This is a genomic window from Agrobacterium sp. SORGH_AS_0440 (assembly GCF_031453135.1).
Lineage (GTDB): Bacteria > Pseudomonadota > Alphaproteobacteria > Rhizobiales > Rhizobiaceae > Agrobacterium > Agrobacterium pusense.
This window is the reverse complement of sequence record NZ_JAVIYR010000002.1, coordinates 689852-745424: the sequence shown is the minus strand read 5'-3', so window position 1 is coordinate 745424 and position 55573 is coordinate 689852. Positions and strand designations below refer to the sequence as shown.

61 protein-coding genes and 1 pseudogene (2 of these 62 cut by a window edge) are annotated in these 55573 nt (G+C 60.3%); 32 read left to right on the top strand and 30 right to left on the bottom strand.

The window, feature by feature from the left end:
* Positions 1-187, bottom strand: partial view of a site-specific DNA-methyltransferase gene (locus tag QE453_RS12910; protein ID WP_004440405.1) — the 5' end (the start) only. The gene continues 959 nt to the left of window position 1, outside the view; only the first 187 of its 1146 coding nucleotides appear in the window; it begins with the start codon at positions 185-187; its stop codon lies off the left edge, out of view.
* A 236-nt stretch (positions 188-423) separates the two neighbouring features.
* Here QE453_RS12910 and QE453_RS12905 point away from each other — a divergent pair, with 236 nt between their 5' ends.
* Positions 424-1524: a hypothetical protein gene (locus QE453_RS12905; protein ID WP_282454971.1), complete on the top strand. Its 1101-nt coding sequence runs from the start codon at positions 424-426 to the stop codon at positions 1522-1524.
* Here the strand turns inward: QE453_RS12905 and QE453_RS12900 are convergent.
* A complete protein-coding gene (locus QE453_RS12900) occupies positions 1484-1945 on the bottom strand; it encodes a DUF1284 domain-containing protein (RefSeq protein ID WP_309778147.1) in 462 nt (153 codons plus the stop codon). The genes QE453_RS12905 and QE453_RS12900 overlap by 41 nt on opposite strands.
* Before the next feature lie 40 nt (positions 1946-1985).
* Positions 1986-2666: a GntR family transcriptional regulator gene (locus QE453_RS12895; protein ID WP_309777195.1), complete on the bottom strand. Its 681-nt coding sequence runs from the start codon at positions 2664-2666 to the stop codon at positions 1986-1988.
* A gap of 214 nt (positions 2667-2880) precedes the next feature.
* On the opposite strand from QE453_RS12895, the gene QE453_RS12890 reads away from it, so the two are divergent.
* Positions 2881-3570 carry an HAD family hydrolase gene (locus tag QE453_RS12890; protein WP_003520496.1) on the top strand — a complete coding sequence of 230 codons (690 nt, stop codon included), beginning with the start codon at positions 2881-2883 and terminating at the stop codon, positions 3568-3570.
* A 193-nt stretch (positions 3571-3763) separates the two neighbouring features.
* On the opposite strand, the gene QE453_RS12885 is transcribed toward QE453_RS12890, so the two are convergent.
* Positions 3764-4303 (bottom strand): hypothetical protein, encoded by a 540-nt coding sequence (locus QE453_RS12885; RefSeq protein ID WP_035209497.1) that lies wholly within the window; start codon positions 4301-4303, stop codon positions 3764-3766.
* Between the two features lie 264 nt (positions 4304-4567).
* Here QE453_RS12885 and thrC point away from each other — a divergent pair, with 264 nt between their 5' ends.
* The 4 genes and pseudogenes from thrC to QE453_RS25260 all read left to right on the top strand — a co-directional run bounded on the left by thrC (position 4568) and on the right by QE453_RS25260 (position 10891).
* Complete coding sequence (gene thrC, locus QE453_RS12880; protein ID WP_004440397.1) at positions 4568-5965, top strand: threonine synthase; 1398 nt, start codon at positions 4568-4570, stop codon at positions 5963-5965.
* A gap of 21 nt (positions 5966-5986) precedes the next feature.
* Positions 5987-7285 (top strand): pitrilysin family protein, encoded by a 1299-nt coding sequence (locus tag QE453_RS12875; protein WP_004440396.1) that lies wholly within the window; start codon positions 5987-5989, stop codon positions 7283-7285.
* A 93-nt stretch (positions 7286-7378) separates the two neighbouring features.
* Complete coding sequence (locus QE453_RS12870; RefSeq protein ID WP_004440394.1) at positions 7379-7978, top strand: GNAT family N-acetyltransferase; 600 nt, start codon at positions 7379-7381, stop codon at positions 7976-7978.
* A pseudogene (locus QE453_RS25260) lies at positions 7975-10891 on the top strand (EAL domain-containing protein). The gene QE453_RS12870 and the pseudogene QE453_RS25260 overlap by 4 nt, the downstream one beginning before the upstream one ends.
* Positions 10892-11062: 171 nt before the next feature.
* On the opposite strand, the gene QE453_RS12845 reads toward QE453_RS25260, so the two are convergent.
* From QE453_RS12845 to QE453_RS12835, 3 genes are all read right to left on the bottom strand, one after another.
* Entirely contained in the window at positions 11063-12166 is a 1104-nt protein-coding gene (locus tag QE453_RS12845; RefSeq protein ID WP_309777194.1) for a putative zinc-binding metallopeptidase, read from the bottom strand.
* 170 nt (positions 12167-12336) lie between these two features.
* On the bottom strand, positions 12337-12528 hold the full coding sequence (locus QE453_RS12840) for a CsbD family protein (RefSeq protein ID WP_004440389.1): 192 nt from the start codon (positions 12526-12528) through the stop codon (positions 12337-12339).
* A gap of 103 nt (positions 12529-12631) precedes the next feature.
* Positions 12632-13237 (bottom strand): YqgE/AlgH family protein, encoded by a 606-nt coding sequence (locus QE453_RS12835; protein ID WP_004440387.1) that lies wholly within the window; start codon positions 13235-13237, stop codon positions 12632-12634.
* 161 nt (positions 13238-13398) lie between these two features.
* Between QE453_RS12835 and QE453_RS12830 the strand changes: the two genes are divergently transcribed.
* Together QE453_RS12830 and QE453_RS12825 are read left to right on the top strand one after the other, a co-directional pair.
* On the top strand, positions 13399-14247 hold the full coding sequence (locus QE453_RS12830) for a protein-disulfide reductase DsbD domain-containing protein (protein ID WP_309777192.1): 849 nt from the start codon (positions 13399-13401) through the stop codon (positions 14245-14247).
* A gap of 198 nt (positions 14248-14445) precedes the next feature.
* Positions 14446-14931 carry a peroxiredoxin gene (locus QE453_RS12825; protein WP_006699978.1) on the top strand — a complete coding sequence of 162 codons (486 nt, stop codon included), beginning with the start codon at positions 14446-14448 and terminating at the stop codon, positions 14929-14931.
* 140 nt (positions 14932-15071) lie between these two features.
* Here the strand turns inward: QE453_RS12825 and QE453_RS12820 are convergent, their stop codons facing one another.
* The 12 genes from QE453_RS12820 to coxB all read right to left on the bottom strand — a co-directional run bounded on the left by QE453_RS12820 (position 15072) and on the right by coxB (position 25171).
* Positions 15072-15380: a Dabb family protein gene (locus QE453_RS12820; RefSeq protein ID WP_004440381.1), complete on the bottom strand. Its 309-nt coding sequence runs from the start codon at positions 15378-15380 to the stop codon at positions 15072-15074.
* Positions 15381-15515: 135 nt separating this feature from the next.
* On the bottom strand, positions 15516-15956 hold the full coding sequence (gene rnhA, locus QE453_RS12815; RefSeq protein ID WP_004440380.1) for a ribonuclease HI: 441 nt from the start codon (positions 15954-15956) through the stop codon (positions 15516-15518).
* Positions 15953-16921, bottom strand: a complete 969-nt coding sequence (locus QE453_RS12810) for a homoserine kinase (RefSeq protein ID WP_309777189.1) — start codon at positions 16919-16921, stop codon at positions 15953-15955. Before QE453_RS12810 ends, rnhA begins: the two co-directional genes overlap by 4 nt.
* A gap of 81 nt (positions 16922-17002) precedes the next feature.
* The gene (gene ispH / locus QE453_RS12805) at positions 17003-18049 is read right to left on the bottom strand and encodes a 4-hydroxy-3-methylbut-2-enyl diphosphate reductase (RefSeq protein ID WP_004440375.1); all 1047 of its coding nucleotides are present in this window, start codon (positions 18047-18049) and stop codon (positions 17003-17005) included.
* A gap of 62 nt (positions 18050-18111) precedes the next feature.
* On the bottom strand, positions 18112-18846 hold the full coding sequence (locus QE453_RS12800; protein WP_037090935.1) for an SURF1 family protein: 735 nt from the start codon (positions 18844-18846) through the stop codon (positions 18112-18114).
* Positions 18847-18856: 10 nt separating this feature from the next.
* Positions 18857-19243 (bottom strand): DUF983 domain-containing protein, encoded by a 387-nt coding sequence (locus QE453_RS12795; RefSeq protein WP_004440372.1) that lies wholly within the window; start codon positions 19241-19243, stop codon positions 18857-18859.
* Between the two features lie 277 nt (positions 19244-19520).
* Complete coding sequence (locus QE453_RS12790; protein ID WP_004440371.1) at positions 19521-20396, bottom strand: cytochrome c oxidase subunit 3; 876 nt, start codon at positions 20394-20396, stop codon at positions 19521-19523.
* A gap of 59 nt (positions 20397-20455) precedes the next feature.
* Entirely contained in the window at positions 20456-21073 is a 618-nt protein-coding gene (locus QE453_RS12785) for a cytochrome c oxidase assembly protein (RefSeq protein ID WP_004440369.1), read from the bottom strand.
* A 29-nt stretch (positions 21074-21102) separates the two neighbouring features.
* Positions 21103-21234 (bottom strand): hypothetical protein, encoded by a 132-nt coding sequence (locus QE453_RS12780; RefSeq protein ID WP_003521105.1) that lies wholly within the window; start codon positions 21232-21234, stop codon positions 21103-21105.
* Complete coding sequence (locus tag QE453_RS12775; RefSeq protein ID WP_309777187.1) at positions 21234-22187, bottom strand: heme o synthase; 954 nt, start codon at positions 22185-22187, stop codon at positions 21234-21236. Before QE453_RS12775 ends, QE453_RS12780 begins: the two co-directional genes overlap by 1 nt.
* 388 nt (positions 22188-22575) lie before the next feature.
* The gene (gene ctaD / locus QE453_RS12770) at positions 22576-24291 is read right to left on the bottom strand and encodes a cytochrome c oxidase subunit I (protein WP_004440364.1); all 1716 of its coding nucleotides are present in this window, start codon (positions 24289-24291) and stop codon (positions 22576-22578) included.
* A 16-nt stretch (positions 24292-24307) separates the two neighbouring features.
* Positions 24308-25171, bottom strand: coding sequence for a cytochrome c oxidase subunit II (coxB, locus tag QE453_RS12765; RefSeq protein WP_034496285.1), 864 nt, complete (start codon positions 25169-25171; stop codon positions 24308-24310).
* Between the two features lie 431 nt (positions 25172-25602).
* On the opposite strand from coxB, the gene QE453_RS12760 reads away from it, so the two are divergent.
* The 5 genes from QE453_RS12760 to QE453_RS12740 all read left to right on the top strand — a co-directional run bounded on the left by QE453_RS12760 (position 25603) and on the right by QE453_RS12740 (position 29521).
* Positions 25603-26127 (top strand): invasion associated locus B family protein, encoded by a 525-nt coding sequence (locus tag QE453_RS12760; RefSeq protein WP_022555736.1) that lies wholly within the window; start codon positions 25603-25605, stop codon positions 26125-26127.
* Between the two features lie 80 nt (positions 26128-26207).
* The gene (tldD, locus tag QE453_RS12755) at positions 26208-27623 is read left to right on the top strand and encodes a metalloprotease TldD (RefSeq protein WP_077986710.1); all 1416 of its coding nucleotides are present in this window, start codon (positions 26208-26210) and stop codon (positions 27621-27623) included.
* Positions 27624-27897: 274 nt separating this feature from the next.
* On the top strand, positions 27898-28335 hold the full coding sequence (locus tag QE453_RS12750) for a VOC family protein (RefSeq protein ID WP_006699875.1): 438 nt from the start codon (positions 27898-27900) through the stop codon (positions 28333-28335).
* A gap of 3 nt (positions 28336-28338) precedes the next feature.
* Positions 28339-29004 carry an HAD family phosphatase gene (locus tag QE453_RS12745; protein ID WP_077986709.1) on the top strand — a complete coding sequence of 222 codons (666 nt, stop codon included), beginning with the start codon at positions 28339-28341 and terminating at the stop codon, positions 29002-29004.
* 139 nt (positions 29005-29143) lie between these two features.
* On the top strand, positions 29144-29521 hold the full coding sequence (locus tag QE453_RS12740) for a hypothetical protein (protein WP_045532589.1): 378 nt from the start codon (positions 29144-29146) through the stop codon (positions 29519-29521).
* 50 nt (positions 29522-29571) lie between these two features.
* Here the strand turns inward: QE453_RS12740 and QE453_RS12735 are convergent, their stop codons facing one another.
* On the bottom strand, positions 29572-29877 hold the full coding sequence (locus QE453_RS12735) for a MazG nucleotide pyrophosphohydrolase domain-containing protein (protein WP_006699878.1): 306 nt from the start codon (positions 29875-29877) through the stop codon (positions 29572-29574).
* Positions 29878-30046: 169 nt separating this feature from the next.
* Positions 30047-30667, bottom strand: coding sequence for a pyridoxamine 5'-phosphate oxidase (gene pdxH / locus QE453_RS12730; RefSeq protein WP_309777184.1), 621 nt, complete (start codon positions 30665-30667; stop codon positions 30047-30049).
* Between the two features lie 56 nt (positions 30668-30723).
* On the opposite strand from pdxH, the gene QE453_RS12725 reads away from it, so the two are divergent.
* The 4 genes from QE453_RS12725 (at position 30724) to QE453_RS12710 (ending at position 34080) form a co-directional block, all read left to right on the top strand.
* On the top strand, positions 30724-31173 hold the full coding sequence (locus QE453_RS12725) for an RT0821/Lpp0805 family surface protein (protein WP_004440354.1): 450 nt from the start codon (positions 30724-30726) through the stop codon (positions 31171-31173).
* Positions 31174-31385: 212 nt separating this feature from the next.
* Positions 31386-32501: a DnaJ C-terminal domain-containing protein gene (locus QE453_RS12720; protein ID WP_112553376.1), complete on the top strand. Its 1116-nt coding sequence runs from the start codon at positions 31386-31388 to the stop codon at positions 32499-32501.
* A gap of 131 nt (positions 32502-32632) precedes the next feature.
* Positions 32633-33451 carry an enoyl-ACP reductase FabI gene (gene fabI, locus QE453_RS12715; protein ID WP_004440350.1) on the top strand — a complete coding sequence of 273 codons (819 nt, stop codon included), beginning with the start codon at positions 32633-32635 and terminating at the stop codon, positions 33449-33451.
* 35 nt (positions 33452-33486) lie between these two features.
* Entirely contained in the window at positions 33487-34080 is a 594-nt protein-coding gene (locus QE453_RS12710) for a histidine phosphatase family protein (protein ID WP_006699881.1), read from the top strand.
* A 217-nt stretch (positions 34081-34297) separates the two neighbouring features.
* On the opposite strand, the gene QE453_RS12705 is transcribed toward QE453_RS12710, so the two are convergent.
* Positions 34298-34558 carry a DUF1344 domain-containing protein gene (locus QE453_RS12705; RefSeq protein ID WP_006699882.1) on the bottom strand — a complete coding sequence of 87 codons (261 nt, stop codon included), beginning with the start codon at positions 34556-34558 and terminating at the stop codon, positions 34298-34300.
* A gap of 40 nt (positions 34559-34598) precedes the next feature.
* On the opposite strand from QE453_RS12705, the gene QE453_RS12700 reads away from it, so the two are divergent.
* The 3 genes from QE453_RS12700 to ribB all read left to right on the top strand — a co-directional run bounded on the left by QE453_RS12700 (position 34599) and on the right by ribB (position 37203).
* Positions 34599-34895, top strand: coding sequence for a hypothetical protein (locus QE453_RS12700; protein WP_168247062.1), 297 nt, complete (start codon positions 34599-34601; stop codon positions 34893-34895).
* Positions 34896-34993: 98 nt separating this feature from the next.
* Positions 34994-36091, top strand: coding sequence for a chorismate synthase (gene aroC, locus QE453_RS12695; protein WP_309777181.1), 1098 nt, complete (start codon positions 34994-34996; stop codon positions 36089-36091).
* Positions 36092-36102: 11 nt separating this feature from the next.
* Complete coding sequence (gene ribB / locus QE453_RS12690; RefSeq protein ID WP_004440341.1) at positions 36103-37203, top strand: 3,4-dihydroxy-2-butanone-4-phosphate synthase; 1101 nt, start codon at positions 36103-36105, stop codon at positions 37201-37203.
* A gap of 269 nt (positions 37204-37472) precedes the next feature.
* Here the strand turns inward: ribB and QE453_RS12685 are convergent, their stop codons facing one another.
* Entirely contained in the window at positions 37473-38669 is a 1197-nt protein-coding gene (locus tag QE453_RS12685) for a winged helix-turn-helix domain-containing protein (RefSeq protein ID WP_004440339.1), read from the bottom strand.
* A 112-nt stretch (positions 38670-38781) separates the two neighbouring features.
* Between QE453_RS12685 and QE453_RS12680 the strand changes: the two genes are divergently transcribed.
* From QE453_RS12680 to dxs, 7 genes are all read left to right on the top strand, one after another.
* Positions 38782-39462, top strand: a complete 681-nt coding sequence (locus QE453_RS12680) for an energy-coupling factor ABC transporter ATP-binding protein (RefSeq protein ID WP_035209405.1) — start codon at positions 38782-38784, stop codon at positions 39460-39462.
* Positions 39459-40064, top strand: coding sequence for an energy-coupling factor transporter transmembrane protein EcfT (locus tag QE453_RS12675; protein WP_309777177.1), 606 nt, complete (start codon positions 39459-39461; stop codon positions 40062-40064). The genes QE453_RS12680 and QE453_RS12675 overlap by 4 nt, the downstream gene beginning before the upstream one ends.
* A 31-nt stretch (positions 40065-40095) precedes the next feature.
* Entirely contained in the window at positions 40096-40659 is a 564-nt protein-coding gene (locus QE453_RS12670) for a biotin transporter BioY (protein ID WP_309777175.1), read from the top strand.
* 25 nt (positions 40660-40684) lie between these two features.
* A complete protein-coding gene (locus tag QE453_RS12665; protein WP_173614485.1) occupies positions 40685-41620 on the top strand; it encodes a histone deacetylase family protein in 936 nt (311 codons plus the stop codon).
* Between the two features lie 2 nt (positions 41621-41622).
* Positions 41623-41877 (top strand): exodeoxyribonuclease VII small subunit, encoded by a 255-nt coding sequence (locus tag QE453_RS12660; protein ID WP_112553368.1) that lies wholly within the window; start codon positions 41623-41625, stop codon positions 41875-41877.
* Positions 41878-42170: 293 nt separating this feature from the next.
* A complete protein-coding gene (locus QE453_RS12655; protein ID WP_044458738.1) occupies positions 42171-43094 on the top strand; it encodes a pirin family protein in 924 nt (307 codons plus the stop codon).
* A gap of 101 nt (positions 43095-43195) precedes the next feature.
* Positions 43196-45115 (top strand): 1-deoxy-D-xylulose-5-phosphate synthase, encoded by a 1920-nt coding sequence (dxs, locus tag QE453_RS12650; RefSeq protein WP_037090795.1) that lies wholly within the window; start codon positions 43196-43198, stop codon positions 45113-45115.
* Positions 45116-45157: 42 nt separating this feature from the next.
* Here dxs and QE453_RS12645 read toward each other — a convergent pair whose 3' ends face one another.
* A complete protein-coding gene (locus QE453_RS12645) occupies positions 45158-45520 on the bottom strand; it encodes a nuclear transport factor 2 family protein (RefSeq protein WP_244405189.1) in 363 nt (120 codons plus the stop codon).
* Positions 45521-45627: 107 nt separating this feature from the next.
* Here QE453_RS12645 and QE453_RS12640 point away from each other — a divergent pair, with 107 nt between their 5' ends.
* Both QE453_RS12640 and QE453_RS12635 read left to right on the top strand, forming a co-directional pair.
* Complete coding sequence (locus QE453_RS12640; RefSeq protein WP_309777169.1) at positions 45628-46422, top strand: helix-turn-helix transcriptional regulator; 795 nt, start codon at positions 45628-45630, stop codon at positions 46420-46422.
* Positions 46423-46427: 5 nt separating this feature from the next.
* Positions 46428-46742: a putative quinol monooxygenase gene (locus tag QE453_RS12635; RefSeq protein WP_035209397.1), complete on the top strand. Its 315-nt coding sequence runs from the start codon at positions 46428-46430 to the stop codon at positions 46740-46742.
* On the opposite strand, the gene QE453_RS12630 is transcribed toward QE453_RS12635, so the two are convergent.
* Complete coding sequence (locus QE453_RS12630) at positions 46739-47122, bottom strand: ACT domain-containing protein (RefSeq protein ID WP_044458735.1); 384 nt, start codon at positions 47120-47122, stop codon at positions 46739-46741. The two genes, QE453_RS12635 and QE453_RS12630, sit on opposite strands and share 4 nt — an antisense overlap.
* An 87-nt stretch (positions 47123-47209) precedes the next feature.
* Positions 47210-47662 (bottom strand): Lrp/AsnC family transcriptional regulator, encoded by a 453-nt coding sequence (locus QE453_RS12625; protein WP_044458734.1) that lies wholly within the window; start codon positions 47660-47662, stop codon positions 47210-47212.
* A 121-nt stretch (positions 47663-47783) separates the two neighbouring features.
* Here QE453_RS12625 and QE453_RS12620 point away from each other — a divergent pair, with 121 nt between their 5' ends.
* Positions 47784-48746, top strand: coding sequence for a nucleoside recognition domain-containing protein (locus tag QE453_RS12620; RefSeq protein ID WP_136882478.1), 963 nt, complete (start codon positions 47784-47786; stop codon positions 48744-48746).
* 79 nt (positions 48747-48825) lie between these two features.
* Here QE453_RS12620 and QE453_RS12615 read toward each other — a convergent pair whose 3' ends face one another.
* The gene (locus tag QE453_RS12615) at positions 48826-50847 is read right to left on the bottom strand and encodes a methyl-accepting chemotaxis protein (protein WP_244405193.1); all 2022 of its coding nucleotides are present in this window, start codon (positions 50845-50847) and stop codon (positions 48826-48828) included.
* Positions 50848-51119: 272 nt separating this feature from the next.
* Here QE453_RS12615 and QE453_RS12610 point away from each other — a divergent pair, with 272 nt between their 5' ends.
* Together QE453_RS12610 and QE453_RS12605 are read left to right on the top strand one after the other, a co-directional pair.
* A complete protein-coding gene (locus QE453_RS12610) occupies positions 51120-51872 on the top strand; it encodes a TlyA family RNA methyltransferase (RefSeq protein ID WP_309777167.1) in 753 nt (250 codons plus the stop codon).
* Complete coding sequence (locus QE453_RS12605; RefSeq protein ID WP_309777165.1) at positions 51869-53119, top strand: class I SAM-dependent RNA methyltransferase; 1251 nt, start codon at positions 51869-51871, stop codon at positions 53117-53119. Before QE453_RS12610 ends, QE453_RS12605 begins: the two co-directional genes overlap by 4 nt.
* A 125-nt stretch (positions 53120-53244) precedes the next feature.
* Here QE453_RS12605 and QE453_RS12600 read toward each other — a convergent pair whose 3' ends face one another.
* From QE453_RS12600 to QE453_RS12590, 3 genes are all read right to left on the bottom strand, one after another.
* Entirely contained in the window at positions 53245-53562 is a 318-nt protein-coding gene (locus QE453_RS12600) for a hypothetical protein (RefSeq protein ID WP_309777163.1), read from the bottom strand.
* Between the two features lie 89 nt (positions 53563-53651).
* A complete protein-coding gene (locus QE453_RS12595) occupies positions 53652-54410 on the bottom strand; it encodes a crotonase/enoyl-CoA hydratase family protein (protein ID WP_112553351.1) in 759 nt (252 codons plus the stop codon).
* 10 nt (positions 54411-54420) lie between these two features.
* On the bottom strand, positions 54421-55573 hold the 3' portion of the coding sequence (locus QE453_RS12590) for an acyl-CoA dehydrogenase (protein WP_309777161.1). It continues 632 nt past the right edge of the window; only the last 1153 of its 1785 coding nucleotides appear in the window; its start codon lies off the right edge, out of view — the gene reads right to left on this strand; the stop codon is at positions 54421-54423.

Genomic DNA, 55573 nt, shown 5'->3' with positions numbered 1-55573 from the left:
GCAGCGTGCCGCCGAGCTGGAGGTTATACGGCGGATCGGCGAAAATCGCGTCCACCGACTGGCTCGGGAGGGCATCCAAGGCAGCGACGCAATCACCCTTTATGATGCTGTCTTTCCAGGCGTCACTCTCACCTGCACGATCAAAACCGGCATGCCGAAAATCGGCCAGCGGAAAAACTGCTGCCATTGGTACTCGCTCCATACGCTTACTCTCTACTGAGGCTTATGGTTACCGAAGATGGTTATCAAAGCCTGAACAAGTCACGGAAAATGCGAAATAAATGGCTCTCGCGGCGCACTGGCGCAATTTGCGGAGACCGGCGGGGAACCCGAAGTCCGGCGAAAACGTTGTGCACAATGGGTTCTCCTGTGCCCGCATATTCGCGCGGCAGGAAGAGCCATTATGGCAGGGGGTAGTCCGCAATGGGGTCCGTGATGAAAATGGCGTCTTTTTCCATGAATGTCGTTTGGGCCGCACTTTTCGCGGTCGCGCTGGCAACGCCCTCGCAGGCTCAGCAACCGAACCCGCAATATAACGTCATCACCGATGCGGTTTTGTTTGATGGCGGCCCCTCCCTCGGCAACAGTGACAGGGTGCGCTGGGATTTCTACAAGGCCGACAGCACGGGCGGGCGCACCGACGAGAATGCCGGCGGTTCCTATGACGCCACCTTCGAGGCGAAGCTGCCAGCGGGCAGATATGTGGGCGTGGCGGCGCTGGGCAATGTGACCCGCGAAATAGCGTTCGAGGTGAAGGACGGAAGCGTTGCAAGGCCGAAGGTAAATTTCGATGCGGCCGAACTGACTGTCGTGCCAAAACGCAGCCCCGGCGGCGATGTGGAGACACAGGCGAAAACTGAAATCACCAAGGATGATTTCAAAGACAGCGTCTATGGCCAGGATACCGTCTTCGTGCCGGCGGGCGAAGTGCTTCTCACCGGCAGCGTCGGCCCGGCGCGGGCGCAGGAGAAGCTCACCATGAAGGCCGGCGACAAGATCAGCCACGAACTTGTCATTCCGAGCGGCGTGGTGATCGCCAAGGCCGTGTATGCGGAAGGCGGCAGGGCGGTGGAAACGGATGATATCCGCTTCGAAGCGATGTCGGCCAAGGAAACCCTTGACGGCACGCGGGAGACCATCAACGGCATTTACGGAACCGGCAAGATGATGGAAATGCCGGCCGGTAATTTCGTCATGCGCGCACGCCTCGGCAAGGTGACAGTGGAGCAGCCGTTCACCGTGACCGCCGGAAAACGCACGGAAATAACCATCAATCTCGATGCGGGCGTTCTCGCAATTACCGCCCCCGGCGCGGAACGGATCGACATTGTCGAAACGACCAGGGACCTTCAGGGCACGCAGAAGGAGATTTCCGGCCGTTATGGCACGCAGCATCAGGAAACGCTTCATCCCGGCGATTATTCGGTGAAGGTAAGTTACGACAAGAAGTCGGGCCGCGATCAGAAGGAGATCAAGGCGACGGTCAAGGCTGCCGAGAGAACCGAGACGCGTGTGCCGGAGTAGGCCTTGGCCGCAGCCCTGCTTGAGGCTCCGGCTGTTCGCCGATTTTCACGCCAGCAAAGCCTGAAGCGGCAATGCGGTCGCACAACCTGTTCCACTGGCAGCCTCGACAGGCCTGCCTGATATCTCCCCCTGCAAATGCCAGACGCATCTTGGCAAGGAAGTCCGGCGTCACCTGCAACCGCTTGCCGGCAGCCAGCGTCTCGCCCAAAAGCACTGACACCGAAACGCGGGCCGTCTCATCCCGCTTCACAACCCCTTCGTTGAAACAGTGGGCATGGCTTTCACACAACAGGCCCTCGCAGATGTCGTCGGGGCCATCCACCAGCTCGATATCCTCTTCCCCGGCATTCAGGCGGTCGGCGACACGGTCGTAATTTTCGACGAAGCCAGATGTGTATCCCTTGCCCACATAGGTGAGCATGCAGAGAAGGTGGTGGGGCCGGAGGCGGACGGTCAAGGGCCTATCCGACAATGGCGAAGGCGTCGCGCACCGAGCCGGACGAGGTGCGGATCGCCTTGCGGCCGATCCATTGCACATGCCCGTCAAGGATGCGCACCGCCTCTTCGGCGCGGCCGCCGCGCAGCGCGTCGATGATCGCCCGGTGATCGGTATCGGTGCGGCGCTCCCAGCCGGCCCGCCAGGCGGAGAACAGGAAACGGGCGCTTGCCGCATGCAGGCCATCGATCGCTTCGATCAGGCGCGGCATGTTGCAGGGCGCGGTGATGAGGCGGTGGAAGCGGCGATTGGCCTCCTCCCAATGCTCGACATCAACGGCGCTGTCGCCTTCGAGCGTGGCTGCCTCCGCCTGATCGAGAATGGCTGACGTCATGTTGGGAATGGCGTGGCGCAAAGCCAGAACCTCAAGAGCGGCACGCATTTCCGCCACCTCGCGCACATCATCGAGACCGAAATCCGCGACCCTGACACCCCGGCGCGGAATGCTGGCGGCAAGTCCCTGCGCTTCCAGCCGGCGGAATGCCTCGCGCACCGGCACATGCGAGGCGCCGAATTCGGCGGCGATGTGATCCTGCCGCAGCCTTTCGCCCGGCGACAGCTCACCGCGAACGATGCGGTCGGCAAGCGTGCGGCTGATGCGGGCGGCAATGGTATCTTCAGGCGAATTTTTTGCTGTCTTGGGCATAACATCCCATAGCGCATATGGCGCGACCGTGTGTAGAGGTTTTTGCAGCAAGCCAGAGCAGACTGTTATGACACGCGGCTCCCTTGCCCGCGGCCTTCAAGCTATGAGCCTGACGGGACTGTCCTTTGCTGGCGAGCCGGTTGAGCTTGGCGCAGACATGGTCTAAAAGCCCGGCATCATTTTCTTCCAGCCAAATCCGATACAGGGAGCGCCCATGAGCGGCTTCGACCTCATTATTTTCGACTGCGACGGCGTTCTGGTCGATTCCGAAATCATCGCGGCACAGGTGGAATCCCGCCTTCTGACCGAAGCCGGTTATCCGATCTCGGTCGAGGAAATGGGGGAGCGTTTCGCCGGCATGACCTGGAAGAACATCCTCCTGCAGGTGGAAAGCGAAGCCAGCATTCCGCTCTCAGCCTCGCTGCTCGACAAATCGGAAAAACTGCTCGACATGCGGCTGGAACGCGACGTGAAGATCATCGAGGGCGTGAAGTTCGCCCTGTCCCGCCTGACGACGCCCCGCTGCATCTGCTCGAACTCTTCGAGCCACCGCCTCGATATGATGCTCACGAAAGTAGGCCTGAAACCCTATTTCGCGCCGCATATCTATTCCGCCAAGGATCTCGGCGCTGATCGCGTGAAGCCGAAGCCCGACATCTTCCTGCACGGCGCAGCGCAATTTGGCGTTTCCCCCGATCGCGTGGTCGTGGTCGAAGATTCCGTGCACGGCATCCATGGCGCAAGGGCCGCTGGCATGCGCGTCATCGGCTTTACCGGCGCGTCCCACACCTATCCCAGCCACGCCGACCGGCTGACAGATGCGGGCGCCGAAACGGTGATCTCCCGCATGCAGGACCTGCCGGCCGTGATTGCAGCGATGGCAGAGTGGGAAGGCGCGTTTTAAGTTGTGGCTTTGTCACAAACGCCACTTCGTCATGCTCGGCCTGTCCCGAGCATCTGCAACGCTTTGATTTTACGATACGTGTTTGGATCCTCGGGACAAGCCCGAGGATGACGTCGCGTGTGAGGAATGGTTTTTCCGCGATCTGACCGAAGCCTGCCGAGCATCCTCCGGCTTTTACATCTAGCCCGTCAAATCACCGGCGCTTCGTCTTGGCCTTCGCGCCTTGCTCTGCAAAGCCGATATAAACGCTGACGGACCTCGGCGCGCCGCCCGGTCCGTTGGGAATGGCGACGTGGTCGTTGTTGAAGATGAACTGCGTGCCGGCCCCGCCTGCGGGAACATCGATGGCGAAATTGGTCGTTTCACCGAAAATCTCGCCGTCGCCGTCCTTCACCGTTACACGGATCGGCACAGTTACACGGCCACCCTTCGACATGGGGCCGGGAACGAGGCGGCCCTGGGCCAGCACGTTGACGGTGAGCGTCGATTCATTGGCGGTGCAGGAGCGCGTCGTATCGGACAGCGAGACCTGATAGGCGAGTTTCTGCGGATCGTCCTTGGCGCCGCCGGCATAGACGCGATGAACGGCATTGGCGTCGAGAACCGTCACGGCCGGGCAATTGGCCTGAACCACGGCAGCCGTTGGCGCGGCCTGCGCCGCCGGCGGGTTGACGGCAAGCGAGTCCGACGGGTTGGAGGAATTGCATCCTGCAACAACGACGAGAAGCGACATCGCGGCGGACAAACGCAAGAAATTCCCTGACACTCTTCTAATTCCCTCTCCATTGTCCCGGAACAGAACCGGAGACGCTGTTTATTGACCTTTCACCCAGGTTGGCGATGGTCTATAGCAGCGACGCCGGAAAAAATCGATTGGCATGTTCGGTTTTGCTTGAATTTTCAAAAAAGCGCTTCATGACCTCGCCAATCGCCTCAATTCGGTGAGACGCTGCGGAAAAGACGCCGATCACATCGGCAACGGATAAGGGACTATCTCGTGGAATATGTATCGACCAGGGGTGCGGCCCCTTCGCTTGGTTTTTGCGACGCGCTTCTGGCAGGCCTTGGCCGCGATGGCGGGCTTTACGTGCCGCGCAAATGGCCGTCCATGTCGAAAAAGGAAATCCGCAACCTGCGCGGCAAGTCCTACCAGGATGTCGCCTTCGAGGTTCTCTACCGTTTCACCGGCGGCGAAATTCCGGCCGACAAGTTCAAGGCGATGATCGACGACGCCTATTCGACCTTCCGCCACCCGGCCGTCGTTCCGCTGACACAGACCGGTCCGAACACCTTCGTGCTGGAGCTGTTCCACGGCACCACGCTCGCCTTCAAGGATGTGGCGATGCAGCTCCTCGCCCGTCTGATGGACTATACGCTGACGGAACGCGGCGAGCGCGCCACCATTGTCGGCGCCACATCCGGCGATACGGGCGGGGCGGCGATCGACGCCTTTGCCGGACGCGAGCGTACCGATATCTTCATCCTTTTCCCGAACGGCAAGGTCTCTCCGGTGCAGCAGCGCCAGATGACGACCTCCACCGCTTCCAACGTGCATGCGCTGGCGATCAACGGCAATTTCGACGATTGCCAGACGCTGGTGAAAGAGATGTTCAACGACGTGAAGTTCCGCGACGGCGTGAAGCTTTCCGGCGTCAACTCCATCAACTGGGCGCGCATCATGGCGCAGGTGGTCTATTATTTCACCGCGTCTCTGTCGCTCGGCGGCCCCGACCGGAAGGTGTCCTTCACCGTTCCGACAGGCAATTTCGGCGATATTTTCGCCGGTTACGTCGCCAAGAAGATGGGCCTGCCGATCGACAAGCTGGTCATCGCGACCAATGACAACGACATTCTGGCGCGCACGCTGAAGACCGGCCGTTACGAGATGCGCGGCGTCAAGCCCACCACCTCGCCCTCGATGGATATCCAGATTTCGTCCAACTTCGAGCGACTGCTGTTCGAAGCTTACGACCGCGATTCCGCTGCCGTTAAGTCATCGATGGATGGCCTCAAGCAATCGGGCGCGTTTGAAATTCCGGAAAAGGCGCTGAAGTTCATCAAGAAGGATTTCCGCGCCGGACGCGCCACCGAAAAGCAGGTGGCGGCGACCATTCGCGACACGCTTGAAAAGACCGGCTACCTGATCGACCCGCACACGGCAACAGGTGTTTTCGTGGCGGAAAAGCACGAAAAGCCCGCAACGCCAATGGTGGTTCTGTCGACCGCCCATCCGGCAAAATTCCCGGCGGCTGTAAAATCCGCTTGCGCAATCGACCCGGCGCTTCCAGTATGGCTCGCTGACATCATGAACCGGGAGGAGCGTTTCGACATTCTGGATGCGGAGCTCAAAGCCGTGGAAAGCTTCATCGGCAAACATGCACGCGCCGGCAAATAGAGACGCGGAAAGACGTTGAGTATGAGAGTAAATTTGACCCGGCTTTCGTCCGGGTTGACCGTTGTCACGGAAAGAATGCCACATCTCGAAAGCGTCGCTCTTGGGGTGTGGATCAAATCCGGCTCCCGCAACGAGACGACTGCCGAACATGGCATCGCCCATCTTCTCGAACATATGGCGTTCAAGGGCACGGCGCGCCGCACCGCCCGTCAGATCGCCGAAGAGATCGAAAATGTCGGCGGCGAAGTCAACGCCGCGACGTCGACGGAAACAACCTCCTACTACGCCCGCGTCCTCAAGGATCACGTTCCGCTCGCGGTCGATATCCTTGCCGACATCCTGACGGAATCGCTCTTCGATGAAGACGAGTTGGAGCGCGAAAAGAACGTCATCCTGCAGGAGATCGGTGCCGCCACTGATACGCCCGACGACGTGATCTTCGACAATTTCTCCGGTGTCGCCTATCGCGACCAGACGATCGGCCGGCCGATCCTGGGCACGCCCGAGACCGTGCAATCCTTCACGACAGGCCAGATCAGGCATTATCTCGCCCGCAATTATACGACGGACCGCATCTTCGTCGTTGCGGCCGGCGCGGTCGATCACGAGAGCTTCGTCAAGCAGGTTGAAGAGCGTTTCGCCTCGCTGCCGCAGCTGCCCGTGGCGACACCTGTGCTTGAAAAGGCTGTCTATACCGGCGGAGAAATCCGAGAGACCCGCGACCTGATGGATGCGCAGGTGCTTCTCGGCTTCGAGGGCAAGGCCTATCATGCCCGCGATTTCTATTGTTCGCAGATTCTCGCCAATATTCTCGGCGGCGGCATGTCTTCCCGCCTGTTCCAGGAAGTGCGTGAATATCGCGGCCTGTGTTATTCCGTCTATGCGTTCCACTGGGGTTTTTCCGATACCGGCATCTTCGGCGTGCATGCGGCCACCGGCGGCAACGACCTGCCTGAACTGGTTCCCGTCATTCTGGAAGAGCTGCGCAAGTCCTCGCAGACCATCCACCAGGAGGAAATCGACCGGGCCCGTGCGCAGATCCGCGCGCAATTGCTGATGGGCCAGGAAAGCCCGGCTGCCCGCGCCGGCCAGATCGCCCGCCAGATGATGCTTTACGGCCGACCCATTCCGAATGAAGAGATGATGGAGCGGCTGGGCGACATCACCCGCACGCGCCTCACCGATCTTGCAGGACGGCTGTTTTTCGATACAGTTCCGACATTGTCTGCAATTGGCCCGCTCGAACATCTGCCGCCTCTTTCCGACATCACGGCCGCGCTGTCCGCGCAGCAGCCCGCAAGGATAAAGGCGAACGGATAAACCGATATGAGAGCGGGATTTGAAGGTGAAGACCGCTCATCTTTTTCGCCATCCCATTCGCGGATGGCGATATCTGCCTCACAGGGATCGTGAATGCTGCGTTTTCTTTCCCGACATAATGACACACCCGAATTGCGCAGCGCCAATCACCTTCTCAGACTGCCGCGCTACAGCGATTTCAAGCAGTGGCACGTGCTGCGATCCGAGAGCCGGCAGTTTCTACAGCCGTGGGAACCGACCTGGCGGCCGGACGAACTGACGGAGGGCGCCTTCCGCATGCGCGTGGTGCGTAACGGACAGGAATTTTCTTCCGGCACCGCCGTTTCCTTCCTGCTGTTCGAAAAAGAGACGCTTCTGGTCGGCGGCATCACCATCGGCTATATCCGCCGCGGGGCGGCGCAGAGCTGCATGATCGGATACTGGATCGGTGAACGGCATGCCGCCCAAGGCCATATGTCTGCCGCATTAAAATTGGTAATACCCTACATCTTCAACGGACTTCAGTTGCACCGTATCGAGGCAGCCTGTATTCCGGAAAACTTCAAAAGCATCCGGCTCCTCGAAAATGCCGGGTTCCAGCGGGAAGGTCTCTTGCGGGAATATCTGAAAATCAATGGCCAATGGCGGGATCATATGATGTTTTCCCTTCTTGCCGACAAGCAAAGCTCCGGCGGAACGAAGTACGATACATGACCTACAATCACACTGCGCCTTGCCTCACGAAACGTCTGGCGGCAATCGCGCTGGCTGCGCCGTTTTTTCTGCTTTTCCTGCTTTTTGCCTCCCATTCCTTCGCCTTCGAGCCGGTCAAGATCTCCCGTGACGACACGGCGCTCGATCTCACCGCCACCACGGATATCTATGCCAATCAGGGCGAAGCCTTTCAGGTTTCCACCGCGCCGGGTCCTGACGGCATCCGCCGGCGCATCGAGGTGCGCGCCAGTTCCGACGATCACCAGGGCGACTGGGCCGTGTTCGCGCTTGCCAATGTCTCCGAAGAGCAGCTGGAGCGCGTGATCGTCGCGCCGCATTTCCGTCTCGTCAATTCCAAGCTGTTCTGGCCGGATCTCGGCTCGCAACGCATCATGGCGATAACGCCCAGCGAAGGCTTTGCGCTCGACAGGCAGCCAAGCCCGGACGCCGACGTCTTCCGCATCACGCTCAATCCCGGCTCCGTCATCACCTTCGTCGCCGAGCTTTCCACGCCGCAGCTACCGCAGCTTTATCTGTGGGAACCGGAAGCCTACAAGGATACGATCAACGCCTTCACGCTCTATCGCGGCATCGTGCTCGGCATTGCCGGCCTGCTTGCCGTGCTCCTGACCATTCTCTTCGTGGTCAAGGGAACCTCGGTCCTGCCCGCATCTGCCGCCCTCGCCTGGGCCGTGCTTGCCTATATATGCGTTGATTTCGGCTTCCTCGAAAAGCTCATCACCGTCACCTCAAGCGATCAGCGAATATGGAGGGCGGGCGCGGAAGTGGCGCTCGCCTCCAGCTTCGTCGTCTTTCTCTTCACCTATCTCAACCTGAACCGATGGCACGCACATCTGGGTTATGCGACCTTTGCCTGGGTGGTGGGGCTGGCGCTGCTGTTTGGCGTGGCGATCTATGACCCTTCCGTCGCATCCGGTATCGCGCGTGTTTCCTTCGCGCTGACGGCGACGGCGGGCATCGCGCTCATCATCTATCTCGGCTTCAACAAATACGACCGGGCTATCCTGCTCGTCCCATCCTGGGCCTTGATCCTCGTCTGGCTGTTCGGTAGCTGGTTGACGGTGACGGGACAGCTGGACAACGACATCGTGCAACCTGCGCTTGGCGGCGGGCTGGTGCTGATCGTCCTTCTGATCGGTTTCACGGTCATCCAGCACGCCTTTGCCGGCAGCGCCTATCAGCAGGGGCTATTCTCCGATCTGGAACGCCAGTCGCTGGCGCTGACGGGCAGCGGCGATACGGTCTGGGACTGGGACGTGACGCGTGACCGTATCGTCACGACGCCTGATATTTCCAACCGCCTGGGGCTGGAGCCCGGAACCATGCATGGCGCCGCGCGCAACTGGCTGCCGCGCCTGCACCCTGATGACCGCGACCGGTTCAAAGCCACGCTCGACGTGCTGCTCGACCATCGCAAGGGCGCGGCTGAACCACGAATTCCGTATTCGCGCCGAGGATGGCCATTTCCACTGGCTGCAAATCCGTGCGCGTCCCGTTCTTGGCTCCAACGGCGAAATCATCCGCTGCGTCGGCACCATCACCGATATTACAGAGCAGAGAAATTCGGTCGAGCGGCTGCTGCAGGACGCGATGAACGACAATCTGACCGGGCTTCCGAACCGGCAGGTCTTCCTTGACCGCCTGCAATCGATCCTCAACCTCTCGCCGGACAGCGAGGGCGTGCGGCCAACCGTGATGGCGATCGATATCGACCGTTACAAGCTGGTCAATGACACGCTCGGCATTGCTGCAGGCGACAATATTTTGATTGCGCTCACCCGGCGCCTGCGTCGCCTGCTCAAACCGCAGGACACGCTGGCTCGTCTCGGCGGCGACGAATTCGGCCTGATCCTGACCTCGGAGCGCGATCCGCAGCGTGTGGCGGATTTCGCCGATGCGGTGAACAAGGCGATCATGGTGCCGATCAATTTCGCCAATCGCGAAATCATTCTCACCGCTTCTATCGGCCTCGTCTCGTGGATCGACCAACAGGAAAGTGCGGCAGGTCTGCTCAGCGATGCGGAATTGGCCATGTATCGCGCCAAGCGCGCCGGCGGCAATCGTGTCGAGCCTTTCCGCCCCGCCTTCCGCACCTCGGGCACCGACCGGCTGCAGATGGAAAGCGACCTTCGCCGCGCTATCGAGCGCAAGGAGCTGTCACTTGCCTATCAGCCGATCGTCAAGCTCGATGATGGGGAACTTGCCGGTTTCGAGGCGCTGATGCGTTGGGAGCACCCGAAGCGTGGCAATATCCCGCCAAGTGAGTTCATTCCGATTGCCGAAGCCTCCGGCCTGATCGAGCCGCTCGGCATGTTCGCGCTGGAACGGGCAGCGACCGACCTGATGGACTGGCAACATGCCATCGACAAGATGCCGATCTTCATCTCCGTCAATATTTCCAGTGCCCAATTGCTGAACAACGAACTCTATAACGACGTTCGCGGCATGCTCACCCGCACGCGCTGCAACCCGCAGCAGCTGAAGCTGGAACTGACGGAATCCGTCGTCATGGAAAATCCGGAACAGGCGCGGCTTGTGCTTTCCAAGCTCAAGGAAACCGGCCTTAGCCTCGCCATGGACGATTTCGGCACGGGCTATTCATCGCTCGCCTATCTCACCCGTTTCCCCTTCGATACGATCAAGCTCGACAAGGCGCTGGTGGCCAATACCAGCGACAAGCGTAACGTGCTTCTGCGCTCCGTCATTGCCATGGCGCGGGCGCTCGACATGCAGGTGGTGGCGGAAGGCATCGAAACGCCTGAGGATGCGGCCGAACTGGCCCGCATGAACTGCCATTTCGGCCAGAGCTTCCTGTTTGGCACGCCGGTTTCCGGCGATGCGGCGCTAAAGCTTCTTCGGGAGCGGTTCCAGCCGACGAAGCGGGCTTCGTAAGCGAAGTATTGAAACGCGAGGTATCTACCCCCGTCAGCCGACGCGCGTCGGCACGGCGGGAAAAGTCCTTTCAAGCCAAGGACTTGGGCAGGCCGCATACCGGATCAAGTCCGGCACGACCGGAGGAGGAAACACCGCGTTTGCCGGCTTTTACTCCTCGCTTGTCGATATTCACTGAACCACGGCAGCCTGCACCGGTGTTGACGCATCCGCCGCCACCCTCCCATGCAGCAGGTCGTGAATGAACTCCATCTTCGCAACCACCGGCGGCGTCAGGACGAAGGGATAGAGGTCCGCTTCCCCCATGCTGCGCTGGATCGAGTTGATCGCAACGCTGAGCGGAATCCAGGCCTTGACCAGCTGTGCAGCGTTGCGGGCATTGTAAGGATCGAAAGTCACCTCCGCCGCCATTTCTTCATGCCCGTCGGGGTCGATTGCCACGCCGAAGGCGCGCGCGGTCTCAAGCGTATCGACGATATGCAGATAATGCGCGAAACATTCGGCAAAATCCTCCCAAGGGTGGACGGAGGCATACGAACTGATGAAGCTGTCCTGCCAGTCGGGACGTGGACCCTCCTCGTAATTGCGTTGCAGGGCAGCGCCATAATCTTCTCTGTCATCGCCAAAGACGGCGCGGCAGGCCTCCAGTCGGTTTGCATCGCGTACGAGCTTGTTCCAGATGAAGTGACCGACTTCGTGGCGGAAATGGCCGAGCATGGTGCGGTACGGCTCGTTCATATTGGCGCGCACCTGTTCGCGCGTAGCATCGTCGGCCTCGGCCGCACGAATGGCGATCAGCCCCTCGTCATGACCGGTCATGGCCGGAATGACGGAACCATCTGGCGCCACCTCATCCACCAAAAAGTCGAAGACAAGGCCGCCAGCGGGATCGGCATCACGGTTGGGATGCGGGAGGCCGAGCCGCAGGATAGAATAAAACAAATGACGCTGCGCCTGGCTGATACGACGCCATTGCTCAATGCCCTGTTGCGTCGCAATGTCGGGCACAAGGCGATTGTGGCTGCAGGCAGGGCAAAATGCGCTTTCGCTTCCCGCGGGCACCGACCAGTTGCAGATATCGTTCACTTCATTGGCGCAAAACCGCACCTGTTTTTCCGGTTCCGCGACGATCTGCCAGTTCGGCTCACCGGCCGGGGCCAACGCCTCCATGGACAGGCGCTCCGGCACGAAGGCAAGACGATGACCGCAGGAAACGCAAAAACGATTGTCGAAATGCACCGGCTGGCCGCAGGATGCGCAGGAAAAAAGCTTCATCGATGAAACCCTTGCGATGGATCAGTTGGTCGGAGGCAAATCTGGGACATCGACATGAACGGCGCAACAGGAAGAGCGTTCCGGCGCTCAGACGACAAGAGCGCATGTGCTCTTGAACACATGCGCTCCGCGCGCCCCATCATCAGAGAGGCGCAATCAATCCGGCGATATTACATGCGGTCGACGGCGCCCTTTACGGCATCCTTCGCCTTGCCGACGGAGGACTGTACCTTGCCCTTGGTTTCCTGGGCGGCACCCTTGGCGCGCAATTCATTATTGCCGGTCGCTTCACCGACGTTCTTCTTCACCTTACCAGCAACTTCATTGGCTTTACCGGCGACCTTGTCAGATGTGCTACCCATATTACTGCTCCCTAGTTGAACCGTACTGTCTGTGCGGCTTTCCGGGTAAGTAACGCCAAAGGGAGAAGAATGGTTCCAGCCAAAACGAGCGGGAAGATGAGGCTCAGGCATGCCCCGCATCTGTGGAGAGCATGCGTGCATCAACGCCCATCAGGGCGAGCGCCCGCTCGTATTTATTGTCCAACCCGCGGTCGAAAATCAGCTCCTCCGCAGCCGGGCAGTTCAGCCAGCCATTATTGGCGATCTCGTTTTCCAGTTGTCCTGGCCCCCAGCCGGCATAACCGAGCATCATGGTGGCCCTTTGCGGGCCGCGGCCGTTGGAAATGGCGCGGACGATATCCAGCGTTGCGGTCAGCGAAATGTCATCGCTGACGGGAATGCTGGATTCGCTTAAATAGTCATCCGAATGCAGAACGAAACCTCGGCCGGATTCCACCGGGCCGCCGCACTGGATCGGGAACTCACGGGTGCGGTTGGGCAGCATGATGGCGTCGTTGCTGTCCACCAGTTTCAGGTGGAGCAGTATGTCCGTGAAGGTAATCTGCTGCGGCCGGTTGATGATGAAACCCATGGCCCCGGCGTCCGAGTGGGCGCAGATATAGATCACCGCACGGGCAAAATTGCCGTCGTCCAGCCCCGGCATCGCAATGAGGAACTGGCCGTCGAGAAAGCCACGTTCGCGCTTGTCCATCAGGGTTGAAAAGCTCACAGGCGCCTCCAGCAGGCCGAATTCCGTCGTTTAACGGAAAACGGCGTTCGCACTTCGACAAAGGACAGGATGCGGCATACCGCCCGATCAATCAACCGAAAATGATGAACCCCACGAATTCGTAACTGGTCCGCCGGTCGATGTTGGGTTAGACGGGAAGCATGAGCGTCAGGTTATTCTTTCGATTTTCACATCTTCACCTCGCGGCTGCTTTTGCCGCCCTCCTCGGCGGCATGCAAGCCGCCCGGGCCGACATTACCGACTGGGCCAGAAGCGAGGGCGGCCAGATGCGCGTCGCGAGCCTTGCCGTGGATGCAAACGGCGTGGTGCGCGGCGTATTGCAGATCGAGCCGAAGGACGGCTGGATAACCTATTGGCGCGAACCCGGAGAAGCAGGCATACCGCCGCAGATCACGCCTGATCCGACCAGCGGTGCGATGCTGACCGCCATGGCCTATCCGGTTCCGAAGTTGATCGAAAACGGCGATATAACCGATATCGGTTATGACCACGCCGTCAGCCTTCCCTTTCAGCTGAAGGTTACCGATCCGGCAGCTGGCGGGAAGATCGACCTCACCGCATTCATCGGCGTCTGCCAGAATATCTGTATCCCCTTCGAGGCGAAGTTCTCCGTCGACCGGGGCACGGCTGGTGATGATGACAGCGAGGAGCGCCGCCTTCTCGAAGAGGCGCGCGAAACACTGCCCGAAGCGGCATCCGACGATTTCAAGGTGATCGATTTCCACATCACGCCCGACAAGACCATGCTCGGCGTGCAGCTGCAGCTTCCGGAAAACGCGCCGAAGGAGACCGAAATCTTCATCGCCGGCCCCTCGGGTTTTGCCTATTACGAGCCGCAGAACCTCGTACGCGACAAGCGCAAGCTCTCCTTCTACATGAACATCAAGGGCCTGCCGAAAACCTATCAGGTGCAGGGCAACAGCTGGCCCATTCTGGTCAAATCGGGCGACCGGGCCATGGAGACGATGCTGAATTTCCCGAAGCCCTGAACGGTGGCTCCGCGGTGGAATCCACCGTGAAAACCGCATGGCGGATTTCATTTCCGTGCTCCTGATACCGTTGGTTCGTTGCGAACCTGCCAGTATCCTGACAGCTTGTTTTCGTTTGTCTTCCAGGGAAAACCGGGTTCCACTTTTCCCTGGCAAACTCTATAGTCGCGCGAACCGAACGGCCATAGGAGCACGGACATGACCATCAAGATCGGCGATAAACTGCCTTCCGCAACCTTCAAGGAAAAGACGGCCGATGGCCCGGTGGAAACCACCACGGACGCGCTTTTCGGCGGGAAGAAGGTTGTTCTCTTTGCCGTTCCCGGCGCTTTCACCCCCACCTGCTCGCTGAACCACCTGCCGGGTTATCTTGAAAACCGCGACACTATTCTGGCCAAAGGCGTTGACGATATCGCAGTCGTTGCCGTCAACGACTGGCATGTAATGGGCGCATGGGCGCAATCTTCGGGCGGTCAGGGCAAAATCCATTTCCTCGCCGACTGGGATGCATCCTTCACCAAGGCGCTCGGCCTTGATGCCGACCTCTCCGCCGGCGGCCTCGGCGTGCGTTCCAAGCGTTATTCGATGCTGGTGGAAGACGGCGTCGTGAAGTCACTCAACGTGGAAGAGAACCCCGGTCAGGCGACGGTCTCTGCCGCTGCGGCGATGATCGAGCAGCTTTAAGGCCAAAGGTTTGGCCACAGGCCGAGCCATAAATCCTCGGGCTTGTCCCGAGGATCCAATCATTTCACCAAAAACGAAATGCTGCAGATGTTTTGGGCCGGCCCGAGCATGAGGGAAGAGAGCGGCGGGGCGCCGCCTTCTCAAACATTCATATCAAACACCAGAAGCCCGGCAAGACCGCCATCGGTGAGTGACACGAGGCGCTCCCCCACCTCCATATGCTTGGGATGGGCAAGATATTCGTCCCGGGCTTCCGGGCTTTCAAGCGTCACGATGAAGCCATCGACAAAACCGCCATTCAGCCCTTCGGGTGAAACGTTCTGTCCGTATTTCACATCGACGATGCCGGGTATCACGTCTTTCAGGGCGGCGATCGCCTCGAAAATTGCATGTTTTTCAGAAGCGGCCGTCGCGGCCTTGAAGCGTAGAAAGACACAATGCAGGATCATCCGGATTTTTCTCCTCCGTTGGGCACCACCGGAGCACCCCTTGACGACAAGATAGGTCGGGTTTCGGTTTTCACAACCCCGGATGGGGGCGTGCCGGCTCGGATTTTGTCCGGCGCAAAATACAGCAGTCTTGCATTACCGCCGTTTGAAAGGCTCCATGCCTTTTCGCGCCAATTCATCGGCGCGCTCGTTTTCCGGATGGCCGGCATGGCCCTTCACCCAGTGCAAGGTAACCTTGTGGCGCTCGCGCGCCACTTCCAATGCCTGCCACAGCTCGACATTCTTGACCGGCTTGTTATCGGCTGTCTTCCAGCCCTTCTTTTTCCAGCCAAAAATCCACTTGGTGATGCCGTCCTTCACATAGGCGCTGTCGGTGTAAAGATCGACTTCGCAGGGGGCCTTGAGCGCATTGAGCGCGGAAATCGCCGCCATCAGTTCCATGCGGTTGTTGGTGGTCTCGGCCTCGCCGCCGCAGAGTTCCTTCTCCACCTCGCCGTAACGCAGCACCGCACCCCAGCCTCCCGGACCCGGATTGCCGGAGCAGGCGCCATCGGTGAAAATATCGACATGCTTCATTCGCCGGCCAGCCCGTATTCGGCGACAGTGGCGATGGAACGGTGGAACCGCAGCTTGCGCAGATATTCCAGCGGGTCTTTTTTCACCACCAGCGCGCCCTCCGGCGTTGTCAGCCAGTCGTAAAGCCGTGTCAGGAAGAAGCGCAGAGCCGAACCGCGCGCCAGAAGCGGCAGGGCTTCCAGCTCCGCTTCACTGAGCGGCCGCACGGACTGGTAACCTTCCAGCAACGCCTTGCCCTTGGTGACGTTGTAAGCGCCATCCTTTTCAAAGCACCAGGCATTGAGGCAGATCGACACATCATAAGCGAGCAGGTCGTTGCAGGCGAAGTAAAAGTCGATCAGACCGGAGAGTTCGTCGCCGAGGAAGAAAACATTGTCCTGAAACAGATCCGCATGGATGACACCGGCCGGCAGGTCCTTCGGCCAATGCGCCGCGAGATAATCGATCTCGGGGCGAATCTCGTTCTTCAGCCCCTTCTCCACCTCGTCCGCGCGGTCTTCGGATTTCTCCCACAGCACCTTCCAGCCCTCGACGGAGAGCGCGTTCGGCCGCTTGATCTCGAAACCTTCGCCCGCCAGATGCATGGCGGCCAGCGCCTTGCCGACTTCGCGGCAATGTTTCGCCTCCGGCTTTCTCAGCCACATTCCTTCAAGGAAGGAGATAAGCGCGGCGGGACGGCCCGACAGCTCTCCCAGCAACTCGCCATCCTTGCGCGGTAGTGGTAAGGGGCAGGACAGGCCTTTGGCGGCCAGATGCTGCATGAGGCCGAGGAAGAAAGGCAGATCGGATTTTTCCACACGCTTTTCATAAAGCGTCAGGATCAGCGGGTCCTTGGTGGTATGCAGCAGGAAATTGGAGTTTTCGACGCCTTCGGCAATGCCCTTGTAGGAAGTGAGGCTGCCGACGTCGTACTGCGTGAGGAAATTCCTCAGATCATCTTCGGTGATATCAGTATAAACTGCCAATTTTAAATCTCTTGGTGAAGGATGGAGTGGAAATCCGGCAGAGCGGCGCGGGGCGAATACCACCCTTCCCGCTAAACCACGTCAAGCGCCGGCTGCAGCCTTGGGCGGCAGCGCGTTGCTGGCATTGCCGTTGACGAAAGCCATATCATCCGTCGTCAGCTCGATGCTGCGCAACTCGCGATTGACGAGGAAATGTTCCGTTTCCTCAACCGTCACGGCAAGATCGAGCGTGGTGTCGAAACGCGCCTTGAAGGCTTCGATGATTTCATCGACGATGACTTCAGGAGCGGATGCGCCGGCCGAGAGACCGACGGTGCGGATATCGCCGATTTCATTCCAGTCGATTTCGGAGGCCCGCTGCACCAGGACAGAGCGCTTCGCACCCGCACGCAGGGCCACTTCCACCAGCCGCTTGGAATTGGAGGAATTGGGGGCGCCGACGACGATGAACAGGTCGCAGCCGGGCGCTGCCTGTTTCACCGCATCCTGACGGTTGGTGGTCGCGTAACAGATGCTGTCGGCGGCGGGCGCCTGAATGGCCGGGAAGCGTTCCTGCAGCCTGGCGATCACGCCTGCCGTGTCATCGACCGACAGGGTCGTCTGGGTGACAAAGCCGAGATTTTCGCGGTCCAGCGGCTCATAACGGTCGGCATCCTCCACCGTTTCGATGAGCGAGACGGTGCCTTCGGGAAGCTGGCCCATGGTGCCGATGACCTCTGGATGACCGGCATGGCCGATCAGCACCACATGGCGGCCGAGGCGCTGGTGGCGCATGGCCTGCTTGTGGACCTTGGAGACCAACGGGCAAGTGGCATCGAGATAAAACAGGTTGCGCGCCTGCGCATCCTCAGGCACGGATTTAGGAACGCCATGCGCCGAGAAAACCACCGGCTGCTCGCGATGTTCGGCCGGAATTTCATGCAGTTCCTCGACGAAGACCGCACCCTTGGCTTCCAGCCCTTCCACCACATAGCGGTTATGGACGATTTCGTGGCGAACATAAACGGGCGCGCCATAGGCCTTCAGCGCCAGCACGACGATCTGGATCGCCCGGTCCACGCCCGCGCAAAAACCACGCGGTCCGCACAGCCTTATCGTCAAAGGGGGTTTGGAAACGGCGATGTTCATTCCAGCTCCTTAGGCGTGCTCCGTGCCCTGCCGATGGCCAGCCCTGCCGGGCGGCAGGCGCACTATTCATCGCGCGCCTTGTGGTTCCGGAAATAGGCAAAACCGGCGACGATGACAAGGGCTGCAGCCAGACCATACCACGTTATCGCATATTGCAGGTGATTATTGGGCAAATCTATCAGCGTGACCCCGCCCTGCGGCCAGCCGCCGGGATTGGGGGCGGCATCGGCATCCACGAAAAGCTTGACCAGCCGGTCCGGCGGAATATCCGCACTGGAGGCCATGGCCGCCAGATCCTTCCAGTAGAATATGTTCTTGGCGATATCGTTGTCCGGCAGCAGCGAGGAAGGCTTGGCGACAAGCGGCGCACGCGCCAGCCCTGTAATCGTCACCTCGCCCGTCACCTGCCCCTCGGATCGCTTGGCAGGATCCTTCATCTCGAAGGGCACAAAACCGCGATTGACGAAGAGGACGCGGCCATCGGCAAGCGTCAGCGGCGTATAGATGTAATAGCCGGTTCTGCCCTGGTGGGTGGCGAAGAAATGCCGCTCGCGGGCGTGATCGAAGGTACCGGACAGACTGACCTTGCGATACTCGATATCGCCACCGCTTTTGGCAATCGCCTCTATTTCGGCAACCGTGGCGGGGGCAGCGTTTCGCCGTTCTTCTATATCGGCGAGAAGCGCCTCTTTCCAGTAAAGCCGCTTTACCTGCCAGGTGCCGAGCCCGAGAAGAATGGCAAGCGCCAGCAGAACCAGCGGCGCAGCGAACCAGACCCGCCTTTCCGCCGCCTTCATGTGGGACACTTCATTCACGGTCAAGCCTGCCTTCGCTTGCATTGTTGCGGTATTGCAGCGCGATCATGATGCCCTTCAGCTTGCGCAGCAGCACGAGGGAGACAATCACCGTGAATGGCAACCACAAGATGACATGCACCCAGACGGGCGGCGCAAAATGCTGATCGAACCAGAGCGCCAGCCCGACAACCAGAAAACCGACGATCAGCATGACGAAAACCGCCGGGCCATCACCCGCATCGGCAAAACCGTAATCCAGTCCGCATGCGCTGCAGGCGGGTTTTACCGTCAGAAAACCATCGAAAAGGCGCCCGTTGCCGCAGCGAGGGCAGCAGCCCTTCAAGCCCACCTTGATCGGGTCGACCGGGGCGAACTTGCTGCCTGATGGCTCTGACATGGTGAAACCTCCCGCAAAGTCGGCCAAAGTCCGAGGGTGACGTCGATCTCTTGGAAACCTGCCTCAAACCCGGGCACTTGTTTCTTGCTCGATCGCGTCGCGTCTTCTTCTCCCGCCGGGGAGAAGGTAGCCCGAAGGGTCGATGAGAGGGCAAGCTCTCCGGATATCTCTACCGGAGCCCTCCCATCCCGCTGCCGCGGACTTCTCCCCGGCGGGGAGAAGAAACGATTGCACCCGCTCGCTCCACCGGATGCCTTGCTTCGGCCCCTTGGCCCTATCAGCCGTGAATTGGCGCGCCCCAGCCACCCCAGATATAGATGGCGAAGAACAGGAACAGCCAGACGACGTCAACGAAGTGCCAGTACCAGGCAGCAGCTTCGAAACCGAAATGCTGCGTGGGCGTGAACCCGCCGGCAATGGCGCGGAACAGGCAGACCAGCAGGAACACCGTGCCCACGAAGACGTGGAAACCGTGGAAACCGGTGGCCATGAAGAAGGTCGCGCCGTAGATCGAATTCTTGAAGTCGAACGGGGCGTGCATGTATTCGTAGACCTGCACGGTGGAGAACAGCACGCCAAGCGCAACGGTGAGCACCAGACCCGATATCAGGCCCTTGCGGTCATTGTGCAGCAGAGCATGATGCGCCCAGGTGACACAGGTGCCCGACAGCAGCAGGATGACGGTGTTGTAGAGCGGCAGATGCCATGGATCGATGACTTCGATGCCCTTGGGCGGCCATTGTCCGCCGGTATATTCGAGACGCGACGCCTGAATAGCTTCGTGGGGGAAGAGGCTGGCATCGAAATATGCCCAGAACCATGCGACGAAGAACATCACCTCTGAGGCGATGAACATGATCATGCCGTAACGCAGATGCAGCGAAACGACGCGGGTGTGATTGCCCTCGCGGCCTTCCTTGATCGTATCCGCCCACCACGCATACATGGTGTAGAGCACGATGACGAGACCGATATAGAACAGCCAGGGATTGGCGAGTTCCGCGCCGAACAGCTTGAAGGAGCCGCCCGACAGGTAACGCATGTAACAAACGCCACCGAAAGTCAGGATGAAAGCGCCGATCGAGGCCAGAAGCGGCCAGGGGCTTGGATCGATAATGTGGTAATCGTGGTTCTTCTGATGCGTATCTGCCATTGCGACAATCCCCTGGTGTCTCTTCCCTGATCCGGCCTCGGCAAAGGCCGGATCTCCTCTCACAATTTGCTTTCGCCAGATTCGGTTTTTACCGGCAAGGACGCAACCGGTTTTTCGGTTTTGGCCGGATAAAACGTATAGGACAGCGTTAAAGTATGAATGCTCTTGGTCTCACGCGCCGTGGCGATGTCAGGATCGACGAAGAACACCACCGGCATTTCCAGCGTTTCGCCGGGCTGCAGCGTCGTTTCGGTGAAGCAGAAGCACTCCACCTTGTTGAAATAGGCGCCGGCTTCCATGGGCGTGACGTTGAAGACCGCCGTCCCCGTGGTCGCCACCGGTGAACGGTTCGTCGCCTTGAAGGTCACCTGCACCGTTTCGCCGATCTTCGGCGTGACCTTCCTGTCGACCGGCTGGAAATCCCAGTTGAGGCCGTTCGACGTATTGGCGTCAAAGGTGACATTGATGGTCTTGTCGAGGATCACATCGGAATATTGCTCGACGCGCTGGGTCGTGCCGTTGTAACCGGTGACACGGCAGAACAACGTATAAAGCGGCACGGCGGCGTAGGCCATGCCGATCATGGCGCAGAAAAACACCAGACAGAGCACGAGGATGGAGCGATTGCTCACCCGTTGCCGCTCGGTCCCCGTTGTCTGCGCTTCCATATTCGCCATATCCTCCTCCTTCCCCCTCGATCAGCCCGTCAGTGCGAACCGATCTTGATGATGGTGATGATGTAGAATAGCACCACCAGACCGGCGAGCAGGACGCCGAGCGCAATATTGCGCCCGCGTCTCGATTTTTTCTGCGCCGCGCTCAGTTCCACCGTTTCCATCACAGGACTCCCGACATGACGGCCTTCAGGGCCGGCGCGAAATGATCGGCCAGAAGGCCGGAGAAAATCGCAAAAAGGTAAAGCACCGAATAAGCGAACATTTTCTTGGCCGGCAACATCTTTTCGTCACCCTCCGGCATGCGCCGGACATCGAGCGAACAGTATACGAAGATGGCGCTCAGCACTGCCGCGAAAATACCGTAACCGGCGCTTGCCACACCAGTGAAATAAGGCGCGACGGCTGCGGCTGCGGTCAACACCGCATAACAGATCATCTGGTTCTTGGTGGAGCGCTCGCCAGCAACATTCGGCATCATCGGAATGCCAACGGCGCCATAATCACGCATCTTGAACAGGGCCAGCGCCCAGAAATGCGCAGGCGTCCACAGGAAGATGATGAGGAACAGGATGATGCTGTCCAGCGAAACGCCGCCGGTGACGCAGGCCCAGCCAAGCATGGGCGGGAAAGCGCCTGCCGCGCCGCCGATCACGATGTTCTGCGGCGTCGAGCGTTTCAGCCACATCGTATAGATGACAGCATAAAAGAAGATGGTGAAGGCCAGAAGACCGGCCGAGAACCAGTTGATCGCAAGGCCGAGAATGACTACCGAGAAGGCCGACAGCGTCAGGCCAAAGGCCAGCGCCTCGCGCGGGGTGATACGGCCGGACGGGATCGGTCGCCTGGCGGTGCGGCTCATGACGGCATCAATATCGGCATCGTACCACATGTTGAGCGCACCGGACGCGCCCGCGCCGACGGCGATGCAGAGAATAGCGATGATGCCGAGTATCGGGTTGATTTCACCCGGCGCCAGCACGAGGCCCGCAAAGGCCGTGAAGACCACGAGCGACATGACGCGCGGTTTCAGCAATTCGAAATAATCGCGCGCGCCGGCTTCCGAGAGTTCGGAGCTTTCCGCGCCCAGCATTTCGCGATTGTCGATAACGGTCATTTCCTGTCCTGCTTCCTTCGAATGCCGCCTGTCGCGACATTCCCTGCATCGGCCGGAAACACGAGTGAGAGTTCCGGAATGCGCGATGCGTCGATCCATGGGTCCCGAACGTCACAGCCTGACCGGCAGCCGGTTAAGCCGATGCCATCTGCCCGGCCTTACGCCGTGTCCTGCCGCCATTCGTCTGCGCTTGCCATTCATAAAGGCCAAAACTGGCATTTATCATATCCCGGCGCATGTATCACGCTGGAAGGCAAGCATCGCTTGGACAAAATGTCACGCGGCAGTAAAGGTAGCCCGTTCGGGAAAACGGCACGGGCCTGACCGTGCCGCCCTCTTTCTCAGCGCTCGGGACCCGCGAGCCTTACCGCGCGTCCCGATCCGTGCATCAGCGAATGCGCGGAAGCTGTTCCCACTGGTGGTACGGCGGCGGGGAAGACAGCTGCCATTCGAGCGTCGTCGCGCCTTCACCCCAGGGATTGTTGCCGGCGATCCGCTTCTTGGCGAAAGCTTCCCAGACACCGAAAAGGAAGATCAGCACGCCGACGGCCGAAATATAGGACCCGTAGGACGACACCAGGTTCCAGCCGGCATAGGCATCGGGATAATCGATGTAACGGCGCGGCATGCCGGCAAGGCCGAGGAAGTGCTGCGGGAAGAAGATCAGGTTCACACCGACGAACATGACCCAGAAATGCAGTTTTCCGATGAACTCGCTGTACATGTAGCCGGAAATCTTCGGGAACCAGTAATACCAGCCGGCGAAGATCGCAAAGACGGCGCCGAGCGACAGAACGTAGTGGAAATGGGCCACCACGTAATAGGTATCGTGCAGCGAGCGGTCGAGACCGGCATTGGCGAGCTGGACGCCCGTGACGCCACCGACCGTGAACAGGAAGATGAAGCCGATTGCCCAGACCATTGGTGTCGAGAAGGTCAGCGAGCCGCCCCACATCGTCGCGATCCACGAGAAAATCTTGATGCCTGTCGGCACCGCGATGACCATGGTTGCGAAGACGAAGTAGCGTTGTGCTTCCAGCGACAGGCCAACCGTATACATGTGGTGCGCCCAGACGATGAAGCCGACCGCGCCGATCGCGACCATGGCGTAAGCCATGCCGAGATAACCGAAGACGGGCTTCTTCGAGAAGGTGGACACGATGTGGCTGATGATGCCGAAGCCGGGCAGGATCAGGATGTACACTTCCGGATGGCCGAAGAACCAGAACAGGTGCTGATAGAGGATCGGGTCACCGCCGCCTTCCGGCGAGAAAAATGCCGTGCCGAAATTGCGGTCCGTCAGAAGCATGGTGATGCCGCCCGCCAGAACCGGCAGCGAAAGCAGCAGCAGGAACGCAGTGACAAGGACCGACCAGGCGAAGAGCGGCATCTTGTGCAGCGTCATGCCCGGGGCGCGCATGTTGAGGATGGTGGTGATGAAGTTGATCGCACCGAGGATCGACGAAGCGCCCGAAACGTGCAGCGCAAAGATCGCCAGATCCACCGCCGGTCCGGGCATGCCGTTTGTCGACAGAGGCGGATACATGGTCCACCCGCCGCCGACACCATAAGCACCCGCCGGCCCTTCGACGAAGAGCGACAGAATGAGCAGGATGAAGGCCGGAACGATCAGCCAGAAGGAGATGTTGTTCAGGCGCGGGAAAGCCATGTCCGGCGCACCGATCATGATCGGGATCATCCAGTTGGCGAAACCGCCGATCAGCGCCGGCATGACCATGAAGAAGATCATGATCAGGGCGTGTGCGGTGGTGAACACGTTGAACATGTGCTTGCCGCCGTCGATGGCAGCGTCGCCCTCAAAGCCGTAGACCATGGAGGCCAGACCGTGGAAAATCTGGATGCCCGGCTCCTGCAGTTCCATGCGCATGACGACGGAAAGCCCGCCGCCGACGATGCCGGCCATGATCGCAAAGATCAGGTATAGCGTGCCGATGTCCTTATGGTTGGTGGACAGGAACCAGCGGGCGAAGAAGCCCGGCGTATGAGAATGATGTGCATCATGCGAATGGTCGTCATGGGCGTGCCCATCATGTGCGGAATGACCATGCGAGTGATGATCGTCGTGTGCGGAAGGTCCAGCCATTGTCCTCACTCCAGAATCAGTTGGTTTCGTTGGCGGCAACGTCGACGGTGCGCGGAGCGCCATCGACAGAGGCCATCAGCGCCCGGTTCGCGCCGTTCAGGTCAGAACCGGCGGCGGCGAGCCAGGTGTTGTACTGCTGTTCGGAAACCACCCGAATGGCGATGGGCATGAAGGCGTGATCCTTGCCGCAAAGCTCGGAACACTGGCCGTAATAAAGGCCTTCTTTTTCCGCCTTGAACCAGGTTTCGTTCAGGCGGCCCGGAACAGCGTCGATCTTGACGCCGAAAGCCGGCATGGCGAAGGAATGGATCACATCCGTCGGCGCGGCGGTGACGAGCAGGCGAACGGTCTTGCCGACCGGGACAACCATTTCATTGTCTACTGCGAGAAGACGCGGATAGCGGGCCTTGTCCTCCTTGCCGGCGGCGGCGCGATCCTGATCCTTCAGCATGTAGCTGTCGAAGGAGACCGGCTCGGCGCCCTCGGCAGCCGTATATTCGTAACTCCACAGCCACTGCGTGGCGGTCGCCTTCAGCGTCACGTCGGGGTTTTCCGGCTGCGTGAGCTGCGCGTTCAAAAGATTGAACGACGGGAAAGCAAGGAACAGGAGAATGAGAACCGGCGCCAGCGTCCAGACCACTTCGATTGCCGTGTTGTGGCTGGTCTTCGAAGGCACGGGATTGGCCGAGGCGCGGAATTTCAGAACGACGACGATGAGCAGCGCAAGAACGAAAAGCGTAACCGGAACAATGAACCAGAGCGTATATTGTTCGAACCAGCGTATTTCGTGCATGATCGGCGTGGCGGCCTCCTGCATGCCCATTTGCCAATGCACCGGCTGATCGGCGTGGGCGCCGACAGCCGTGAGCAGACAGGTCATCCCCGCCAGTGCTGCGTAAATCCTATTCCTCACGGTACCCTCTCCCTCACGCGCCTGATCCAGATCAATCACAGGCGCAGAATCCATGCTAATGGTAATAACTTCAAACCACAGTTTGCCCTCTGCCGCAATATGCGTCACGCCACGGATGCGCCCCAATTTTGCCATTGATCAATCCGCGCGCGACTTTCCCGCAGCCTGTGCGTCGGCTCGTCTGCCGAAGACGATTTCGAGACGAAAAAATGCGGCAAGCCCCGTCTTCCAGCCGGTTTGATCGCGGGATGACGACCGATGCTGCGAACAAATCCGGCTGCCATCAGGACCGACAGGTCCTATTTCCGCCCAACTCGGCTGGAATTGAAAGCCCGAGGCTTTTTTTTCCGGATTATGGCGTCAAAATAGCCGCACTGATTCGAATCCCAGAGGTATCCATGCGTCTTTCCCCGCTCGCGCGCACTTTTCTTGCCGCCGCCGGTCTTGCCATCATCGCCCCCGCCGCCGCGGCGCTGGCGCAACAGCCGCAGCCCGGAACGCCGAAGTCGACGCATGGCGCATGGTCTGTCATCTGTGACAAGCCGGCGGGCGCTTCGGAAGAACAATGCGCCCTGATGCAGAACGTGATTGCCGACGACCGCCCGGAAGTCGGTCTTTCAGTGGTGGTGCTGAAGACGGCCGACCGCAAGTCGCGCATCCTCCGCATCCTCGCACCGCTGGGCGTGCTTCTGAAGGACGGCATGGAACTCTATATCGACAATAACAATATCGGCCGCGCCTATTTCACCCGTTGCTTCTCCGAAGGCTGCTATGTGGAAGTTGATATTGACGACGAGTTGCTGAAGGTTCTGCGCGCCGGCAAGAACGCTGTTTTTGCACTGCGTGAATCCGTCGATCAGGACCGCGTCGGCATTCCGATCGAACTGACGGGGTTTGCCGAAGGTTACGACGCGCTTCCTTGAAGCCTGCCGTACCGGACAGCCTTGCGTCCGCCCGCTCCAGTGCCTAAATCGGTCATGAACGATAATGACTGGAGCCTCCTATGACCGACGATCTTGTAAAACTCTTCGATTGCGACGAAACGCAATTGCGCAAGCTCGTCGGCGAGGCCCTCGCCGGCGCTGATGATGGCGAGCTTTTCATCGAACATGCGCAGGCCGAGTCGCTGACTTTCGATAATGGCCGGCTCAAGGGCGGTTCCTTCAATACAGACCAGGGTTTCGGCCTGCGGGCGGTCGCCGGCGAGACGGTGGGTTACGCCCATGCGGGCGAGCTTTCGCAAAGCGCGCTGAAACGTGCATCGGATGCGGTCAGCGCAGTGACGAGAGGTTATTCCGGCTCCTATGCCGCCGCACCGCAGCGCACCAACAAGAAGCTCTATGGCGACGAGAACCCCATCGGCAGCCCGAGCTTCGAAGAGAAGGTGAAGCTTCTCACCGATATCGATGCCTATCTGCGTGACAAGAACCCCAATGTCCGGCAGGTGACGGCGACGATTTCCGCAAGCTGGCAGGTGGTTGACATTCTGCGCGCCGATGGCCACCGCGTCAGTGACGTCAGGCCGATGACCCGCATCAACATCTCCGTCGTGGCGGGTGAAGGCGATCGGCAGGAAAGCGGCTCCTATGGCATTGGCGGCCGGGTCGGTTTCGGCGATTTCATTACCACGGAAAACTGGCAGCGCGGCGCCGATGAGGCACTGCGTCAGGCGCTCGTCAACCTCACCGCCATCGATGCGCCGGCCGGCACGATGGATGTGGTGCTCGGCTCCGGCTGGCCGGGTGTGATGCTGCATGAGGCCGTGGGTCACGGTCTGGAAGGCGATTTCAACCGCAAGAAGACGTCCGCATTCGCCGGCCTGATGGGCGAAATGGTCGCCGCGCCCGGCGTGACCGTGGTGGACGACGGCACTATCGACAGCCGCCGCGGCTCGCTGACCGTAGACGATGAAGGCACCCCTTCCGGTTACAACGTGCTGATCGAGAACGGCAAGCTGGTGGGCTACATGCAGGACCGCCAGAACGCCCGGCTGATGGGTGCGACGCCCACCGGCAACGGTCGCCGTCAGGGTTATGCCTATGTGCCGATGCCGCGCATGACCAATACCTACATGCTGTCGGGCGACAAGACGCCGGAAGAGATCATCGCCTCCGTCAAGAAGGGCATCTATGCCGTCTCCTTCGGCGGCGGCCAGGTCGATATCACCTCGGGTAAATTCGTGTTCGGCTGCACCGAGGCCTATCTCATCGAAAACGGCAAGATCGGCGCGCCGGTGAAGGGCGCCATGCTGATCGGCAACGGGCCGGATGCGATGAAGCGCGTCTCGATGATCGGCAATGATTCGAAACTCGATACCGGCATCGGCAATTGCGGCAAGGCCGGGCAATGGGTGCCTGTTGGCGTCGGCCAGCCGCATCTGCGCATGGACCAGATCACCGTGGGCGGCACGAAGGCGTAAATCTCCCGACCCTGCCTGTAACGACTGTTAATGCGTATCTGTAGCGCGGATAAAGTGATGTAACGGTGCATCCCTACACCCGTCATTCCGGCTCAAGGCCGGAATGACGGAAGAAAGAGTTGCAGCCACACTGAGCCTGTCGGCGCCTCGTCAGCCCCTGACCACACACATGGCTGCCATGATGCGGTTTCCTCTGGCATGCCGCCGGGAAGACGTTAAGATCAGCCCCTACCCTAAGGCCACATCCCGATCCGGCCGATGCGCAAAGGAGACCATGACCATCATACGAAATGCCCTCGTTCCTGAACTTGCCGTCAGCGACTGGCAGAAGAGCCGCGCATTTTATTGCGACCTGATCGGTTTTCATGTGGTCTATGAGCGCCCCGAAGAGGGCTTTACCTATCTGGCGCTGGGGGATGCCCAGCTGATGATCGACCAGATTGGCGCGACGCGGACATTCGTGACTGATAATGCCGTGCTCGAATTTCCGTTTGGCCGCGGCATGAACCTGCAGCTTGCCGTCCCCTCGCTGCAACCCATTCTTTCCCGGCTGGAGCGATCCTCCATCGACCTCGTCATGCCGCTGGAAGAAAAATGGTACAGGCGCGGCACGGTCGAAGTGGGCAACCGGCAGTTCATCGTCGCCGATCCCGATGGTTACCTGATCCGTCCGTTCGAGAGCCTTGGCGAACGCCCTTTCCGGTTCGGTTGAGCCATGCTGCCTTTTCTCCCGCGGGCCGTGGTTTTCGACATGGACGGATTGCTGATCGAGAGCGAGCGGCTCTATCGCGATTCATTTCTGGCGGCTTCGGAAGAAGGCGGCCACGGCATGAGGGTGGAGACCTATCAGAAGGTCTGCGGCAGCCCGTGGGACGTCATTACCGGCACCATTTTTGCTGATTATGGCGCGGATTTTCCCATCGACAGTTTCCGAGACGCCTGGCTCCGGCATCTTGGCGTGATGATGGCTGATGGCGTGGCGTTGAAGCCGGGCGTCACCGAGATACTCGACCTTCTCGACAGCCTCGATATCCGCCGCGCCATCGCCACCTCGTCGCGACACGATTCGGTGACGCGCCATCTTGGGCCCCACGATCTTCTCAAACGCTTCGACACAATTGTCGCGCGCGGCGACTATACGGAGCCGAAACCGGCGCCCATGCCCTATCTGACAGCCGCGCGACGACTGTCCCTCGATCCCGGGCGCTGTCTTGCCCTGGAGGATTCCTACTCGGGTGTACGCTCGGCGACATCGGCGGGCATGATGACGATCATGGTGCCTGACGTTGCACCGCCGACCGAGGAAATGCGGGAGAAATGCGTGGCCGTCGCCAGCGACCTGCATATGGTGGCCGCCCTTCTGCAAAAAGCGCAGGCCTGAGTAGAATGAAAATCGGGCTGGGGGCGCGAGACGGCGTCATACGTGCTTCGCGATTTGGCGTCATGATGAAACGCATGTCGGGCTGGGGCGCCGCTACTGGGCAAACGGCTCCGCCGGCGTATCCATAACCGGGGTAATCATGACGCCTGTCGCCGTGTCACTCATAACGCTGATACTGCTGGTTCTGTCCCTGTTCCAGATTGCGCTCGCCGCCGGCGCCCCTTTCGGCCGCCTTGCCTGGGGCGGCGCGCACACGGTATTGCCGGGACGGCAAAGGATAGCCAGCGCAGCGACACCGCTCATTTATGCGCTTTTCGTTTCCTTCCCGCTGCAAAAGGCGGGTTGGGCCGACATCTGGCCGTCTGGCTGGGTTGAACCTGGAATCTGGATCATCGTCTGTTACATGGCGGTGAGCATCGGATTGAACGCAATGTCGAAAAGCCGCCCGGAGCAGCTGGTCATGGCACCTGTGGCTGCCGCTCTTGCGATCCTGTTCTTTGTCATCGCGTTCTCCTAGCGGATCGCGGAGGCGCGACGCAGCAGGATCGAATGGTCCTCGGCAGAGCGTCAGGCTCCCGGCTTGAAGCGCCACTTGCGTTCTATCGCATTTTCGAGATCGAGACCGTTGCGATGCGCCAGCAGCAGCACGTGGCCGAGCAGATCGGCGGTTTCGTCAGCCAGATCACGCTTCATCTCCTCTTCGCTTCTGCCCCTGCTGCGCCCCCGCCCCGTCAGCCGGTTCCAGGCCTGCGTCACCTCGCCCACCTCCTCCTGAAGCTTCAGCATGAACCAGTCGGGATCACGGGCGATCCCGTTTTCATCGGCATATTTCTGCGAGGCCGCCTCGAACTGGCGCATCATGGACAGAAGCATTTGTTCATCCTTTGTTCGTGATATCCAACTCTAATCACGATTCTCCGGCAGCGTCGATTCGAAAGCGCTTTACGGACGGCGGATGGAGCTTCTGCCGGGCCACCCTTGGACCGGCGCTGTTGGATTTGCTGCTTAAACAGGCAGGCGCCAATGGTGCGGCCTGACGCCCTTAGGGGTACATGCGGACCTTGGACCAGGCACCGTCTGGCGTGTCGCGGCGGAATTCGATGCGGTCATGCAGGCGGAACTTGCGGTCATGCCAGAATTCGATGCTGACGGGGCGAATGCGGAAACCGGACCAATGGGACGGGCGCGGAATATCGCCGATCGCATATTTGGCGGTATATTCAGCCACCGCCTTTTCCAGCGCGAAACGGCCTTCCTGCGGCCGTGACTGCTTGGATGCCCAGGCGCCGATGCGGCTGCCACGCGGGCGGGAAGCGTAATAGGCATCCGCCTCCTCGTCGCTCACGATCTCCACCTCGCCGCGCAGGCGCACCTGACGTCGCAGGCTCTTCCAGTGGAAACACATGGCCGCTTTTTTCTGGCCGAGGATCTCCCGGCCCTTCTGGCTTTCGAAATTCGTGTAGAACACGAAGCCTCGGTCATCGACGCCTTTCAGCAGCACCATGCGCACATTCGGCAGGCCATTTTCGTCCACTGTGGCAAGTGCCACCGCGTTCGGATCGTTGATCTCGGAAGCCGTCGCATCCTTCAGCCATTCGGCAAAAAGCGTGAAAGGTTCATTTTCTTCCGTGAAGTCACTGGATGTTAACCCCGTTTCCGACATATTGACTAAAATGCTCCCGAGCTGATTTGGACCCCAGAGATGATCTCTGGTGAAAGATGGTGACCGTCATAGCAAAGTCGAACAGTCGAACAAAGAGCCTCCTTTCGTCGGTAGCGGAAGTTTCCGCCGTCGTGTCGATGCTTGCGGTGCTGAGCGGATGCGTCAGCCTCGATCTGTTCGGCGGCGACAAGGTTGACCGCTCGCTTTCCACCGCCTCCGTGCCGAACCAGCAGAATGGCAGCGCCCAGACCGACGATGTGACCATTCGCAATGCGGTGACATCGGCCGATCTCGCCAAACTTGCCGACCAGCCGCTGCCCTGGGCGAACGCCGCCACCGGCAGCGCCGGCGTCGTGACCGCCATTCACGAAGACAAATCAAGCGGTTTCGTCTGCCGCGATTTCAAGACAACGCGCCACTCCTTCGAAGGGGTGGCAGCTTATTCCGGACAGGCCTGCCTGTCGGAAACCGGCGAATGGTTGATGACCCGCTTCGAGCAGAAATAATCTGTTTACCCTTCCATGGGGAATAGGCGCGGCCCCGGTGCGTCGAACCTGCTCCGTAAAGGAGTGATTAGCAACTTATTGCAACAGTCGACGTTGATTAAACCGAGGGCGTGCAGGCGAATGATCGCGGGCACCCCTTTTCGGAGGGGTTAGCTTCAGGATTGCGCCATGACGGGCGGCAGGCGCCTGAGCCAACGTAACTGGTGTTTCGCATGCGCGATCCATATTCGATCCTCGGCGTAAAACGTGACGCCCGCCACGAGGAAATCAAGGCCGCCTGGCGCACGAAGGCGAAAACCGTTCATCCGGACGCCAATCGCGACGACCCCGATGCCTCGGCGCGATTTGCCGAGATCGGACAGGCCTACGACCTTCTGAAAGACCCGAAAAAGCGCGATCTCTACGATCAGGCCCGCAAGGCTGCAGAAAAAAAGCAGCGCGATCAGACCATCATGCAGCAGCGGGAGGCCGCGCGCGAGGCGGCTGAACGCGCCAGGGCGGCCGAAAAGCTGATGGAAGAACTGGCCCGGGCGGACGCCCGCAACCGGACGCAGACCGGCCAGAAAACCGACGCCAGGACGGAAAGTGCCGAAGACATCGTCGAGCGGATTTTCGGCGCGGAGGCACAGAACGATCCCAAGGTACAGCAGGCGGCGGAAGCGGCAAAGGCTGCCGCAAGCGCCGCAAGAGGCGATACACCTGCCGCCGGCGAGGCCGCCCAGTCCGGCGCTGGCGATGACAGGGCGGCGCCCGTCTCGCTTGCCGCCAATCTCTTCAGCGCTCTCGTACGCCGGTTCCGCACGCCGCAACCAGCTCCCGAAAAGGCGCCCGATATCACGGCGGAGGCCATCGTCACGGTCGCCGATCTGCTGGAGCAAAAGTGGATTACCGTATCGCTTGCCGATGAACGAGAGGTTCGCTTCCAGCTGGAAGCCGGCATGACCGACGGACATGTGGTGCGGCTGAAAGGACAGGGGCTGAAGCTTCCGAACATGGCCCGCGGCGATCTCGCCGTGACATTGCTGACCGCGCGCGAGGACGCGTTTTCCCTTCGTGGCTTCGATATCCACACAACGTTGCCGATCTCGCTCAGCGATGCGGTTCTGGGCTGCGAAGCAAAGGTCAAGACGCCGCTTGGCGAGGAAAACATCACCATTCCAGCCTGGTCAGGCTCGGACCGCGCGCTCAGGATTGCCGGCAAGGGTCTTGCCGACGGCAATGGCGGCTCCGGCGATCTCGTCATCGAATTGCGCATCGTCCTGCACGAGAAGCCCGATGAAAAGGTGACGGACCTGATGCGCCACATGCGCGAAGGCCTTTATTTGTGAAAGTTTTGCGAATAACCGGGACAACGCACCCTTTGTTACGTTCCCTAACAGTTGATGATCCTTGGCAATCTTGAACAGGATTGCAGCCTATGCCATAGGCAGGACCGATCAAAAGTATTAGGGAGCATAAAATGGCTCAGGCATCCGGCCTCATGGCTGGCAAACGCGGCCTCATCATGGGTGTCGCCAATAATCGTTCCATCGCTTGGGGCATCGCCAAGGCCTGCGCCGACGCGGGCGCGGAAGTGGCTCTCACCTGGCAGGGCGATGCGCTGAAGAAGCGTGTCGAGCCGCTGGCCCAGGAACTCGGCGCCTTCATGGCCGGTCACTGCGATGTGACCGATCTCGAGACGATCGATGCGGTTTTTGCCAGCCTGGAAAAGCACTGGGGCAAGATCGACTTCGTCGTGCACGCCATTGCCTTTTCCGACAAGGATGAGCTGACCGGCCGTTACCTCGATACCAGCCGCGACAATTTCAACCGCACCATGGACATTTCCGTCTTCTCGCTGGCCGCCGTTGCCAAGCGGGCGGAGCCCGTCATGAATGACGGTGGTTCGATCGTGACGCTCACCTATTACGGCGCCGAAAAGGTGATGCCGAACTACAACGTCATGGGCGTGGCCAAGGCCGCGCTTGAGGCAAGCGTGCGTTACCTCGCCGTCGACCTCGGCAATCGCGGCATCCGCGTCAATGCCGTTTCCGCCGGCCCTATCAAGACGCTCGCTGCTTCCGGCATCGGCGACTTCCGTTACATTCTCAAGTGGAACGAATATAATGCGCCGCTGAAGCGCACCGTTTCGATCGAGGAGGTCGGCAAGTCGGCGCTTTACCTGCTCTCCGACCTTTCGACCGGCGTGACCGGCGAAATCCACCATGTCGATTCCGGTTACCACACCATCGGCATGAAGGCGGTGGATGCGCCTGACATTTCGGTGGTGAAGGACTGACGACAACCGGGAATGCTTGAAACTGGGGTATCGCCTTGCTCGTCTATGTGATCCGGCACGGACAAACGGACTGGAATGCGATACGCCGGCTTCAGGGCCAGAAAGACATTCCGCTCAATGATTTCGGCCGCCAGCAGGCGGTCGGCAATGGTCTGCTTCTCGCCCGCCTCCTGGGGGATCAGGCCGCGGATTTCGATTATGTAGCAAGCCCGCTCGGGCGCACGCGCGAGACAATGGAACTGATGCGCGGCGCGATGGGGCTCGATCCCAAGGCCTATCGCACCGACGACCGCCTCATCGAAGTTTCCTTCGGTGACTGGGAAGGGCAGACGTTGCCCGAGCTCAAGAAGGAATTTCCGGACCGGGTGAAGGCGCGCAAGGCCAACAAGTGGGATTTCATTCCCCCCGGCCAGGATGCCGAAAGCTATGAAATCCTCTCCTGGCGCATCGGCGCATGGCTCTCCTCCGTGGAGCGGCCGACCGTCTGCGTCTGCCATGGCGGCGTCATCCGCTCGATTTTCAGACTTGTTTCAGGCATGGACAAGGATGAGGCGTCGCGGACGCAAATCCCGCAGGACCAGATTTTAAAGGTCGAGATCGACAGGAACAGCGTGGAGTGGATTTCCTAGGGGCTGGCAGCTTTCCTATGATTGGCAGGACGTCGCAGCTTGTTTCTTCTCTCCCCTGGGGAGAGGTGGCCCGAAAGGTCGGATGAGGGGCAAAGTTGCCGGATTTCGGAGAGCTTGCCCCCTTATTCCGCTGCCGCGGACTTCTCCCCGTCGGGGAGAAGAAACAGGTGGCACCCGCTCGTTTCACAAAGGAGGTTTTGACTTGGTAGGCGGCTGCTTACTCCACAACCTGCAGATCGTCGACCACACGTTTCCCATCCACTTCTGTGTAGAAGACAACGACCTTCACGCCCGCTTTCAGACCTTCGAAATTGAATTCTTCCGGCACACGATAGGTCTTGCCGTCGTTCAGCGTGATACTTAGACCGTTCGCGTCGATCTTGCTGATCGTGCCTTCCACGTCGACGCTCTGGGCGAAGCCGTTGATCGGCATCAGGAGGTTGGCGGTGGCCAGAAGGGCGGCAATCATCATACGCATCGATCTAGCTTTCGTGGATTTGCGTGAAAACCTTACATGCATGAAGAATTGCCTTTCGAATGTGGCGGAAATTGCCCGCAACCATGACATTTTCGGCCCAATTGATGAACGGATTTCAAATCCTGTTCAAGCCGTTAGTGATTTTTACACCGCATTTTCCGGCAATATTGGAAAACTCGGGTTTAGGGTGGAAAACTCCGGCTCTTTTACAATTTCGTCATCTCAAAAAACCGTCGATCCGGTCGAATCACTTTCCGTCGCCCATGGCGGGACTGTCGTTTTTCGTCCTTTCGCGAGTCGTGGACGGTACGTCACCTTCTTATCGCGTTTGCGATGAAAGAAAGGCTTTTGCCTTGCCCGGATTTTCCACTAAGACAAATCCGCTTGTTTTAAACGGCGCTGTCCACAGGCGCCCCGTTTTCCGGTTTGAGAATTATGTCGCATAACAGTTTCGGTCATCTTTTCCGCGTTACCACCTGGGGAGAAAGCCACGGGCCGGCACTTGGCTGCGTGGTGGATGGTTGCCCGCCCGGCATCCGGTTTACCCTTGCCGAGGTGCAGCACTGGATGGACAAGCGCAAGCCGGGCCAGAGCCGCTTCGTCACCCAGCGGCGCGAGGACGATATCGTCAAGGTCCTTTCCGGCGTCATGCTGGATGAGGACGGCGAGACGATGACGACAACAGGCACGCCGATTTCCATGCTGATCGAAAATACCGACCAGCGCTCCAAGGATTATGGCGAGATCGCCAGGCGTTTCCGCCCCGGACATGCGGATTTCACCTATGACCTGAAATATGGCATTCGCGATTATCGCGGCGGCGGTCGCTCTTCCGCGCGCGAGACGGCGGCGCGTGTCGCTGCCGGCGCAATCGCGCGAAAGGTGGTACCCAGCCTCAACGTGCGCGGCGCGCTGGTGCAGATCGGCAAACACAGGATCAACCGCGACAACTGGGATTGGGATCAGGTCGATCAGAACCCGTTCTTCTGCCCTGATGCCGCCATGGTGCCCGTCTGGGAAGAATATCTCGACGGCATCCGCAAGGCCGGTTCGTCCATCGGCGCCGTTGTCGAAGTGATCGCCGAAGGCGTTCCGGCGGGTATCGGCGCACCGATCTACGCCAAGCTTGACCAGGATATTGCCTCCAGCCTGATGTCGATCAACGCCGTCAAGGGCGTGGAAATCGGTGAGGGTTTCGCCTCCGCCGAGCTTTCCGGCGAGGAGAATGCCGATGAAATGCGCATGGGCAATGACGGCAGGCCGATCTTCCTCTCCAATCATGCCGGCGGCATTCTGGGTGGCATTGCGACCGGCGAGCCCGTCATCTCGCGCTTTGCCATCAAGCCGACCTCGTCAATCCTGACCGAGCGCCAGTCGATCGACGCCGATGGCAACAATGTCGACGTCCGCACCAAGGGACGCCACGACCCCTGCGTCGGCATTCGTGCCGTGCCGATCGGCGAAGCGATGGTGGCCTGCACCGTTGCCGACCATTATCTGAGGGATCGCGGCCAGACCGGCCGGTTGAAGTGAGGTATTCCGCCATGGCCTATGACCAGAAACGCGTTGTCGATGCCATCCGCGCTTTCGAAGCCGGTGAAATCGTTGTCGTGACCGATGATGATGACCGTGAGAACGAGGGCGATCTGATCATTTCAGCGGTCCACTGCACGGCAGAAAAGATGGCTTTCATCGTGCGCCACACGTCAGGCATCGTCTGCGCCCCCATGCCGCGCGAAGAAGCCAAGCGCCTGAACCTCAATGCCATGGTGGCCGAAAATGACAGCGCCCATACCACGGCCTTCACCGTCAGCGTCGATTTCAAGCACGGCACCACAACGGGCATTTCCGCCGATGACCGCACGCTGACGGTGCGCAATCTCGCCAATCCCAATGTCGGAGCCGCCGATTTTACCCGGCCCGGACACATTTTCCCGCTCATTGCCCGTGAGGGCGGCGTCCTGATGCGCTCGGGACATACGGAAGCCGCCGTCGACCTCTGCAAGCTGGCAGGCCTGCCGCCGATCGGTGTCATCTGCGAACTCGTCAATGATGACGGCACCGTGACGCGCGGACCGCAGGTCACCGCCTTTGCGGAAAAACACCAGCTCAAGCAGGTGTCGGTTGCCGATCTGATAGCCTATCGCCAGCGCAAGGAAACGCTGGTGGAGATGGAATCCTCCTTCACCATTGAAACGCCCTTCGGCCCGGCCAGAGCGCAGACCTACTCCCTTCCCTGGGACCGGATGCAGCACATGGCGGTGATTTTCGGCGACATCAGGGACGGTGTCGACATTCCCGTGCGCCTGCACCCGGAAAACGTCGCTGACGACGTGTTCGGCGACCGCCAGCCGGTGCGGCACTACATGCAGAAGATCGCCGAGGAAGGCCGCGGCGTCATCGTCTATCTGCGTGAAGGCTCCGTCGGCGTCGGCCAGGTTGCGGGGCGGCGCAAGGCGCGCGACCCGGACGAGGCACACGCCCAGGCCCGCTCGCGGGAAAACGAATGGCTGGAAATCGGTCTCGGCGCGCAAATCCTCAAAGACCTCGGCATCAGCTCGATCAAGCTGATGACCACGCGCGAACGCCATTATGTCGGTCTCGAAGGATTTGGCATCAAGATTTCCGCGACGGATATCGGGTGAGCCTGGGTTTTGCCTGGTCTCGCCGCGCAATTGTGAGGCGAGCGGGTTCCGCCTGCTTCTTCTCGCCGTCGGGGAGAAGTCCGCGGCAGCGGGATAAGGGGGCTAGCTATCCGTAAATCTCTACCGTTGCCCCCTCATCCGACCCTTCGGGCCACCTCCTCCCCGGCGGGGAGAAGAAATATGCCGCAACGCCGCGCTACAATGCAGTATCACGGATCAATAACCTTGAGTCCGAGGGCACCTCTCTCGCAATCATCCGTGCGAAAAACTCAGTTTTCCTCCCGCCAGCCCTCCAGATAGTTCACGCTCTCGACCCCTGTGAACTTCGCAAGCCGCGACAATTCCGCATCGAGCTTTTCCAGCCGCCCGGCCGAAGCGCGCACGCCGGGCTCGAGCCACAGGCGGCGTACATCCAGAGTGCTGCCTTTGCGCTCCGCCTTCATGTCGATGCGACCGATCAGACGGTCGCCTTCCAGAAGCGGGAAAACATAATAGCCATATTGCCGCTTCGGCTCCGGCACGAAGACCTCGATGCGATAATAAAAGCCGAATAGCCGCTCCGTGCGGTTTCGGTCACGCAGCAAAGGGTCGAAGGGGCTCAGCACGCGAACGCGGGAGGACGGTTCCGGTACGTCCGTCAGGTCGGCAGTGAAATCGGCAAAGGCATAGGACTGGCGGGCAGTGTCGCCGTCACTTGCGAGAAGCGATACCTCGCACAATTCATCGCGATGGTTTTTGACCCAGTCTCTCGCCTCCTGCGGGGTGACGAGGTCGAAAAAGGCGGCGATTTCGCCGTGGGTGGCGAAACCCAGCCGTTTCAGCGCCTCGCGGCAGGCCCAGTCGACGAATTCGGCGTGCTCCACTTCGGTCTCGTGATGCTCACCGGGAATGACCCGTTCGGCCAGATCATAGACCTTCTGGAAGTTCACACGGCCGGCAATTGCAAGCTTGCCGGTGTGCCAGAGATATTCGAGTGCGGTCTTGGAGGGATGCCAGTTCCACCAGCCACCGGACTGGTGTCCCTCCTCTTTAAGCTCCCGCGCCAGCACCGGCCCGGTTGCGGCGATGCGCTCCAGCGTTTCGCCGAACGCGGCATCGAAACCCTCACCGTGCCATTTGCGCCAGCGTTCCTGAATGATCGGCTCGCGGCGGCGGAAGCGGTGTTTCCAATAGGGATAAAATTCCGTCGGCAGGATGGAGGCATCATGCGTCCAGTGCTCGAAAAGCGCGCGATCCTTTTCCAGCAGCGTGGTCAGATGGTTGCGCCTGTAGGTCTGGTTGCGGGAGAAAATAATCTGGTGATGGGCGCGCTCCACCGTGCCGATGCTGTCCACCTGCACGAAGCCGAGATCGGTGATGAGCTGCAGCAGCCCATCCTTGGAAAGCGCCTTGCCGGGCGGGGAGGAAAGGCCCTGCCGCGCCAGAAAAATTCGCCTTGCTGCTTCGTTCGAAACCTTGATTGTCATGGCCCAGAAGGTATGACGGCTTTTTCGCGAATGCAATGTTCTTTTTTTGTTCCTTGTTTCACTTCTGTTGATGACGGGATATAGAACCGGAAACGAGCGCGAGGATGTAAGTTTGGAAATCCGTTTCGATGCCGCCGGTGTCGTTTTCGAGGGCCGGCAGGTCCTGCAGCCGCTGTCCTTGACGTTGACGGAACGGCGTATCGGCGTAATCGGTCTCAATGGTTCCGGTAAGACCACCTTTGCCCGGCTGATCAACGGGCTGAACAAGCCAAGCGAGGGCAAGGTTTCGGTGAACGGTCTCGACACCGTGAGCGACGCCAGCGCCATCCTGCAGATGGTCGGTTTCATCTTCCAGAATCCCCAAAACCAGATCATCCTGCCGATCGTGCGCGACGATGTCGCCTTCGGGCTGAAGCGGCTCGGCCTCGGCAAGGCCGAAACTGAAAATCGGGTGAAGGTCGTTCTGGCCGGACTCGGCATCGCGCAGCTGGAAGACCGGCGCGCGCATGAGCTTTCCGGCGGTGAGCTACAGCTTGCAGCGCTTGCCGCCCTTCTGGTGACCGAACCGCAAATCCTCATTCTCGATGAGCCAACCAACCAGCTTGATCTCAAAAACCGCGCAGTCGTGGAAAGAACCATGGCGGCGCTGTCCCAGGCGCTGATTGTCATAACCCACGATCTGCCGTTGCTTCGGGGTTTCGACCGGGTGCTGGTTTTCCATGAGGGTGCGCTTATTGCAGATGCTGCACCTGAAGAGGCGGTGGCGCGCTATCTGGAGGTGGCGTCGCGATGAAATCGCTGCATGTCGAAGGAACGGGCTGGCTATACCGCGTCTCGCCGCGCCTCAAGCTTCTGACGCTCATGGGCTTCAGCATTGCATTGTTCCTCACCCGCGACTTGCTGGTTCTCGCATGCGCGATGGTTCTGGCCGCGCTAGTTCTGAGCGCGATGCGGCTGCCCCTCAAGGACATCGCCCTGCGGCTGCGGCCGGTGATGCTGACGATCTTCCTCGTCGCCGGCTTCAGCTATCTCCTGCTTCCGGCCCACGATGCCAGTGTCAATCTTATGCGGCTGACGGCACTTGCGTTGCTCGCCACCGCGGTCACCATCACCGTCAGCATTTCGCAGTTCATGGACGAAATTACACGTGCTGCCTCCCCGCTGGAAAGGCTGGGGCTGCTCAAGGCCGCCGATATCGGGCTTGCAGTCGGGCTGGTGGTGCGCTTCGTGCCTGAGATCGTCAACCGTTACCATGCGGTGCGCGATGCCCACCGGGCGCGTGGCCTGCCCGTGCGGATGGCGACCATCATCGTGCCGCTCGTCATTATGACGTTGAAGGATGCCGATGCCATTGCCGACGCCATTGACGCGCGCGGTTTCAGAGGCCAAAGCTGACGGCCAGACAACCATCCGGAGTTTCCGAGCCATGACGACCCGCGACCTTGTGCTGATTTCGCTGTTTTCCGCCATCATCATCGCGCTCGGGCTTTTGCCGCCGATCACGCTCGGTTTCATTCCGGTGCCGATTACCGCGCAGTCGCTCGGCGTCATGCTCGCCGGCGTCGTCCTCGGCGCAAAACGCGGCACGCTCGCGGTTCTGCTGACGATCCTGATTGCCGCCATCGGCCTGCCGGTGCTTTCGGGCGGACGTGGTGGTCTTTCGATCTTCACCACGCCGACAACGGGCTTCCTGATCGGCTGGATCGCATCCGTTTTCGTCACCGGCACGCTCTCGGAAAAACTCGTCAATCGCAGCCAGTCCGCTCTGGCGCAGGGTGTTGGCTTTTTCGTCGCCAGCCTGATCGGCGGCGTGGTCGTGCTTTATGCTTTCGGCATCACCTACCTGGCGGTGGTCGTCGGTCTCGGTTTTGAAAAGGCTTTCATGGGTTCGCTCGCCTTCATCCCGGGTGATGCGCTGAAGGCCGTGCTGGCAGCCCTTGCCGGCCGCGCCGTCATGGCGGGTTATCCGCTGCTGCCGCAGCGCGCCTGAAAACACTTTCTTCGGGAGGAAAAGAATGGCGACGCGTTTATACGAACATCCGATCTTCCTCGAGCATATCACGCCTTCCGGCCATCCCGAGCGGCCGGACCGCCTGCGGTCGCTGAACATCGCGCTCGAACATCCGAATTTCGAGCGCCTTGATCGCAAAGAAGCGCCTCAGGCCAATGAGGATGCGGTGCTGCTGGCGCATCCGGAAGAGCATCTGCTTGCCGTGATGCGACAGATTCCGGAAGAGGATAGCGAGATCAACCGCATTGAGGCCGACACTTACGTTTCGCAAAAAAGCCTGCAGGCGGCGCTGACCGGCATCGGCGCCGCAATGGCGGCAGTAGACGATGTCTTTACCGGCGCTGCCGACAATGTCTTCGTTGCAGCCCGCCCGCCTGGCCACCATGCCGAGACCGCCAAGGCCATGGGCTTCTGTCTTTTCAACAATGTGGCGATCGCCGCCCGCCACGCGCAGAAGGCGCATGGTGCCGAGCGCGTCGCCATCATTGACTGGGATGTGCACCACGGCAACGGCACGCAGGACATCTTCTGGAACGACACATCCGTGCTGTTCTGTTCCACCCACCAGATGCCGCTTTATCCGTGGAGCGGCGATAAAAACGAAACCGGCGTGAAGAACAACGTCGTCAACGCACCGCTTTCTCCGAACACCGGCAGCGAACATTTCCGCGAGGCATTCAAATCGCGCGTTTTGCCGGCGATTGCGGATTTTTCGCCCGATCTCATTCTCATCTCCGCCGGTTTCGACGCGCATCACCGTGATCCGCTGGCGCAGATCAATCTGGTGGGAGAGGATTTCGACTGGGCGACGGGCCGGCTTCTGGAGATGGCGGATAAATACACTTCGAATCGGGTCGTCAGCCTGCTGGAAGGCGGTTATGATCTGGAAGGGCTGGCGGAATCGGCAGCCATGCATATTTTGAGAATGATGAAGGGTTGAACATGACGGAAAATGCCAACACAGGCGATGTCAGCGGTTATTCGTTCGAAAAAGCCGTCGCCGAGCTGGAAAGCATTGTCGCACGTCTGGAACGCGGCGACGTGGCGCTGGACGAATCCATCGCCATCTATGAGCGCGGCGAAGCCCTGAAGAAGCATTGCGAAACGCTGCTGAACGCTGCCGAAAAGCGCATCGAGAAGATCCGTCTCGACCGCGCCGGCAAGCCGCAGGGTGTGGAGCCGCTCGACGGAGAGTGATTGCGTTTAGGGTGAGCGTTCGGACGGGATTCGATAAGGTAGCCACCTCCCGATTTAAACGCTCGACGTCATCCTCGGGCTTGTCCCGAGGATCTGCATTGATTTTCTTGACGTGTTTAGATCCTCGGGACAAGCCCGAGGATGACGGAGGAGAGGTTTGAGAACCTTCCCGGCCGTAAGGTGCTCTCACAATGTCGTGTTAACAAGGATCGTTGACGCTGCGTTCGATATCGCGATGCTCCCCTCCCCCTCGGTTATGCTAAACTCCCGCCAGACGATACGAGGAGCTGACCATGTCCTTCTTTCCCGGTAACGATCCCGTCGCGGGCGATGCCTTTGCCTGCGACGCCATCGAGAACCTCATCATCCCCCGCACCAGCGATATTGGCGGCTTTGCGGTGCGGCGCGCGCTACCGACGCGGCAGCGGCGGCTTGTCGGTCCCTTCATCTTTTTCGATCGCATGGGTCCGGCGATACTGAAGGCCGGTGAGGCGCTGGATGTGAAGCCGCATCCGCATATCGGGCTTTCCACCGTCACCTATCTGTTCGACGGCGAAATCAAGCACCGAGACAGTCTCGGCACCGAGCTTGTCATCCGCCCCGGCGACATCAACCTGATGACCGCCGGGCGCGGCATCGTGCATTCGGAACGCACGCCGGAAAACCTGCGCGGCCATCCGCTTTCCATGTCGGGCCTCCAGACCTGGCTTGCCCTGCCCGACCATATGGAGGAAATCGACCCGGCCTTTGCCCACACGGCAAAGGAAGAGATGCCGCTGATCGATATCAAGGGCGCGTCGGGTCGTGTAGTGATCGGTGAATTCGAGGGCCTCACCTCCCCCGTTGCGGCCTTCACGGATACGCTTTATGTCGACCTGACGCTGGAGCCGGGGGCAAAGTGTCCCTTTTCCGCCGATCATGAGGAGCGGGCGATCTATATTCTGTCCGGCTCGCTGGATGTGGCGGGCGATATCTTCGCCGCCGACCAGCTGCTCGTCTTCCGGCCGGGTGACGACATCACGCTTCAGGCCGGCAGCAATGGCTGTCACATCATGATCTTTGGCGGGGCAGCGCTGAATGAGCGCCGATACATCTGGTGGAACTTCGTTTCGTCATCAAAAGAACGCATAGAACAGGCCAAACAGGAGTGGAGAACGGGACGCTTCGACATCGTTCCCGGCGACGAAGAAGAGTTTGTCCCTTTGCCGGAAGGTTGAAATTCTATAGAAGTATACGACATGCATGGTTCACCCGGCGGCTTTCGCGATGAAAGACGTTCTCACGCGCCGCGCGGGGACCACCAGAAAAGGCCGAACGATTGACCGGAATGCCACAGACACCATTGCTTGACCGGGTGAATTTTCCCTCCGATCTCAAGGAGATCGATGATCGCGACTTGCCGGAACTGGCAAGGGAACTGCGCGACGAGATGATTGACGCCGTGTCGAAAACCGGTGGGCATCTGGGTGCCGGCCTTGGCGTGGTGGAACTGACGATTGCCATCCACAAGGTCTTCAACACGCCCGAAGACCGGCTGATCTTCGATGTCGGCCATCAATGTTACCCGCACAAGATCCTGACCGGCCGGCGTGATCGCATCCGCACGCTGCGGCAGGAAGGTGGCCTTTCCGGTTTCACCCGCCGTGCGGAAAGCGAATATGATGATTTCGGCGCCGGCCATTCTTCCACCTCCATTTCCGCCGGTCTCGGCATGGCGGTGGCGGCGGGTCTTGATGGCAGCGACCGCAAGGTCATTGCTGTCATCGGTGACGGTTCCATGTCTGCCGGCATGGCGTTTGAGGCACTGAACAATGCCGGCGCGCTCGATGCACGACTGATCGTCATCCTCAACGACAACGACATGTCCATTGCGCCGCCGACGGGCGCGATGAGCGCCTATCTGGCGCGTCTCGCCTCCGGCCGCACCTATATGGGTTTTCGCGATTTCGGCAAGAAGCTGACGGCGTATCTCGGGAAGACGATCGACCGCGCCATTACCCGCGCCGTGACCCATGCACGCGGTTACGTGACCGGCGGCACGCTGTTCGAGGAGCTTGGTTTCTATCACATCGGCCCGATCGACGGTCACTCCTTCGACCACCTTTTGCCGGTGCTGCGCAATGTGCGCGACAACCAGAAAGGCCCTGTCCTCATCCATGTGGTGACGCAGAAGGGCAAGGGTTATGCGCCGGCGGAAGCCGCAGCCGACAAATATCACGGCGTCAACAAGTTCGACGTCATCACCGGCGCGCAGGCGAAAGCCAAGCCGAATGCGCCGAGCTATACCAGCGTCTTTGCCGAGGCGCTGATCCAGGAAGCCACACTCGATGAGAAAATCATCGGTGTGACGGCCGCGATGCCCAACGGTACCGGCCTCGACAAGATGGCCGAGCTGTTCCCGGCGCGCACCTTCGATGTCGGCATTGCCGAACAGCATGCCGTCACCTTTGCGGCGGGGCTTGCGGCTGACGGTTACAAGCCGTTCTGCGCGCTTTATTCCACCTTCCTGCAGCGCGGTTACGACCAGCTGGTGCATGATGTGGCGATCCAGAGCCTGCCCGTGCGTTTCCCGATCGACCGCGCCGGTTTTGTCGGCGCCGACGGGCCGACCCATGCCGGCTCCTTCGACACCACTTTCCTCGCCACCCTCCCCGGCATGGTAGTTATGGCGGCCTCGGATGAGGCGGAGCTGAAACATATGGTCCGCACGGCGGCCGCCTATGACGAAGGCCCGATTTCCTTCCGCTATCCGCGCGGAGAAGGTGTCGGCGTCGAGATGCCCGCGCGTGGGGAGATTCTTCAGATCGGTAAGGGTCGCATCATCAAGGAAGGCACGAAGGTTGCCCTGCTTTCCTTCGGAACCCGCCTTGCGGAATGCCTGGCGGCGGCCGAAGACCTGGACGCCGCCGGTCTTTCCACCACGGTTGCCGATGCACGCTTCGCCAAGCCGCTCGATCTCGATCTCATCCGACAGCTTGCCGCCCATCACGAGGTTCTGGTGACGATAGAAGAAGGCTCGGTCGGCGGTTTTGGCGCACATGTGCTGCATTTCATGGCAAGCGCCGGCCTGCTCGATCACGGCCCCAAGGTGCGGACACTCACACTGCCCGACCAGTGGGTGGAACAGGCGAAGCCAGAGACCATGTATGCCAATGCCGGCCTCGACCGGGCCGGCATCATTTCCACGGTGTTCAATGCGCTCGGCCAGCGTCAGGCCGGAGTCGGTTTCGCCGGCTGACAAAACTGCCGGGATAGGAGGCGGGACTATCCCGCCTTTACCTCAGGATGCCGCGCCGTCGAGAAAACCAACGACATTTTCGATCCGGCCCTCGGCATCGTGGCTGACGACATCGGTGCCACCAGCCACATCGTCCCCTTCAGGCGAGATAAGGCGCCAGGAGAAACGGGTGAAGTTGCCGTGTCCGTCCGGGGTGCCGGCAAGAACGAAACGATATCCCGGAAATTTCTGCCGCACCGCCTCGATCATGGCGGCAATCCCCTGCTGGCCTTCGCCCTGCATCAGCGGATCGACGTAGCGCGTATTTTCTGCCCATGCCTGACCGATGAGGTGCCTGCGGCGTTCATTGTCTTCCTCATTCCAGGCTGCGAGATAGGTTTCGGCGATTGCGAGATGCTGCGTCATGATTGCGCTCCTTGTGGTTGACGGCCCAAACATGCCGGGGGTCGGGAAGCGGAACAATTACCTCCGAGGTAATCGCATCCGCGATATCTTCTGCTAGGCTGCGGGGCATGACACATCATCGAGAACATGTCGGCCAGGTGCTGAAGGAATGGCGAGCCCGCCGCAGATTGAGCCAGCTGGATCTGGCGGTGGAGGCTGAAATATCAGCACGCCATCTGAGCTTCGTTGAAAGCGGGCGATCATCGCCCAGCCGCGACATGCTGGTGAGGCTGGCGGAGCAGCTTTCGATGCCGGCCCGCGCCGCTAACCGGTTGATGCTGGCGGCGGGTTATGCACCCGTCCATTCCGAACGATCGCTGGATGCGCCCGATATGGCCGCGGCTCGGCAGGCCGTCGAGACCGTGGTGCATGGGCACATGCCCTTCCCCGCCCTTGCCGTGGACCGGCACTGGAACGTGGTTCTCGCCAATGATGCGATCACGTCGCTGCTTGTCGGTGTTTCCGAAGAACTGCTTGCCCCGCCGCTCAATGCATTGCGGCTGAGCCTGCATCCGCTGGGTCTGAGTTCACGCATCGTCAATCTGGCCGAATGGCGCCATCACCTGCTGGAACGCCTGCGCCGTCAGGTCGAGGAAACCGGAGACGAAGTGCTTTCTCGGCTGCATGCGGAGCTTGCGGCCTATCCCGCGCCAAAGGTCGCCCCGCATACCGCCGGGGCCGACCCTCTGGCCATACCGCTCCAGCTTCGCGATCCATCTTCGGGCGGCATATTGAGCTTCATTTCAACCACCACGGTTTTCGGGACGGCGACGGACGTCACGCTCTCCGAACTCGTGCTGGAGTGTTTTTATCCCGCCGACGCGGCAACCCGCAACGCACTGATGCAAGGCGCCAAGGAGTAAGACCCGTGCACACCACCTATCTTATCGGCTTTCAGGTCCGTCCAGCCCAGCGCGAACGTTTTCTGGAATTGCTAAATGCGCTGCTCGACGCCATGCGGCACGAAAAGACCTTCGTGAACGCAACCCTGCACCGGGATTGCGAAAACGAGAACCGGTTCCTGCTGCATGAGACCTGGACTGACCATCAGGACGTCATCGACGTTCAGATCCACCGGCCCTATCGGCAGGCATGGCACGATGCCCTGCCCGAGCTTCTGGACGCGCCGCGCGATATTTCCGTCTGGCATCCCATGCGGGCGGATCACGCTCACGGAGCTTAGATGCGCGAGTGCCCTGCATTTGCCAGCAGCTCAAACGTTTTCTCAAGATCTTTCGATTTGACCAGCAGGTGATCGCCATCGAAAGTGGAAACCACGAATATCCCGATGTCGTTGGTCGATAGCGGTTCGATCACCGAAAGCACGATGCCGGTCTCATCAAAGGCGAACGGGCCCTGAAGTTTGAGACAGTTCCAGCCGGTGTCGGCCTTAACATCATGAGGGATACGCTCCTGACGGCAAACGACGGAAAGCTCATCATCAGTCCGGCTGATGCTGAGAAAACCTGTGCCATCGGCCCAGGCTGGAATGGATGCATCGGCAGAAAGCCGGGCCACTCCGTAGGTGCCCTCAAGGAGCCTTAACTTAACGCGAGGCGCCATCTGTAAACTGCCTTCCCGAAAGCCAGACGCTTTCCTTGGGTTGAAGGGGAGGATCAAATGCCCACCCAGAAGGCCATATTATCAGTTTCAAAGCTTGATGGCCGTTTCTTCTTTCGCCGTCTTGATGACGACCATGGTGAAAAAGCGCGCCACATTGTGCTGATCGCGGAACAAGCGGTCGCACAGGGCGTCGAATTCTTCCATATCCCGCAGGCGTAACATCAGTACGACATCGCTTGCGCCGGTGACGGCATAGGCCTGCGACACCGCCTCCTCCGCGCAGGCAATATCCAGAAAGCGGCGCATCTGCTGCTCACCGTGCAGTTTCAGCTCCACCGTCACCAGAGCCTTGAGCACGCGTCCCGCCTTTGCCGGGTTGAGGATCGCCACGATGCGGTCGATCACGCCCGACTTGCGCAGCCGCTGCAGGCGGCGCAGGCAACTGGATGGCGACAGCCCGACTTCATCAGCCATATCCACATTGGTGCGCGAGGCGTCGTCCTGCAAAAGGTTCAGAAGTTTCCGGTCGATCCTGTCCATGCGGATAGCATATCGCCCGCCGCCATCTTTGCAATAAAATTGCATGAAACTGCAATCTCTGACCGCAAATGCGAACCGGCCGGGAGTAGTGGATGGAAACAACTTTCAGGGGAGCCTTCATATGTCAGTTCTACAGACCGTCTGGCAAAAAACGCGGGAAACGCTTGCAATTTACTGGGTGCTGGTACGGATCACGGTCCCGATCGCCATACTGACCGAGCTGCTATCAAGGATGGGGGCGATCGAGGCGGTGGCACCTGCTTTTGCGCCGGTCATGAACATCATCGGCCTGCCGCCTGAACTCGGCCTTGCCTGGCTGACCGCGATGCTGGTCGGCATATGGGGTGCCGTGCCGCTCATCTTCACGCTGGTTCCCGCGTCTTCACTGACCGTGGCTGATATTACCGTTTTTTCGGCGCTCATCCTGTTCGCCCATGGCTTGCCCATCGAACAGAAAATCATCGAAAAGGCGGGCCCCGGCATGATCGTCACGACGGGGCTGCGCGTCGGCGGCGGATTGCTTTATGCCTTTCTCCTGCACCAGCTTCTGGAATCGACCGGCTGGTTGTCGGGGCCGGTGAGCCCGGCCTGGATTGCGATGAGCGCCACGCCTGAATGGTCCGCCTATTTCCTCGGTCTCGGTGAAACCATGGCCTGGATGCTCGTCATCCTCCTTGCCCTTTCCCTTTGCCTTGAAATTCTCAGGCTGACCGGCCTGCTCGCGCTGATGATGAAAGCGCTCTCGCCCCTGCTGCGTCTTGCAGGCATTCGCGGCGAGGCCGAGCATCTCACTGCCATCGGGTTATTCCTCGGCATTTCCTACGGCGCGGGTTTCCTGATCCGCGAGGCGCAATCGGGGACGATATCACCGCGGCAGGTATTTCTGTCCTGCGTCTTCATGGGTTTTGCCCATAGCGTGATTGAAGACACGCTTGTGGTCATGTCGCTGGGTGCGGATGTCTACGGGGTTCTCGCCGGACGTCTCGTTTTCGCCATTGCCGCAACCGCCGTCATTGCCGCCCTGCTCCACCGCCTGTCGGATGAGCTTTTCTTTGCACGGATGTTCCGGCTACAGCGCGCCTAGGCGGCCTCCCATTTGAAAATGCCGACGCAAAAAGGGGGCCTTTCGGCCCCCGATCCGTAGGTTCAATCTGAAACCCCGCTCAGAACTCCGTCCAGTCCTGATCCTTCGCGGCCGGTGCTTCGGCAGCACCACCGAAGGCGCGGGCAAGGCTCTGGCCGAGTGCACGGGCCGGCGATGCGACAGGCCTTGCTGTTGCAGAGGCCGATTTTACCGGAGCCTTGCGGATCGGCGCGGCCGGCGAAGGCTGGAAGGCAGGCTTGGCCGAAGACGGGCGCGGAGCGGAATATCCGCCGGCGCTCGCAACGGCGGTGCGTGCGCCGCCCATCCTGAACTGGCCAAGCAGGCTGTTCAGCGCTTCCGCTTCGCGGGCCAGCGAATGGCTGGCGGCGGTCTGCTGCTCCACCATGGCGGCGTTCTGCTGCGTGCCCTGATCCATGGTGTTCACGGCCGTGTTGATTTCCTGCAGGCCGGTGGCCTGTTCGCGGGCAGCGACAACGATGGCGCTGACATGGGCGTTGATCTCTTCGACTTCCGAGACGATGAGTTCCAGCGCCTTGCCGGTTTCATCGACGAGATTGACGCCGTTTTCCACCTGCTGGCTGGAAGCGCTGATCAAGGTCTTGATTTCCTTGGCGGCATTGGCCGAACGCTGGGCAAGTTCACGGACTTCCTGCGCGACCACCGCAAAGCCCTTGCCGGCATCACCGGCGCGGGCGGCTTCCACACCGGCATTCAGCGCCAGGAGGTTGGTCTGGAAAGCGATATCGTCGATGACGCCAATGATGTTGCCGATTTCGCCCGAGGACTTCTCGATCTCGCGCATGGCGGCAACCGCCTTGCGGACCACAACACCCGACTTTTCCGCACCGGCGCGGGCGCGCTGGACCAGATTGCCGGCATCTTCCGCACCACGGGCGCTATCACGCACGGTGGTGGTGACTTCTTCGAGCGCCGCAGCGGTCTCTTCGATGGAGGCCGCCTGCTGTTCGGTGCGGCGCGACAGGTCGTCGGCGGCGGAGAGCATTTCCGAAGCGCCGGCATTGATGGCGGCCGCGTTCTCGCCGACCGTGCGCAATGCCTGCTGGAGTTTTTCGACGGCGCTGTTGAAATTCACACGAACCGGATCAATCGCAGGCGCAAAAGGCGTTTCAATGCGATAGGAAAGATCGCCATCCGCGAGAGCCGCAAGGCCCTTGCCAAGCTCGGCGCTGGCAAAAGCGCTGGCGGCCTCGTCCCTGGCTTTTTCTTCCTCGGTGCGGCGACGTTCTGCTTCCGTCGCGGAGCGCATGCGATCGGTCTCACCGGCAAGGCGAGCTTTTTCAAGCCCGGCTTCCTTGAAGACCATTACAGCCTTTGCCATCTTGCCGACTTCGTCGCCACGATCCGTGGCCGGAACTTCCGTCGTCAGATCGCCATCGGCAAGCCGGCTCATCGCCGCTGTCATGCCGACGATGGGCGTAACGATGGAGCGCGAAAGCGCCCAGATCAGGATCACGGCGAGAAGGCCGGCGACGGCGCCACCGCCGAGAAGGGCATATTCCAGCTTGCGGGCAGCAGCCTGCTGTTCTGCAGCGTAAGCGGTGGACAGGCCATTCAGCTGTTCCTTGATCTTGGCGGCCGAGGCGCGGAAGCCGTCAAGCTGGCCCTTGGCCTGATTACGGCCGATTTCGATGATTTCGGAAATCGGCGCTTCGGTCGTTTTGCGTGCGGCGATCTGCGGTTCCGCCAGTTCCTTGAAGAACACGGTGGCGGATTTCTGCATGTCGTCGATGGATTTCAGGATGTCCGGCTGGCCGGCAGCAAGGGCGCGCGCTGCATCAAGCTTCTTCAGCATGATATCGCGCTGGGCGAACACGTCATTATAGGTGCTGTCACTGCGGAACAGCAGGAAGCCGCGCTGATTGACGGCCTGTTCCAGCATGGCTGCCGTCGCGCCATCCACGGCCTGGATGATATCCTTGGTGCGGTTGTTTTCAATCGTGACACGCTCGCTCCCCAGCGTCTGCCAGAATACGACCGCGGAAGCGAGCAGGCACACGCCCATCAAGGCACAGAAGGTGGCTATGAGCTTCAGATTAATGGGGAGATTTTTCAGCGACATCGCAAACTCTCTCGGCGACCCGATGCCTCGGAGCAAGCGTCTGCGCTGCAACGGCCGCAATTTCAGAAATGGGAGAAGATGCCATCATGGCGGGTTCCGACCGGCCGCACGGGCCTTGGCACACCCTGCAATACAAGCCTTTATATTGGATTAATCTGATATGCTGATTTGCGGCGCAAAAGCCTCATAAGTCCGTGGCTCAGGCGCTGTCGGCTCCGCATCGCGATAAATCGCTTGCATCGGCGGAGTTTGGCAGTCATTGACACGGGATCATGTCCAAAACACCTGAAAATGAACGGCTTGACCAGCTTCTCGTGTCGCTCGGCCACTTCGCCAGTCGCTCGCGTGCGCGCGACGCGATTGCGCGCGGCACCGTGAGCGTCAACGGCAAGACCGTCACCAAACCGAGCCAGACCGTCGCCGGCAATGCCGAGATCGCCATCAGCGATCCAGCGCAGGCCTATGTTTCCCGCGCAGCTCTGAAACTCGTGGCCGCACTCGATCATTTCGGGCTCGATCCTTCCGGCCATCACTGTCTTGACGTCGGCGCTTCCACAGGCGGTTTTACCGAGGTGCTGCTGGAACGGGGCGCCAGCCACGTCATCGCCATCGATGTCGGCCACGGGCAGATGCATGTAAGGATCGCGAACGATCCGCGTGTCACCAATCTGGAGGGGCTGAATGCCCGCTTCCTGACGGCGGACGATATTGATGACCAGCCCATCGGCTTCATTGTCTCGGACGTGTCCTTCATTTCGCTGAAGCTCGCGCTCGCCCCGGCGCTCGATCTTGCTGAGCCGGGTGCTCGTGCTGTCCTGTTGGTGAAACCGCAATTCGAGGCAGGGCGTGACGCCATCAGCAAGGCCGGGCTTCTGAAGGAACCCGAAACCGCGCCCGCAGTGGCGGCCGAACTGGAGCGCTGGCTGACGGAGGACATGGGCTGGAAAAGTCTCGGCCTCATTCCCTCGCCGATTTCCGGCGGTGACGGCAATGTCGAATTTCTTCTCGGAGGCGAAAAGCCATGAGCACACAAACCGTCACCATCAAGAGCCTCGGCGCCCAGGGCGATGGCATTGCGCACTGTCCCGACGGCCCGGTCTATGTGCCCTTCGCGTTGCCTGGCGAGACGGTCGCCATCGCCAAGGTGAAGGATCACGGCACCGTCATGTCGATTACGGAAGCCTCACCCGAACGCCGTACACCCGCCTGCCGCCACTTCGGCCCGGAGGGCAAGAATGGCACCTGCGGCGGCTGTTCGCTGCAACATCTCGCCGACGAGCCTTACCATGCATACAAGCGGGAACTGGTGGTCTCGGCACTGAAATCGAAGGGCTTGACGCCCGATGTGGATAATCTCGTCATCTGTCGCCCCGGCGAGCGCCGCCGTGCGGTGTTCGCCGCCCGCAAGACGGAAAAGGGCCTGCTGCTCGGCTTCAGCCGGGCGAACAGCCACCACATCGTCGCCATTGAGGAATGTCCCGTCACCTCGCCCGGCATCGTCTCGCGACTGGATGCCATCCGCGCCATCGGACTTTCAATGGTGGCGAATGCGGAACCCTTCCGGATGACGGTGCTGGAGACCCTTTCCGGCCTCGATATTTCCGTCGACGGCATCAAGTCGGTCAGCGACAAGCAGCGCCGCACGCTCACGGAAACGGTTCTTGCCATGCGCGGCATTGCGCGTGTTTCACTGTCGGGGGAAATATTGATCGAGCCCCAGAAGCCGATCATCGAGTTTGGCGGGGTGGCGGTATCGCCCCCGGCCGGCAGCTTCACGCAGGCGACGAAGCAGGCGGAGGACGCCATGGCGGAGCTGGTGCTTGCCCATGTCGGCAAGTCCAAACGCATTGCCGATCTCTTCTGCGGCTCCGGTACATTTGCGCTGCGGCTTGCGCGCGTTGGCAAGGTGCATGCGGTGGAGGCGGAAGACAAGCCGCTGAAGGCGCTGGATTTCGCCGCCCGCAACACGCAGGGCCTGAAGCCGGTCAGCGTCGAGAAGCGCGATCTCTTCCGCCGCCCCCTGATGACAAGCGAGCTCAAGAATTACGACGCCGTCGTCTTCGATCCGCCACGCGCGGGCGCGGAATTCCAGTGCAAGGAACTGGCACGTAGCACGGTAAAGAAGATCGTGGCCGTGAGCTGCAACCCGCTGACACTGGCGCGCGATCTCGCCATCCTGACCGAGGGCGGCTATCGCATCACCCGCGTCACGCCGGTCGACCAGTTCCTGTGGTCGCCGCATGTGGAAGCCGTGGCGACGCTGGAGAAATAAGCAATCCGGGCGGAGAGCCGCTCAGCGACGCTGAGGCAACGCAACGATTCATATGCCCGCAATCCCAACAGCTCTCATTCCTGTGCTTGTCACAGGAATGAGAGTGGAGATGAAGCCTGGGAGTCTTACCAGGTCGTATCGACCGTGCCGTTGCCCACCACGCCCGAGCAGCGGCAGGCACCGCCCACACGGCCGCGCTCCAGCGGGCAGATATAGGGCCGACGGCGGTTGGCGCTGTCCGGGGGGGTGATGACGCAGACGAAACGCGCGCGGCGCTGGCGGTCGCGGTTATTGCCGGAATAGAAGTTCGGACTATCGTCGTCCGTGGACTGCGCCAGAATGACATCGTTGGTGGAAGCCGCTGGAGCGCGTGTCATCGCCGCCGCTTCAGCAATCGTCGCGGCGGATAGGAAGACAGTCAGGGCGAAAACGAAGTGACGCATGTGGGTGGCCTTCGGACAATGACGGTGCGTTATCTAACCCAAGCCATATTGCCCGGTTTCTTAATCGCAAGGAATTCCTGCCCGCACACTTAACGACGCATGAATGCCTCGAAGGCGGCGCGCGCTTCGGCACTTTGCAGCTGCGCGATGAAATGACGACCTTCCTCTTCGATGCGGGCGAGAATATCGGCGGGGTTGCCGCGGACCAGATCGCGAGCGATCTTCAGCGCCTGCTGCGGTTTGGCGGCAAGGCGGGTGGCAAGCGCCAGCGTTTCGGCTTCGACATGTTCCGGGGCAACGACTTTCCAGATCAGCCCGGCCTGCAATGCCTGCTCGGCGGAAAAACCCTCACCCATCGCGAGCAGCGCAAAGGCGCGCTGGTGGCCGATGAGCCTTGGCACGAGCAGGCTGGAGGCCGCTTCCGGCACCAATGCGAGATCCACGAAGGGTGTCTTGAACAGGCTGCGGCTGGAAGCGACCGTCAGGTCGCAATGCAGGTTCAGCGTCGTGCCGATGCCGATGGCGAGCCCATCGACACCGGATACCAGCGGTTTTTCGAAGGCGACCAGCGCTTTCAGAAGTTCGAGGGCAGCGAGCTTGCCCTTTCCACCTGACATGGCGAAGGCGAGAAAATCAGCCATGTCGTTGCCGGCGGAAAAGCAGCCTTCCGTGCCGAGAAAGGCAACGACGCGGATGTCCGGATCCGTATTGGCGGAGTGCAAAGCCTCGGCCATGCGCAGATACATGGCATCGGTGATGGCGTTTTTCTTTTCCGGTCGGTTGAAGCGGATGGTCAGAACGTCAGGCGCATGGCCGATACGCGCGACAAGAATATGTTCGTCCGACATCTGAAGCTCCTCAAGCCAAAACAGTACGGGCGGCGGCAAGGCTTGCCGCGCCTGACATAATGCGGTCCTTCAGCGCCGCCGTTTCCGCCAGCAGGTTTTCCGCCGCGAAACGGCAAAGCGCGGCACGATGCCCGCCCCTGCCATCATCGACAGAGACCAATGCGCCCTTGGCGAGATAAGCGCCCGTCAAGGCCAGACCGAAGAGACGCTGATAGGGCGTGGCGCCCGCAAGTGCCATCTCGGTTTCGCCCGCCTTGATGCGGGAGAGCAGCCAGTCGGTTGCCGTTTCCAGATCGGTGAGGCTGGCATCGAGATAACGGGCGGTCTCTCCGAGATCGTCACGGTTCGATGCAGCCGTGCGGGCGGCGATCTCACGCAGTTCGGCGATGAAACCGCGGACCTGCGCGCCCTCGGAGAGCGGCAACTTGCGCAGGACCAGATCGATGGCCTGAATGCCGTTGGTGCCCTCGTAGATCGGCGCGATGCGGGCATCACGCAGATAACGCGCCGCGCCGGTTTCCTCGATGAAGCCCATGCCGCCATGCACCTGAATGCCCATGGATGCGACATCGACACCGGCATCGGTGGAAAAGGACTTGGCGATCGGTGTCAGAAGGGCAGCGCGCTCCTGCCAGTGAGCGCGCTGCCGGGCGTCTTCAGTCGCATGCGCCATGTCGATGGCGTGCGCGCAGCTGAAGGAAATCGCCCGTGATCCTTGCGTCAGCGCCTTCATTGTCAGAAGGGTTCTCACTATATCAGGATGTTCGATGATCGGGCTCATGCCCGAACCCTGCCAGCCGGGCGCCTTACCCTGCGTGCGTTCCCTCGCGTATTCGATCGCCTTCTGGGTCGCCGCCTCGCAGATCGCCACGCCCTGCATGCCAACGGCAAGGCGGGCGTTGTTCATCATGGTGAACATGCAGGCGAGGCCTTTGTTCTCCTCGCCGACCAGCCAGCCGAGCGCACCCTTTTCGTCACCAAATTTGCCGTCACCGAAGATCATGGTGCAGGTCGGCGAACCGTGAATACCGAGCTTGTGTTCGAGAGAGTGGCAGAAAAGATCGTTGCGGCTGCCCGGCGCGCCGTTTTCATCGGGCAGGAATTTTGGCACGAGGAACAGCGAAATGCCACGCGTTCCCGCCGGCGCATCCGGAAGACGGGCG

Excerpts from the sequence above, each read along its gene's own strand:
- ctaD (WP_004440364.1), bottom strand. The coding sequence starts at position 24,291 with ATGGCTGGACCTTCCGCACACGACGATCATCACTCGCATGGTCATTCC.
- QE453_RS12830 (WP_309777192.1), top strand. The coding sequence starts at position 13,399 with ATGAGCGTCAGGTTATTCTTTCGATTTTCACATCTTCACCTCGCGGCT.
- QE453_RS12775 (WP_309777187.1), bottom strand. The coding sequence starts at position 22,187 with ATGACCGTTATCGACAATCGCGAAATGCTGGGCGCGGAAAGCTCCGAA.
- fabI (WP_004440350.1), top strand. The coding sequence starts at position 32,633 with ATGGCTCAGGCATCCGGCCTCATGGCTGGCAAACGCGGCCTCATCATG.
- QE453_RS12725 (WP_004440354.1), top strand. The coding sequence starts at position 30,724 with ATGGTGACCGTCATAGCAAAGTCGAACAGTCGAACAAAGAGCCTCCTT.
- QE453_RS12840 (WP_004440389.1), bottom strand. The coding sequence starts at position 12,528 with ATGGGTAGCACATCTGACAAGGTCGCCGGTAAAGCCAATGAAGTTGCT.
- tldD (WP_077986710.1), top strand. The coding sequence starts at position 26,208 with ATGACCGACGATCTTGTAAAACTCTTCGATTGCGACGAAACGCAATTG.
- QE453_RS12780 (WP_003521105.1), bottom strand. The coding sequence starts at position 21,234 with ATGGAAACGGTGGAACTGAGCGCGGCGCAGAAAAAATCGAGACGCGGG.
- QE453_RS12740 (WP_045532589.1), top strand. The coding sequence starts at position 29,144 with ATGACGCCTGTCGCCGTGTCACTCATAACGCTGATACTGCTGGTTCTG.
- QE453_RS12885 (WP_035209497.1), bottom strand. The coding sequence starts at position 4,303 with ATGTCGCTTCTCGTCGTTGTTGCAGGATGCAATTCCTCCAACCCGTCG.
- QE453_RS12630 (WP_044458735.1), bottom strand. The coding sequence starts at position 47,122 with ATGGCGCCTCGCGTTAAGTTAAGGCTCCTTGAGGGCACCTACGGAGTG.
- QE453_RS12825 (WP_006699978.1), top strand. The coding sequence starts at position 14,446 with ATGACCATCAAGATCGGCGATAAACTGCCTTCCGCAACCTTCAAGGAA.
- ribB (WP_004440341.1), top strand. The coding sequence starts at position 36,103 with ATGGCCTATGACCAGAAACGCGTTGTCGATGCCATCCGCGCTTTCGAA.
- QE453_RS12615 (WP_244405193.1), bottom strand. The coding sequence starts at position 50,847 with ATGTCGCTGAAAAATCTCCCCATTAATCTGAAGCTCATAGCCACCTTC.
- QE453_RS12605 (WP_309777165.1), top strand. The coding sequence starts at position 51,869 with ATGAGCACACAAACCGTCACCATCAAGAGCCTCGGCGCCCAGGGCGAT.
- QE453_RS12790 (WP_004440371.1), bottom strand. The coding sequence starts at position 20,396 with ATGGCAGATACGCATCAGAAGAACCACGATTACCACATTATCGATCCA.
- QE453_RS12665 (WP_173614485.1), top strand. The coding sequence starts at position 40,685 with ATGGCGACGCGTTTATACGAACATCCGATCTTCCTCGAGCATATCACG.
- QE453_RS12620 (WP_136882478.1), top strand. The coding sequence starts at position 47,784 with ATGTCAGTTCTACAGACCGTCTGGCAAAAAACGCGGGAAACGCTTGCA.
- QE453_RS12595 (WP_112553351.1), bottom strand. The coding sequence starts at position 54,410 with ATGTCGGACGAACATATTCTTGTCGCGCGTATCGGCCATGCGCCTGAC.
- QE453_RS12660 (WP_112553368.1), top strand. The coding sequence starts at position 41,623 with ATGACGGAAAATGCCAACACAGGCGATGTCAGCGGTTATTCGTTCGAA.
- QE453_RS12890 (WP_003520496.1), top strand. The coding sequence starts at position 2,881 with ATGAGCGGCTTCGACCTCATTATTTTCGACTGCGACGGCGTTCTGGTC.
- QE453_RS12760 (WP_022555736.1), top strand. The coding sequence starts at position 25,603 with ATGCGTCTTTCCCCGCTCGCGCGCACTTTTCTTGCCGCCGCCGGTCTT.
- QE453_RS12795 (WP_004440372.1), bottom strand. The coding sequence starts at position 19,243 with ATGTCAGAGCCATCAGGCAGCAAGTTCGCCCCGGTCGACCCGATCAAG.
- QE453_RS12870 (WP_004440394.1), top strand. The coding sequence starts at position 7,379 with ATGCTGCGTTTTCTTTCCCGACATAATGACACACCCGAATTGCGCAGC.
- QE453_RS12820 (WP_004440381.1), bottom strand. The coding sequence starts at position 15,380 with ATGATCCTGCATTGTGTCTTTCTACGCTTCAAGGCCGCGACGGCCGCT.
- QE453_RS12625 (WP_044458734.1), bottom strand. The coding sequence starts at position 47,662 with ATGGACAGGATCGACCGGAAACTTCTGAACCTTTTGCAGGACGACGCC.
- QE453_RS12720 (WP_112553376.1), top strand. The coding sequence starts at position 31,386 with ATGCGCGATCCATATTCGATCCTCGGCGTAAAACGTGACGCCCGCCAC.
- QE453_RS12750 (WP_006699875.1), top strand. The coding sequence starts at position 27,898 with ATGACCATCATACGAAATGCCCTCGTTCCTGAACTTGCCGTCAGCGAC.
- QE453_RS12735 (WP_006699878.1), bottom strand. The coding sequence starts at position 29,877 with ATGCTTCTGTCCATGATGCGCCAGTTCGAGGCGGCCTCGCAGAAATAT.
- QE453_RS12655 (WP_044458738.1), top strand. The coding sequence starts at position 42,171 with ATGTCCTTCTTTCCCGGTAACGATCCCGTCGCGGGCGATGCCTTTGCC.
- QE453_RS12785 (WP_004440369.1), bottom strand. The coding sequence starts at position 21,073 with ATGGCGAATATGGAAGCGCAGACAACGGGGACCGAGCGGCAACGGGTG.
- QE453_RS12685 (WP_004440339.1), bottom strand. The coding sequence starts at position 38,669 with ATGACAATCAAGGTTTCGAACGAAGCAGCAAGGCGAATTTTTCTGGCG.
- QE453_RS12895 (WP_309777195.1), bottom strand. The coding sequence starts at position 2,666 with ATGCCCAAGACAGCAAAAAATTCGCCTGAAGATACCATTGCCGCCCGC.
- QE453_RS12670 (WP_309777175.1), top strand. The coding sequence starts at position 40,096 with ATGACGACCCGCGACCTTGTGCTGATTTCGCTGTTTTCCGCCATCATC.
- QE453_RS12645 (WP_244405189.1), bottom strand. The coding sequence starts at position 45,520 with ATGACGCAGCATCTCGCAATCGCCGAAACCTATCTCGCAGCCTGGAAT.
- pdxH (WP_309777184.1), bottom strand. The coding sequence starts at position 30,667 with ATGTCGGAAACGGGGTTAACATCCAGTGACTTCACGGAAGAAAATGAA.
- QE453_RS12640 (WP_309777169.1), top strand. The coding sequence starts at position 45,628 with ATGACACATCATCGAGAACATGTCGGCCAGGTGCTGAAGGAATGGCGA.
- QE453_RS12610 (WP_309777167.1), top strand. The coding sequence starts at position 51,120 with ATGTCCAAAACACCTGAAAATGAACGGCTTGACCAGCTTCTCGTGTCG.
- ispH (WP_004440375.1), bottom strand. The coding sequence starts at position 18,049 with ATGAACATCGCCGTTTCCAAACCCCCTTTGACGATAAGGCTGTGCGGA.
- QE453_RS12900 (WP_309778147.1), bottom strand. The coding sequence starts at position 1,945 with ATGCTCACCTATGTGGGCAAGGGATACACATCTGGCTTCGTCGAAAAT.
- QE453_RS12745 (WP_077986709.1), top strand. The coding sequence starts at position 28,339 with ATGCTGCCTTTTCTCCCGCGGGCCGTGGTTTTCGACATGGACGGATTG.
- QE453_RS12700 (WP_168247062.1), top strand. The coding sequence starts at position 34,599 with ATGAAGAATTGCCTTTCGAATGTGGCGGAAATTGCCCGCAACCATGAC.
- QE453_RS12600 (WP_309777163.1), bottom strand. The coding sequence starts at position 53,562 with ATGCGTCACTTCGTTTTCGCCCTGACTGTCTTCCTATCCGCCGCGACG.
- QE453_RS12845 (WP_309777194.1), bottom strand. The coding sequence starts at position 12,166 with ATGAAGCTTTTTTCCTGCGCATCCTGCGGCCAGCCGGTGCATTTCGAC.
- QE453_RS12905 (WP_282454971.1), top strand. The coding sequence starts at position 424 with ATGGGGTCCGTGATGAAAATGGCGTCTTTTTCCATGAATGTCGTTTGG.
- coxB (WP_034496285.1), bottom strand. The coding sequence starts at position 25,171 with ATGACCTGTCTGCTCACGGCTGTCGGCGCCCACGCCGATCAGCCGGTG.
- QE453_RS12875 (WP_004440396.1), top strand. The coding sequence starts at position 5,987 with ATGAGAGTAAATTTGACCCGGCTTTCGTCCGGGTTGACCGTTGTCACG.
- rnhA (WP_004440380.1), bottom strand. The coding sequence starts at position 15,956 with ATGAAGCATGTCGATATTTTCACCGATGGCGCCTGCTCCGGCAATCCG.
- QE453_RS12675 (WP_309777177.1), top strand. The coding sequence starts at position 39,459 with ATGAAATCGCTGCATGTCGAAGGAACGGGCTGGCTATACCGCGTCTCG.
- QE453_RS12705 (WP_006699882.1), bottom strand. The coding sequence starts at position 34,558 with ATGCGTATGATGATTGCCGCCCTTCTGGCCACCGCCAACCTCCTGATG.
- QE453_RS12800 (WP_037090935.1), bottom strand. The coding sequence starts at position 18,846 with ATGAAGGCGGCGGAAAGGCGGGTCTGGTTCGCTGCGCCGCTGGTTCTG.
- aroC (WP_309777181.1), top strand. The coding sequence starts at position 34,994 with ATGTCGCATAACAGTTTCGGTCATCTTTTCCGCGTTACCACCTGGGGA.